Below are 55761 nucleotides of genomic sequence, written 5' to 3'. Positions count from 1 at the left end.
CACGTGGTCGTCCCGGCCCGGAACGCGCTGCCCAAGCCGGCGGACCTGACCTTCGAAGAGGCCGCGTGCATGGGCACGGCGTGGCTGACGGCCTACCGGATGCTGTTCGTGAAGTCCGGCCTGCGCCCCGGCCAGACGATGCTGGTGCAGGGCGCGTCCGGCGGCGTCTCCACGGCGCTGATCCAGCTGGGCCGCGCGGCCGGGTACCGCGTGTGGGTGACCGGCCGGAGCGAGGAGAAGCGCGCCCTGGCCGAGCAGTTGGGCGCGCACGCCGCGTTCGAGTCCGGCGCGCGGCTGCCCGAACGGGTGGACGCGGTGTTCGAGACGGTCGGCAAGGCCACCTGGTCGCACTCCATGAAGTCGCTCAAGCCGGGCGGCATCGTGGTCATCTCGGGCGCGACCAGTGGTGACGCCGGTGCGGCCGAACTCCAGCGCCTGTTCTTCCTCCAGCTCCGCGTGGTCGGATCCACCATGGGCACCCGCGAGGAGCTGGGCGACCTGATGGCGTTTTGCGCCCTGAACGGCCTGCGGCCCCAGATCGGCACCACCCTGCCGATGGACCAGGCCGAGCAGGGCTTCAAGGCGATGCTCGACGGCGAGACGGCCGGGAAGATCGTCTTCACCCGCTGACGGTCACCGAGCCGACGAGGGCCTTGACCGCCGGGTGCCACTCCCGGCCCGGCGGTCCGCTGATCACGAGCCGGCGCACGACGCGGCGGCGCAGCGGCACGAGCACCAGGCCCGGCGGCAGCATGGCCTCGATCAGGCCCGGCACGATGGTGATGCCCACGCCCGCGCGCACCATCGCGAGCAGCGTCCCGAGTTCGCGCACCCGGTGCACCGGCTTGAACGGCAGCCCCTGGTGCGCCTGCCGCACGTGCCGTTCGCAGCCCCCGCACGACAGCAGGAACGGGTCGTCGGCCAGGTCGGCCACGTCCACGTCGGCCTCGCGCGCCAACGGGTGGTCGTCGCGCAGCAGCACGTGGAACGCGTCCTCCCCCACCTCCACGCCGGGACCGGGCGGCGGGTCCACCACGATCGCCGCCTCGACCGTGCCGTTGGCCAGCCAGTCGGCGACCTCGTCGTCCTCGCCCTCGAAGACGCGGACGCGCACGTGCGGGAACTCCGCCCGCCACCGCGCCAGGAGGTCCGGCAGCAACCCCTGGCAGACCGTGGGCGGGGCGGCCAGCTTGATGGTGCCGCGGGCCAGGCCGCCGCGCCGGGCCGCCAGGTCGGTGATCGCGGCGGCGGCCCCCACCGCGGTGCGGGCGTGCGCGAGGAGTTCCGCGCCGAAGGCCGTGGGCGAAGGCCGGCCTTGGCGGTGCAGCACCGGGTGACCCAGCGTGCGTTCCAGGGCGGCCACCGCGTGCGAGACGGCGGACTGGGTGATGCCCAGCGCGTCCGCTGCCGCGCCGAAGCCGCCCTCGTCCACCACCGCGAGGAACGCGCGGAGCTGCGCGAAGTTCAGTGCCATGAGCGTCCCTCATGTCGGGGTGCGGAGTGCTTGTTGGACTCATCGCCGGCCACGGGGTGATTGTGCTCCGGTGCAGTCGAGTTGGGTGGGGAAGTTCGCACTCCTGTCCGCCATCTGGGGCGCGAGCTTCGCGTTGATCAAGGTCGCCGTCGAGGCCGGCGTGCCGCCGGTGTGGGTGGCGTTCGGGCGGTGCGCGTTCGGGGCGCTCGCGTTGGGGCTGGTGTGCCTGGTGACGCGGACGCCGTTGCCGCGCGACCGGCGCACCTGGGGGCACGCGCTGGTGGTGGCCACGCTGCTGAACGCGGTGCCGTTCACGTTGCTGGCGTTCGGGGAGACGCTGGTGACGTCGGTGCTGGCGGGCGTGTTCAACGCGACCATGCCGTTGACGACGCTGGTGTTCGTGCTGCTGGTGGTGCCGGCGGAGAAGGTCACCGCGGCCCGGGTCGCCGGGCTGGCCGTCGGGTTCTCCGGGGTGTTGGCGGTGCTGGGCGTGTGGGACGGCGTCGGGGGTGACGTGCTGGTCGGCGGGCTGGCGTGCCTGGGGGCGACGACCTTCTACGGCGCGGGGTACGCCTACACGCGGCGGTTCTTCTCCGGCGGGTCGCAGTCGGCCAGCGCGTTGTCCGCGGTGCAGGTGACCTGTGCGGCGGGCGAGTTGGCGATCGCCGCGCCGGTGATCGGGGGTGTGCCGGACTGGCCCGGCTGGTTCGCGGTCGGGGCGTTGGTCGTGCTGGGTGCGGCGGGCACCGGGTGGGCGTACGTGTTGAACCTCGACGTCATCCGCGCGGCGGGACCGACGGTGGCCGCCACGGTCACCTATGTGGCGCCGGTGTGGTCGACGGTGGTGGGCGCACTACTGCTTTCCGAACCCGTCGGGTGGAACACTGTGGTGGGCGGCGCGGTCGTCATAGCCGGAGTTCTCCTGGCGCGCAAGCCGCACAATGGTGGGATCGCACAAAAGAGTGGACGTCAAGTGGTGCGATCCAACAAACCCTGGTGACAGTTGACGCGCGTACGGTTCGCCGCACAACACCACCGAGGGAGCAAAGGCATGACCTCCGTGCAGGGCGGCTTCGGCCAGGGCTCCGGCGTGTTCCGCCGCAAGCCCATCGAGCAGATCACCGAGGAGAAGACCGGGCTCACCCGGACCCTGGGTCTTTGGCAGCTCACCGCGATCGGCATCGGCGGCATCATCGGAGCGGGCATCTTCTCGCTCGCGGGCGCCGTGGCCAACAAGACCGCGGGTCCGGCGGTGCTCATCTCGTTCCTCGTCGCGGGCATCGCCAGCGCGGCGGCGGCGTTCTCCTACGCCGAGTTCGCGGGCCTGATCCCCAAGGCGGGCTCCGCCTACACCTACGGCTACGCGGTGCTCGGCGAGATCGTCGGCTGGTTCATCGGCTGGGACCTGCTGCTGGAGTACACGGCGATCGTGGCGGTGGTCGCGATCGGCATCTCGGGCTACTTCAACGAGTTGCTCAACCTGCTCGGCCTAGACCTGCCGGTGTGGATGCTCGGCGCGCCCGGCACGGAGACCGGTGACGTCGCCGCGGGCAGCTACAAGGTCAACCTGTTCGCGGTCGTGCTGTGCCTGCTCATCGCCTGGATCCTCAACCTGGGCATGAAGAACGCCGCCCGCTTCGAGACCGCCCTGGTCTACCTCAAGGTCGGCATCGTCCTGCTGGTCATCATCGTCGGCGCGTTCCACATCAACACCGGCAACTACGACCCGTTCTTCCCGTTCGGCATCTCCGGCGCGATCACCGGCGCGGCCACGGTCTTCTTCGCCGTCTTCGGCTACGACGCGATGTCCACCGCGGCCGAGGAGTCCAAGGACTCGCAGCGGCACATGCCGAAGGCGATCATCTACTCCCTGGCCATCTCGATGGTGCTCTACGTGCTGGCCTGCCTGGTGCTCACCGGCATGGTCAACTACAAGGACGTGGACACCGAGAGCGCGTTCGCCACGGCGTTCGCCGACATCGGCCTGCCCGCGCTGGGCATCATCATCTCCGTGGGCGCGGTGCTCGGTATCACCACCGTGCTGTTCACGTTCCTCATGGGCGCGGCGCGCGTCGGCTACTCGATGTCCCGGGACGGCCTGCTGCCCAAGTGGTTCGCCAAGACCCACCCGGTCAAGCACGTCCCGACGCGCACCACGTGGGTACTGGGCATCGCCTCCGCGGTCATCGCGGGCTTCCTGCCCATCGCGGAGGCCGCCGAGCTGACCAACATCGGCATCCTGCTGGCGTTCGTGGTGGTCTGCGTCGCGGTGATCGTGCTGCGGTACAAGCAGCCCGACCTGCCGCGCACGTTCAAGACGCCGGGCATGCCGGTCGTGCCGATCATCGGCATCGTGTTCTCGATCTGGCTGATCACCTTCCTCGCGCCGGAGACGTGGCTGCGCTTCGCCGCCTGGTTCGTCCTCGGCCTGATCATCTACTTCGCCTACAGCAAGCGGAACTCCGTGCTGGAGAAGAACCGCTCGGAAAGCTGATCAGGGACCGACGTGGTCGACCCACCGGTCGACCACGTCGGCCAGCACGGCCATCGGCAGCGGACCGCCGCCGATCACCAGGTCGTGGAAGGCCCTGATGTCGAAGCGGTCGCCCAGGCGCCGCTCCGCGTCCCCGCGCAGGCGTTGGATCTCCAGTCGTCCCACCATGTACGACAGCGCCTGCGCGGGGTTCTCGATGTAGCGGTCCACCTCGGAGTGGATGTCCACGTCCGGCATGACCGCGTTGTCCCGCAGGAAGTCCACCGCCCGCCGCCGGGTCCAGCCCAGCGCGTGCAGGCCGGTGTCCACGACCAGCCGCGCGGCGCGCAGCGAGTCGCCCGACAGCATCCCCAGCCGGGCCACGTCGTCGCTGTAGAGGCCCATCTCGTCGGCCAACCGCTCGGCGTAGAGCGCCCAGCCCTCCAGGTAGGACTCGACGGAGGCGAACCGGCGCAGCGTCGGCAGGTCGGTGCGGCCCTGGGCCAGCGAGATCTGGAAGTGGTGGCCGGGCACGCCCTCGTGGAAGGCGGTGGACTCGGCGCTGAACCGGTCGCGTTCGGTGGCCTGGAAGGTGTTCACGTAGTAGGTGCCCGGCCGGGAGCCGTCCAGCGCCGGGTCCATGTAGTAGGCCAGCGGGGCGTTCGGCGCGTCCGCCTCGGGCACCGCCCGCACCCGGCAGCGTTCGGCCGGCACGGTGCCGAACCAGTCCGGCGCGACCCGTTCGGCGCGCTCGATGGTCGCCTTGGCCAGCGCGGTCATCTCCTCGGCGCTCTTCCACCGCAACGCCGGGTCGGCCAGCAGCCGCGCCCGGACCTCCCGCGCCGGCAGCGGCCCGAAGACCCGTGCGCCGATCTCCTCGTACTCGCGGTCGAGCGCCTCGATCAGGTCCAGGCCGATGCGGTGCAACTCCCCCGGCGTGTGCGCGGTGGTCGTGTAGAGGGGGACGAGCATCGCGTAGGTCGCCGCGCCGCCTTCCAAGGCGCACAGCCCCGGTTCGTCCTGGGAACGGCCGCGCGGCGCGATCTCCGTGCGCAGGAAGTCCCGGTAGCGCTCGAACGCGGGCCGGACCTCGGCGGTCAGCAGGGCGGCGCACTCGTCGTGGAGGTCGGTGGCGCGCAACGGGTCCGCCAGCGGGTCCACGGGGTCGGCGAGGTGCCGGTCCAGGCGGGCGACGGCGGCGTCCACCAGGTGCGCGACCGGGCGCTTCGGGGAGTCGCGCTGCCGGCGGGCGAGGGCGTCGAGGTAGGCGGGGAAGGCGGACAGGCGGGTCAGGTAGTCGCGAGCGCCCTGCGCGTCGACGGGCCGGACCAGCGGCAGGGCGGTCAGCAGCAGCGCGACGGGCGCGTTGAGGCCCTCGGCGTGGGTGTGCTCGACCAGCCCGGCGCGCGCCCGGCCGGCGACGGCGTCGGCTTGCTGCGCCACCACCGCGCGGGTCACCGGGTCGTCGTCCCCGGCCCGCGCGCGGCGCGCGACGTCCTCGGCCCGGCGGGCGATGTCGGCGGCGGCGCCGGCGCTCGGGTCGGGCAGGCGGTCGTCCCAGCCGGGCACCCCGCGCAGGGTGGCCTCGACCGGGTCGGCGTCGAAGGCGACGGTGAGCAGCTCGTCGGACAGCTCGCGCGCAGTCGTCATCCGGTCATTCTGACCGCAAATCCTTGCTACAGCGGCGGAATCCGCACGGCGGCGGAGTCCAGCGCGGCCCGTGCCTCCGCCCGGAGGCGGGCCACCAGCTCCGCCGCCGGGGCCGGTCGGGCCACCGCGTAGGTCTGTCCGGCCCACAGCGACATCAGCTCCGGGTCGCCGGTCGCGCGGACGGGTTTGGTCAGGTGGTGCACGTCCGGGTAGGCGGCCGGGGCGTGCGGCGAGTTCTCGGTGAGGAACCGGTTCACCAGACCGCGTGCCGGACGTCCGCTGAACGCCCTGGTCAACGCGGTGCGCCGGGTGCCGGCGGCGAGCGCCTCGCGGTGCGCGGCGGCCGTGCCCGCCTCCGGGCAGGACAGGAACGCCGTCCCCAGCTGCGCCGCGACCGCCCCGGCGGCGAGCACGGCGGCGACGTCCGCGCCGTGCACGAGCCCGCCGGCGGCGATCAGCGGCAGGTCCACCCGGGCCGCGACCAGCCGGAGGGCGGCCAGTACGCCGAACAGCTCGCCGCCACCCGGGGACACGCCGTCGTCGGTGAACGTGCCGCGGTGCCCGCCGGCGTCACACCCCTGCACGCACAACGCGTCCACGCCGACCTGCGCGGCCTGCCGGGCCTCCGCCGGCGTGGTGACCGTGGCGACGACCGTCGAGCCGGCCGCGTGCAGCCGGTGCACGTCGTGCGGGTCGGGCAGGCCGAAGGTGAACGACACCACCGGCACCCGCATCGCCATGACCAGCTCCAGCTTGGCGGCGTAGGAGTCGTCGTCCCACCGGGGTTCGCCGGGCTCGGCCGGCGCCTGCGCCCGCACCCGGTCCCGGTAGGCGCTGACGTCCACAGTGGACTTCACGCCGGGCACGAACAGGTTGACGCCGAAAGGCTTGTCCGTCAGCGCCATGGTGTCCTTGATCTGGGCGGCCACGGCCTCCAGCCCCAGGTACCCGGCCGCGAGGAACCCCAGCCCGCCCGCGCGGCCCACCTCCGCGACGAGGGCGGGGGTGGACGCGCCACCCGCCATGGGCGCGGCGATCACCGGCACTTCCAGTCGGTCCAGCATGACGACGACGATAACCCGCCATTTGGCGGAATACCCGCGACGCGGCACGTGATCCGCGCGGCGAACTCCGCGTGAACTCCCCCGGCCGGTGGTTCCGCGCCGCCCACCCGCGCCCCTGGAATGGACGCCGTGCCGCACACACACCCCCGCCGGGACGCCCTGAAACTGGGCGCCATCGCCGGCGCCGCCTTCCTGACCGCCCCCGCCTTGCCCGCCCAGGGTCTGGCCTCTTCGGAAGCCACTCCCCGCTTCCGCCACGGCGTCGCGTCCGGCGACCCGCTGCCCGACCGGGTCGTCCTGTGGACCCGCGTCACCCCGACCGACGACGCCCTGCCCGGCTCGGGCGTCGGCCCGACCGTGACCGTGGACCACGAGGTCGCCGAGGACGCCGCGTTCACCCGGGTCGTGGCGCGCGGCAGCACCACCACCGGTCCGGACCGCGACCACACGGTGAAGCTCGACGTGGCCGGCCTCCAGCCGGGCCGCCACTACTTCTACCGGTTCACCCTGGACGGCCAGGCGTCCCCGGTCGGCCGGACCAAGACCGCGCCCGCCGCCACCGCCGCCGTCGCGGGCCTGCGGTTCGGCGTGGTGTCCTGCTCGAACTGGCAGTCCGGCCGGTTCGCCGCCTACCGGCACCTGGCCGAGCGCGACGACCTGGACGCCGTCGTCCACCTCGGCGACTACCTCTACGAGTACGGGCCGGGCGAGTTCGGCAGCGGACGGGCGCACGAGCCGGCCCGCGAGGTGCTGACGCTGGCGGACTACCGGGTCCGGCACGCGCAGTACAAGACCGACCCGGAACTCCAGCAGCTGCACGCCGCCTACCCGTGGGTCATCACCATCGACGACCACGAGGTGGCCAACGACGCCTGGTCCGGCGGCGCGCAGAACCACACCGAGGGCGCGGAGGGTTCGTACGCGACCCGCCGGGCGGTGGCGATGCAGGCCTACCGCGAGTGGATGCCCGTGCGCACCGGTCTCGACGGCCGGATCTACCGGCGGCTGCGGTTCGGCACGCTGGCCGAGCTGACCATGCTGGACCTGCGCACCTACCGGTCCCAGCAGGTCGGCACCGACATCGGCCGCGCGGACGACCCGGACCGCAGCATCGCCGGCGCCGAGCAGCTCGCGTTCGTGCGCGACGGCCTGGTCGCCTCGGACGCGCGGTGGAAGCTCGTCGGCAACCCGGTGATGTTCTCGCCCGTGCTGGTCCCAGCCCTGCCGCAGGCGATCGGACGGCCGTTGGCGGAGCTGATCGGCGTGCCGGCCGACGGTGTGCCGATCAACGTCGACCAGTGGGACGGCTACCAGCACGACCGCCGCGTCCTGATCGACGCGTTGGCTCGGAACGACGTGCGGAACACCGTCTTCCTCACCGGCGACATCCACACGTCGTGGGCGTTCGAGGTGCCTTACGACGCGGCGCTGTACCCGTTCACCCGCCGGACGGTCGCGACGGAACTGGTGGTCCCGTCGGTGACGTCGGACAACATCGACGAGCTGACCGGCGCTCCGCCGCGCACGGTGTCGGTGGCCGCCGAGACGGCGCTGACCGCGCTCAACCGGCACCTGAAGTGGGTGGAGCTGGACTCGCACGGCTACTCGGTGCTGGACCTGACGGCGGAGCGGGCGCGGATGGACTGGTACTTCCTCGCCGACCGGTCCCGCGCCGACTCCACCGCGACCCTGGCCCGCACGTTCACCATCGCGGCGGGCACCCAGCGGCTGCGGTGACGGGTCGTGGTGCTCCCCCGGTGTCGGTCGGGGGAGCACCACCCGTCCTACGGCAGGGTGTCCAGGTGCGGGGCCACCGTGTTGGCGAACTGCCAGTTGTTCGAGGCGTCCCAGTTGATCGACCACGTCATCGCGCCGCGGATGCCCGGCCACGCCTGCGCCGGCTTGAACGAGCCGCAGTTCGTGCCCTTCGCGAGGCAGTTGAGCGCCGCGTTGACGTTGGCCGGGGACTGGTAGCCGCCGCCCGCGCCGGAGGGCGAGGCGGGCAGGCCCAGGCCCACCTGGTCGGGGCGCAGGCCGTTCTGGAGCTGGATGCAGGCCAGCGCGACCAGGAAGTCCACCGTGCCCTGGGCGTAGACCTTCTGGTCGCAGCCGAGCATGGTGCCCGAGTTGTAGTACTGCATGTTGACCACCGTGAGGATGTCCTTCACGGCCAGCGCCAGCTTGAAGTACTCCTGGCCGGTCGACTGCATGTCGATGGTCTGCGGGGCCATGGCGATGACCTTGCCGCCGGCGGCGTGGATGCTGCGCAGCGCGGGCGCCATGTAGGTGGAGTTGACGCCGTTCTCCAGGTCGATGTCCACGCCGTTGAAGCCGTACTCGGCGATGAGGGACTTGACGCTGTTGGCGAACGCGGTGGAGGCGGCGTTGTCGCCGACCCAGATGGTGCCCTTCTCGCCGCCGACGGAGATGATCACCTTCTGGCCGCGGGCCTGGAGGGTCTTGATGTCGGCCTTGAACTGGGCGTCGGTGTAGCCGCCGAGCTTGCTCGACAGGGTCGGGTCGAGGGTGAAGTCCACCGCGCCCCGGGTCGCCGGGACGGCGTCGGCGAACGCGACCGCGACGATGTCGTAGGTGGTCGGCACGTCGGCGAGCTTGAGCAGGCGGGAGCCGTTGTCGAAGTTGTGCCAATAGCCGGTGAGGACGTGCTTGGGCAGCGTCGGGTCCGGCGGCGTGGTGGTCGTGGTGGTGGTCGTCGTCGTTGTCGTCGTTGTCGTGGTCGTCGTCGTGGTGGTGGTCGTCGTCGTGCTGGTCGGCGGGGTGCCGGGGCCGTCGAGGGCGATGTCGTCGGCGTAGTAGGTGGGCTGGCCGTACCAGCCGTGCACGTAGATGGTGACGCTGGTGGTGTTGCCGGTGGTGAAGTCGATCGTGAGCTGGCTGAAGCCGCTCGACCCCGGCGTCCAGGTGCTCTTGTCGCCGCTGCCGGTGCCCGTCACGCCCAGGTAGACGTAGCTGCCCTGCACCCAGGCGGACAGCTTGTAGGCGGTGTTCGCCTGGACGTTGATGGTCTGCGAGCAGCGGGCGTTGTCCGAGCCCGCCGGCGTCGCGGACAGGGCGTGGGTGCCGCTGCGCTTGGGCGTGGTGACCGCGCTCGCGGTCGCGGTGCAGGTCCAGCCGCCCAGGTTGCCCGCGTCGAACCCGGGGTTGGCGACCAGGTTGGCGGCCGACGCGCTGCCGACCACCACCAGGGTCAGGCCCGCGAAGGCCAGCACTCCGGCCAGCACAGCGACCAGAGCGCGTCTCGTCCTCGAAGCCACGTCCACCTCCATGAAAGTCCCAGTCGGCGGCCTTGCCCAGCAGGTGACGTGGGCCACTGGCAAAATGGACTAGACCACTGGACCTTGTCAAGGGTGTGACCATGGTCGGCGTGACGTTCACAGTTGAGGACGCCGTCCGCATCGCCCGCTCCGCGCACGACGGGCAGGTCGACAAGTCGGGCAAGCCGTACATCGGCCACCCGTTGCGCGTGATGGGCGCGGTGTCCGGCGAGCACGCCCGGATGGCCGCCGTCCTGCACGACGTCGTGGAGGACACCCCCGTGACGGCGGCGGACCTGTTGGCCGCCGGGTGCCCAGCGCACGTCGTGGACACGGTCGTCGCCCTGAGCCACCTGCCCGGCGAGTCGCAGGAGGTATACCTGGCGCGCGTGGCGGCCGACCCGGTGGCGGTGGCGGTCAAGCGGGCGGACATCGCCGACAACCTCTCCCCGCACCGCGTCGACCAGCTCGACGAGGCCACCCGGGACCGCTTGCGGGCCAAGTACGCCCGTGCCCTTCACCTGCTCGACACACTCGCGTAGGAGTTGTCTCCAAGGTCACGTGCGACCGGGTCGAAACCGCCTCTGACATGCGGCATCATGGTAGGTGAACCGATACAGAAACAACGACCGGAAAGGCGATATGACCAAGGCACTGGAGTCCGTTCGCACGTACTTCGCCACCCGGCGGGAGCTTCGCAGGCGCGAAGCGGCACTGTCCCGCGAGCTGGCCGCCTACGACACCCCGAGCGCCCGGCAGGACCTCGAAGCGATGCTCGCCCGCCACCCGGAACACGAGACCCGGGAGATCGAGGCCATCCTCCGTCGCCACACGCTCGACCGCCTGGTCCGCAACTACAGCTGACCGGCAGCACCTGTGAAGGCCTTCGGGACAGGGGCGTCCTGAAGGCCTTTCGTCATCTCCGGGGCTGAACACCCGCCGTGGAGCGTCCCCGACGGCCGCTGGGCCGGGTGCGAGCGCAACCGCCACACCCGACCCGAACAGCGCGCTACTTCTTCTTGTCCTTGCCCGAGTCCTCGGTCGACAACGCGGCGACGAAGGCTTCCTGGGGCACCTCCACGCGCCCCACCATCTTCATCCGCTTCTTGCCTTCCTTCTGCTTCTCCAGCAGCTTGCGCTTCCGCGTGATGTCACCGCCGTAGCACTTGGCGAGCACGTCCTTGCGGATCGCGCGGATCGTCTCGCGGGCGATGACCCGCGACCCGATGGCCGCCTGGATCGGGACCTCGAACTGCTGCCGCGGGATGAGCTCGCGCAGCTTCGTGGCCATCTTCGTGCCGTAGCCGTAGGCGTGGTCCTTGTGGACGATCGCCGAGAACGCGTCCACCGGCTCGCCCTGCAGCAGGATGTCCACCTTGACCAGCTCGGCGTCCTGCTCGCCCGACTCCTCGTAGTCCAACGACGCGTAACCGCGCGTGCGCGACTTCAGGGCGTCGAAGAAGTCGAAGATGATCTCGCCCAGCGGCATGGTGTAGCGCAGCTCGACGCGGTCCTCGGACAGGTAATCCATGCCGCCCAGCTGACCGCGCTTGGACTGGCACAGCTCCATGATCGCGCCGATGTAGTCGCTGGGCGCGATGATGGTGCACTTGGTGACCGGCTCGTACACCTCGGCCCGCTTGCCGTCGGGCCAGTCCGACGGGTTGGTCACGACGTGCTCGGTCCCGTCCTCCATGACGACCCGGTACACCACGTTGGGCGCGGTGGAGATCAAGTCCAGGTTGAACTCGCGCTCCAGGCGGTCCCGGGTGATCTCCAGGTGCAGCAGGCCCAGGAAGCCGCAGCGGAAGCCGAAGCCCAGCGCGGCCGACGTCTCCGGCTCGAACGTCAGCGCCGCGTCGTTGAGCTGGAGCTTCTCCAGGGCCTCGCGCAGGATCGGGTAGTCCGAGCCATCCACCGGGTACAGGCCGGAGTAGACCATGGGCTTGGGCTCGCGGTACCCGGCCAGCGGCTCGGTCGCGCCCTTCTTCTCCCAGGTCACGGTGTCGCCGACCTTGGACTGCCGCACGTCCTTCACGCCGGTGATGAGGTAGCCCACCTCGCCGACGCCCAGGCCGCGCGACGGCTTCGGCTCGGGCGAGATGATGCCGACTTCCAGCAGCTCGTGGGTGGCGCCGGTGGACATCATCCGGATCCGCTCGCGCGGGGTGATCTTGCCGTCGACCACGCGGATGTAGGTGACCACGCCCCGGTAGGTGTCGTACACCGAGTCGAAGATCATCGCCCGCGCCGGGGCGTCGGAGTCGCCGACCGGGGCCGGGACGCGGCGCACGACCTCGTCGAGCAGGTCGCCGACGCCCAGGCCGGTCTTCGCCGAGACCCGCAGCACCTCCTCGGGCTCGCACCCGACGATGTGCGCCAGCTCCTTGGCGTACTTGTCCGGGTCGGCCGCGGGCAGGTCGATCTTGTTCAGCACCGGGATGATGGTGAGGTCGTTCTCCATCGCCAGGTACAGGTTGGCCAGCGTCTGCGCCTCGATGCCCTGCGCGGCGTCGACCAGCAGGATCGTGCCCTCGCACGCCTCCAGCGCCCGGGACACCTCGTAGGTGAAGTCGACGTGGCCGGGCGTGTCGATCATGTGCAGGACGTGGTCCCGGCCGTCGAGCTGCCAGGGCAGCCGGACGTTCTGCGCCTTGATCGTGATGCCGCGTTCGCGCTCGATGTCCATGCGGTCGAGGTACTGCGCACGCATCGCACGCTCCTCGACCACGCCGGTGAGCTGCAACATGCGGTCGGCCAGGGTCGACTTGCCGTGGTCGATGTGCGCGATGATGCAGAAGTTCCGGATCAGCTCCGGGGGCGTGAACGTCTGATCGGCGAACGTGCTCACTCAGGTTCCTCGCACGGGACGGACAAAGGGGATCGGCCCATCATCTCATGCCACGCCGACCTGCTGTTCCACCCGGACGTGACCCAGGCCATAAGCTTCCCCGCCGTGAACACGAACGGTGAGGACCCGCGCCCGGTCCGGGGCGCGGTGCGCGAGGTCTACTCGAAGGCCGTGGCGGCCACCCTGGAGTACTCCCCCGACCTGGACGGCCTGGCCGACCCGGGCGAGGTCGTGTGGGCGTGGGTGCCCTACGAGGAGGACGCGAGCCGCGGCAAGGACCGCCCGCTGCTGGTCGTCGGCCGGCACCGCCGCGCCCTGCTGGCCCTCATGCTGACCAGCAAGGACCCGCGCCCGAACGAGCTGGACGACTTCCTGCCGTTGGGCTCGGGCCGCTGGGACCGCGACGGCCGCGTGTCCTACCTGCGCCTGGACCGCGTGTTCGAGCTGGACGAGGACGACATCCGCCGCGAGGGCTCGGTGCTGGAGCCGGAGCGGTTCTCCCTGGTCGTGGACGCCCTGCGGGCGATGGGCTGGCGCTGACCCGGGGCCGCCCCGGGAGCGGTTCGAGGCGGGTGGTGCTGGACGTGTCGGAGTTCGACCTGGTCCGTGAGGCCGAGGCGGCGGGCTTCACCGGCGTGCGCACGACGCTGCGCCGCCACGGCGGGGTCGTGCCGCCGGCGGTCGAGCTACTCGCGGACGTCCCGGCGTAGCGGGTGCTCGGCGGGGACCTCGACCAGCACGATCCGCAGGCCGTCGGGGTCCTGGACCCACATCTCGTCCAGGCCCCACGGCTCGCGGCGCGGCTCGCGCACCACGTGCTCGGCGAGTTCCCCGGCGGCGGCGCGCAGGTCGCGCACCTGGAGCCACAGCTCGACCGCCCCGGTCGGCCCGTCCTCGGACCGACCGGACACCTCCAGGAACCCGCCGCCGAGGAAGAACACCGTGCCGCCCGGGAACTCCCGGTAGACGGCGAGCCCCAGCACGTCCCGGTAGAACGCCCGCGCCCGCTCGGGGTCGCGGGACCGCACCAACACCCGGCTGCCCAGCACCTCCACGAGGGTCACCCGATCACGCCACGGCGATGGCCGCCACTCCGGCGACCACGACCACCGCACCGGACAGCCGCCGAACGGGGTTCGGCTCACCCAGCACGAGCCACGCCAGCACGCTGCCGACGACGATGCTCAACTCCCGTGCCGGTGCCACCAGGCTCACCGGCGCGATCCTCATGGCGAACAACACCAGCACATAGGCGGCCGGCGACAGCACGGCGACCACGCACACTTCACGCCAGTACGTCCGCACGAGCCGTGCCACCTCATGGCGACGCTTCACCGCATAAGGCGCGAGCAGCACGCTCTCGGTAACCGACGACCCGGCCGTCAACGCCAAGGGCGCAATCGCCGCCGCCGTCACCGCGTGCGCGTCCCACAGCGTGTAGACGGCGATCATCGCGCCCGTGGCCAACCCGTACCCGACACCGGCCAGGCGACTGCCGTGCGCACCACCGCCCGACCCGATCACCACCACGCCCACCACAACCGCCGCCGCCCCCACCAGTCCGACCACGTGCGGGCGTTCTCCGAAGAAGGCCACGGCGGCCACGACGGTCAACAGCGGCCCGGTCCCCCGCGCCAACGGGTACACCACGGACATGTCCCCGGTCGCGTAACCCCGTTGCAGCAGCAGGAAGTAGGCAAGGTGCACGACCCCGCTGCCCACGAGCGGCACGACCCAGTCCCACGAGGGCGTGGCGGTCAGCAGCACGACCGGCACCAGCAGCACAGCCGACAGCAGGGCGTTGACCCACACGAACAACGCACCGCCGTCGCGGACGCGCTTGGCCGCCAGGTTCCACCCGGCGTGGGCGAACGCGGCGGCGACGACGAGCAGGACGGCGACGGGCGACATCGCGGGAACCCTTCTGGCGCCGCGCACGCGGCAACCGGGTTCCTCCAGGCTTTTGTCCCGTCAGATGACCGGCACGTCCCCTCAGCGCCGGCGGTGCCGCTCGGACCGGTCCCGTCGCCCTGGTTGTGGGGTGGTGCGGGCGGACGACGGCGGAACCCTAGGCACTGTCGGCACCCACCCTAGGCGTTCCGCCCGGCTGGATGTCCAGTTCCATCAGCACGTGGTCGTCGTCACGCCCGACCTCGCGCCAGCCGCGCCGCTCGTAGAACCGCCGCGCCCGGTGGTTCTCGGCGAACACGTCCAGCCGCGCGGTCGCCACGCCCATCCCGCGGAACTCCGCCACGCACCACCCGTGCAGCGCGAAGCCGACCCCGCGTCCCCAGTGCGGCGGGTCCACCTGGAGCTGCCAGAGCTTCCCGTCCGGCGTGACCAGCGCGAACCCGATGACCTCGCCGTCCTCCTCGGCCACCCGCCAGACGCGTTCGGGGAACCGGTCCAGCCGGTACCCCTTGGCGCGCACGTCGGCCTCCCACGCGGCCAGCTCCGCCTCGGGCAGGTGCCCCTCGTAGTAGCTGCGCCGGCTGCGGAAGTGCACCTCGGCCACGGCCACCATGTCGTCCTGGCTCGGCGTGCGGATGACGATCCCCATGTCGTGAAGGACGCGTGCGGCGCACGGAGGTTCAGTACACGACCCGGACGTCGTGCTTGGGCACGTCCCGCGCCAGGAACTCCAGCAGCGCCGCGCCCTCGCGCTCCAGTTCGTCCACATCGGACAGCCGGTGGAACGGCCGCAGCTCCAGGGTGGCGACCTCCTTGGTCCGCTCGACCCGCCAGTCCCCCGCGGTCACGCCGTCGACCAGGAAGAACTGCGGGACCGGGCCGTGCGGGTCGTAGTCGCGCGCCTTCACGTCCGGGGTGACGACCCGGCGGCGGTCGGCGTGGGACAGCAGCAGGTTGTCGAAGTCGTACAGGAACCGGACGGGCGCGGGCGTGTCCTCGTCGGGGCGGGGCGCGTCGGGCAGGTCGAACAGCTCCTGGCCGTCCTCGTCGCGCAGGCGCGCCAGCGGCAGGCGTTCGACCACCTCGCGCAGCCGGGTCAGGCCGGACCACGTCTGCACGTCCTTCACCGTCGCCGGACCGAACGCGGCGAGGTAGCGCAGCACCATGCCCTCGACCGAAGGCTCCTCGGTGACGCCCTCCCCCAGCCACACCTCGACGCTGGTGTGCGCGATCGGACCGCTGCGCCCCCACAGCCCGCGCGGCGGCACCTGCACGAGCGGCACCCGGCAGCGGATCGCGTAGGCCAGCGCGGACGGCGCGCGGTCGGGCCACCGCTCGTGCAGCAGCGCGCCGAGTTCCTTGTTGGTGCGGGGTTTCTCGGCGAGCAGGGCGCGTCCGGCGGCGACCACGGCGTCCACGTCGAGGCCGCGCATGTCCGGGCCGTGGGTGTAGTTGCGGAACAGGTCGCGGTCGAGCACGGGCTGGACCAGCGGGCGCAGCGCGAGCGCGTCGGACGCCGTGACCAGGTGGATCGTGGACCGCATCACGGCGATGCGGACCAGCGTGCGGTCGACCAGCAGGTCGGCGGCGTCCTCCGGGCGGAAGTCCGCGATCCGCGACCACAGGCCGGTGTACCAGGTGTGCGGGGTCTGGGCCTGGAGCCCGACGAGGTGGCCGACCACCTCGGGCACCGGCCGCGTGGTGCGCTCCAGCAGGAACTGGCGGGCCAGCGTGGCGCGGTTGACGGCTCGACGGCTCAGGACCTCGGTCATACGACCACGGTAGACGGCATTGCGGACAACTTTGGTCCTCTTGTGCGCACCGACTTGGCGCGACCCGCGAAAAAGTGATATCACTTTGCTAAGCAAGCGATAGACCTTGAGGGGTGCGAGATGGATACGTCGACCGAAGTGAGCGTCCGGATGCCGGCGCCGGCCGTGCGGGAGCGCGAGGCGTCCGAGGTCTCGGGGTGGACCATGCTGCTCGTGGCGGTCGCCCTGACGCTGGCGGGCGCGGCGGTCGTCGTGCTGGGCTTCCTGCCCGTCACCGACGGCCCCAACGCGCCGGTGATCGTGACCGGGGTGATCCTGACCGGCGCGGGCCTGGTGACCGGCAGCGGGCTGTTCACCGTCGCGCCGGGCGAGGCGCGGGTGCTGCAGTTCCTGGGCCGCTACACCGGCACGGTGCGGCGGGACGGCCTGCGCTGGGCCAACCCGTTCACCACGAAGGTGCGGGTGTCCACCCGGATCCGCAACCACGAGACCGCGACCCTGAAGGTCAACGACGCCGACGGCAACCCGATCGAGATCGCCGCGGTCGTCGTGTGGCAGGTCGACGACACGGCGCGGGCCAAGTTCGAGGTGGACGACTTCGTGCGGTTCGTCGGCATCCAGACCGAGACCGCCGTGCGGCACATCGCCACCAGCTACCCGTACGACAGCCACGACGAGACCGGCCTGTCGTTGCGGGAGAACGCCGACGAGATCACCGAGACGCTGTCGGTCGAGATCGCGGCCCGCGTGCAGGCGGCGGGCGTGAAGGTGATCGAGTCGCGGCTGACGCACCTGGCCTACGCTCCGGAGATCGCGCAGGCGATGCTCCAGCGCCAGCAGGCGGGCGCGGTCGTCGCGGCGCGGCAGCGGATCGTGGAGGGCGCGGTCGGCATGGTGGAGCTGGCGCTGGCCCGGCTCGCCGAGCAGGACGTGGTGGAACTGGACGAGGAGCGCAAGGCGGCCATGGTGTCGAACCTGTTGGTGGTGCTGTGCGGTGACCGGTCGACGCAACCCGTGGTGAACGCCGGGTCGCTGTACCACTGACGTGGCCGAGCGCAAGAGCGTCCTGCTCCGCCTGGACCCGGCCGTGCACGACGCGCTGACCCGGTGGGCCAACGACGAACTGCGCAGCACCAACGCGCAGATCGAGTTCATCCTCCGCCGCGCGCTGGCGGAGGCGGGACGGGCCCCCTCCGGCGCGGCGGCGCCGCCGAAGCGGGGCAGGCCGCGCAAGCCCCGCGACGACGTGACCGACGAACGAGGACCCGGGTGATCGACCACCCGCCGCAGCCCGGCCGTGTGCTCAGGGGGAGACACGGCCGGGCTTCCGGCTCGTGATCAACTCGCGGGCCCGGGTGCGCGGTGCGACCGTTGTCGGGGTGAGCGAGCTGAGCACCCCGTACGCGCCGGGCACGCCCGCGTGGGTGGACATGATGACCACCGACCGCGTGGCCACCATGGACTTCTACGGCGGCCTGTTCGGCTGGGACTTCGAGATCGGCGGCCCGGAGACCGGCTACTACACGATGGCGCTGGTGCGCGGGAAACCGGTGGCGGGCTTCGGCGAGATGCCGCGCGACGTGATGTTCCCGGTGGTGTGGACGACCTACCTCGCGACCGACGACCTGGACGAGTCGATCGACCTGATCGGCGCGAACGGCGGCAAGGTGCTGGTGCCGGAGTTCGACACCGGCGGACCGGGGCGCGGCGCGGTCGCCGTGGACCCCAGCGGCGCCGCGTTCGGGCTGTGGGAGGCGGGAACGCACATCGGCGCGTACGTGGTGAACGAGCCGGGGACCGTGATCTGGAACGAGCTGGCCACGCGCGACGCGTTCGGCGCGGCCGAGTTCTACCAGCAGGTGTTCGGCCTGGGCCTGGACCCGCTGCCGGACTTCCCGTACACGCAGCTGAAAGCCGACGGTCGGGTCGTGGGCGGGATCTTCGGGATGGCGGCGGACATCCCGGCGGAGATCCCGCCGCACTGGATGACCTACTTCGCGGTGACCAACCTGGAGCGGGCGGTGGACCGGGCGCGCGAGCTGGGCGGCATCCCGGTCGGCGACGTGGCGGAGTCCCGGTTCGGCCGGTTCACCACCGTCGGCGACCCGATGGGCGCGACGTTCAAGGTCATCCAACCGCCGCCTTCCACCCCAGACTGACCACCAGCGCCACCACCACGGTCAGGAACACGCGCCGGACGAACGCAGACCCGCGCCGCACCGCGAGCCGGGCCCCGAACACCGAGCCCGCGACGTTGCAGACGGCCAGCACCAGCCCGAGCCCCCACAGGACCTTCCCCGCGGGGATGAAGTACAGCAACGCGCCCATGTTGGTCGCGACGTTGACGATCTTCGCCGTGGCCGAGGCCCGCAAGAACGCGAACCCCACCACGCCCACCAGCAGGAACACCAGGAACGCGCCGGTGCCCGGCCCGGCGAGCCCGTCGTAGAACCCGATCACCGCGCCGCCGAGCGCCATGACCCCGATCTGCGCGACCCGCTGGAACCGGGGCGTCTCGGCGACGCCCAGCTCGGGCTTGCGCCACGTGTAGAGCCCCACGCCGACCAGGGCGACCAGCACCACACCGTTCAGCACGCCCGGCGCCAACGCCCCGGCGAACGCCGCACCCCCGACCGCGCCGCCGAACGCCGCGAGCGCCATCGGCAGGGCCGACCACCAGTCGATGGTCGTCTGACGCGCGTAGGTGGTGACGGCCGACGCGGTACCCACGACCGCCGCGACCTTGTTCGTGGCCAACGCGTACAACGGCTGCCCGCCGGGCGCGATGAGCAGCAGGGCCGGCAACTGGATCAACCCGCCCCCGCCCACCACGGCGTCCACGGCCCCCGCAAGCGCGGCCGCCAGGCAGAGGAACAGCAACCCGGCGAGGGTGATCTCCCCGAACCCCGGCCAGTCGAGTGCGCTCATCACCCGATCAGCTTAACGGGACACGCGTACTGTTTACTGGCCCCGTGGCCACGCCCACACCCGAGCGCCCTGGTTGGGAGCCCGTGGCGGACCCCTGTTAACCTGGTCAGCCGTACCGCGCGGCATTCCGCTGTGGAGGAAGACCGCCCCCGCGAGGGGGTGGAGCCGGTGACAAGCGCGGTGCGACTCCGAACTCGAAGGAAAAGGTGGCTTTCGCGTGGCGAACATCAAGTCCCAGATGAAGCGGATCAAGACGAACGAGAAGGCGCGCCTGCGCAACAAGGCCGTCAAGTCGTCCCTCAAGACCGCGATCCGCAAGTTCCGTGAGGCCGCCGAGGCAGGCGACAAGGACAAGGCCATCGCCTTGGCCCGCGAGGCCTCCCGCAAGCTCGACAAGGCCGTCACCAAGGGCGTGATCCACGCCAACCAGGCCGCGAACAAGAAGTCGGCCCTGGCGAAGCGCGCCAACCAGATCTGACGGCACCCGGCCACCCCGGCCGCGAGCCTCCCGAAGCGCCGCTCCCACACGTTGGGGGCGGCGCTTCGCCATGTCAGCCCTCACCGCCTGTCCGCAGCTCCCCCGCAGGTCAGCGGCGGCCGTGGGCGGCGACGATCTTCAGCACGGCTCGTTCCAGCGCGTAGCCCGAGTCGGCCGCAACACCCTTCACGTCGGCGTTCAGGTCGGCCACCACCGACATCGCGGCGGCCAGCCCGTCACCGTCCCAGCCGCGCGCCTGCCCCTGCGCCTTCTTCACCTTCCACGGCGGCATGCCCAGTTCACCCGCCAGCTTGAACGGGTCGCCCCGGCCCACCGCCGACACCCGCGCGATGGTCCGCACCGCGTCCGCCAGCGCGTCGGCGACCAGCACGTGCGGCACGCCGAGGTGGATCGCCCACCGCAGCGCCTCCAGCGCCCCCGCCCGGTCGCCCATGACCGCCTTCTCCGCCACCGCGAACCCGGTCACCTCGGCCCGACCCCGGTGGTAGCGGTGCACGGCGTCCACGTCCACCTTGCCGCCGGTGTCCGCCACGAGCTGCGACGCCGCCGCCGCCAGCTCGCGCAGGTCCGAACCGACCGCCTCGATGAGCGCGCCGACGGCCTCCGGGTCGGCCTTGCCGCCCGCCGAGCGGATCTCGTTGCGGACGAACGCCTCGCGGTCGGCGGCCTTGGTGATCTTGGGGCACTCGATCACCTCGGCGCCGGCCTTGCGCAAAGCCGTAGGTAGTTCCTTCGCCACTTTGCTGCGTCCGCCGCCGGTGTGGACGACCACCAGCGTCACCCCGTCCGCGGGCGACTTCGCGTAGGCCAGGACCGCGTCCGCGATCTCCTTGCCGGCGTCCTGCGCGCTCTCCAAGGCGATCACGCGGCCCTCCGCGAACAGCGACGGGCTCACCAGTTCCGCCAGCTCAGGAGGGGTGAGGTCGGTCACCTTCACGCGGGTCAGGTCGGCCTGCGGGTCGAGTCGGCGGGCGGCGGCCAGCGCGCTGCGGACAGCGCGCTCGACCAGCAACTCCTCCTCGCCGACCACCAGTTGCACGGGGGCGGGAGTGACTGCGGCGGCGCTCACGGACCCGATCCTCCCACGCCGCCGCGGCCGTCCGGATGGTGGACGGATCTGGCTGAACCTCGGGACGGTGTCGTAGGTTGAGGGCACAACTGAATACCGCTCATCCAGAGGGGCAGAGGGATCGGCCCGAAGAAGCCCCGGCAACCCGTCGTTGCGGCGCCTTGCGCGCTGCCGACCACGGTGCCAATTCCGACCCGCCAAGCGGGAAAGATGAGGAGAAACCTCGCGATGACTGCTGTCAGTGTGCCCTCGACCGCCACCTCCTTCGACCTCGGCCCGGCTCGCGCCCTGTCGTGTCGCGAGTGCGGCCACGAGACCCCGCTCGCCCCGGAATACGCCTGTCTGGAGTGTTTCGGGCCGCTGGAAGTCGCCTACGACTTCGGCCGCGTCCGCCGCGAGGACATCGAGGCGGGCCCCCGGTCGATCTGGCGCTACCGCGGCCTGCTGCCCGTCCCGTCGAACGTCGAGTCGCACCCCAACACCAACCCCGGCCACACCCGCCTCGTCGAGGCCGACAACCTCGCCAAGGCGCTGGGTGTCCGCAAGGTCTGGGTGAAGGACGACACCGGCAACCCCACCCACTCGTTCAAGGACCGCGTCGTCGGCGTCGCGCTGGCGGCGGCCCGCGAGCTGGGCTTCAAGGTCCTCGCCTGCCCTTCCACCGGCAACCTCGCGAACGCCGTCGCCGCCGCGGCGGCCCGTGCGGGCTGGCAGTCGGTCGTGCTGGTCCCCTCCTCCCTCGAACGCGCCAAGATCCTCATGACCGCCGTCTACGACGGCAACCTGATCACCGTCGACGGCAACTACGACGACGTGAACCGCCTCGCGCAGGAGCTCGCCGCCGAGCACGAGGACTGGGCGTTCGTCAACGTGAACGTCCGGCCCTACTACGCCGAGGGCTCGAAGACCCTCGGCTACGAGGTCGCCGAGCAGCTCGGCTGGCGCCTGCCCGACCAGGTCGTCGTCCCGATCGCCTCCGGCTCCCAGCTCACCAAGGTCGACAAGGCCTTCCGCGAGCTCGGCGAGCTGGACCTTGTCGAGGCCACCCCGTACAAGGTGTTCGGCGCCCAGGCCACCGGCTGCTCCCCCGTGTCCGCGGCGTTCAAGGCCGGCCACGACGTGGTCTCCCCCGTCCGCCCGGACACCATCGCCCGCTCCCTGGCGATCGGCGCCCCCGCCGACGGCCCGTACGTGCTCGACGCGGTCCGCCGCACCGGCGGCGCGATCGAGGACGTCACCGACGAAGAGGTCGTCGAGGGCATCCGCCTGCTGGCCCGCACCGAGGGCATCTTCGCGGAGACCGCCGGCGGCGTGACCGTGGCGACCGCGAAGAAGCTCATCGAGACCGGGCAGCTCGACCCCGACGCCGAGACCGTGCTGCTGATCACCGGCGACGGCCTCAAGACCCTGGACGCCCTCGGCGACCGCGTGGGACCGCGCGCGAACGTCCCGCCGTCGGCCGAAGCCGTCATCAACGCCCTGAAGGACTGACCGGAGCACCGCGGCGGACCGCGTCGGCTCGCCACCGACGCGGCACCGCCGCCCCGGGCAGCCCGACCGTCACAAGGTGAGCCGGGACGTGCGCAGCCACCCGCTGCGCGGGAACGAGGACAGCTCCGGCATCACGTGCGGCCCGACCTCCTCAAGGTCCGCCCGCCACGCCGTGAGCCACTGCGGCCACGGAGCCGCCGACTTGTGCCCGTTGTAGCGGTTGGCCCGCCAGTTCTCCGGCAGGATCGTCAGGTCGTCGTCGAACAGGGCGTCCGCGATCCGCTGGTAGGCGTCCTCGGGCGACTTCACCTCCGAGGTCGGGACCACCCTGGTGACCTTCGCCCTGGCGACGATGGCGCGCCCGTCCTTGCCGACCCCGACGTCGTCGCAGACGTAGAAGGTGAAGTCGGGCCCCAGCTCGTCGCGCGGCCAGGGATGGGCCACGTACCCGGGCTGCCACAGCGCCCACCCCACCTCGCGCGGCGACCAGCCGGTGTGCAGGCGGATCCAACTGTCGTTGTCGTGGTTCATGCTTCTCCCCTTTCAGGTGTTGTCGATCGGGTCGCCGCGGCGGGCGACCCGCGGCCCGTCCGGGCCGGGCAGGACGGCGGTGTCGCCGTCCCGGTCGGTGCGCAGGACCAGGGCGCCCCGGCGGGTGAGCGCGTCGACCAGCACGCCGCTGGGGTGGCCGTAGCGGTTGCCCGCGCCGACGCTGACCAGCGCGACCTTCGGCCGCACCGCCGCGAGGAACGCCGGCGACGAGTACCGCGACCCGTGGTGCGGCACCTTGAGCACGTCGGCCCGCAGATCGACCGGCGCGTCGAGCAACGCGGCCTGGCCCGCGAGTTCGACGTCCCCGGTCAGCAGCACCCGCCCGGCCGGCGTCGACGCGCGCAGGACCAGCGAGGCGTCGTTGACCGCCGTGTTCTCCTCCCCTCTCGGGACCGCCCGCGGCCCCAGCACGTCCAGTTCCAGCCCCGGCCAGCTCAGCCGCTGCCCGACGCCCAGCTCCACCACGCGGACGCCCGCGGCCCCCGCCTGTTCCCGCACCTCCCTCCACGCCCATCCCGGATCGCGCGACGGACCCACCGCCACCGCGCCCACACCCCGCTCCGCCAGCACCGCCGCCAACCCGCCGATGTGGTCGGCATGCAGGTGGCTGAGCACCACCAAGGGCACTTGCCGCACGCCCAGCCGCCGCAGGCACCCCAGCACCGGCACCGGGTCGGGCCCGGTGTCCACCAGCACCGCCCGCCCGCGCTCGGCCGTGGCCAGGACGACCGCGTCGCCCTGCCCCACGTCGCACGCGACCACCGCCCAACCGGGCACCGGCCACCGCGGCGCGAAAACCCCCACCGGCGCCAGCACCGCGACCACCCCGACCCCGACCGCCACGAGCAGCACCCGCACCCGGCGCAGCCGCAGCAGCACGTAGCCGACCAGCACCGCCCCGGCCAGCGCGGCGCCACCCGCCCAGCCCCGCGGCCACGCGACCGCCGACCCCGGCACCGCCGCCGCGTGCCGACCGACCGCCACCAACCAGCCCGCCGCCGGACCGGCCACCTCCACCACCAGCCGCGCCAACCCGTCGTGCGCCTGGGCGAGCCCGGCGGCCAGGACGCCGAGCACCGTCACCGGCGCGACGACCGGCGCGACCAGCAGGTTCGCCGGCACGGCCACCAGGCTCACCTCGCCCGCGAACCCGGCGATCAGCGGAGCCGTGGCGACGTGCGCCGCCGCGGGCACCGCCAGCGCCTCCGCCAGCCCGACCGGCACGCCCCGGTCGCGCAGCCACCCGGCCCACGGCGGCGCCAGCAGGACCAGCGCCGCCGTGGCGACGACCGACAGGCCGAAACCCACGTCGACCGCCAAACCGGGGTCGTGGAGCACGAGCACCACCACGGACGCGGCGAGGGCGGGCAACGCCGACCGCTCCCGCCCGAGAACCAGGGCGAGCAACGCCACCGCACCCATCACCGCCGCCCGCAGCACGCTCGGCTCCGGACCCGCGAGCACCACGAACCCGACCAGCGCGACCGCCGCCCCGGCCGCACACCCGCGTGGCCCGACGGGGAACAGCCGCAGCAGCAACAGCACCGCGCCGCACAAGATCGCCAGGTTCGCCCCGCTGACCGCGAGCAGGTGCGCCAACCCGGCCGTGCGGAACTCCTCCACCACCCTGGGCGACAACCGCGAGGTGTCGCCGACGACCAGGGCGGGCAGCAGTCCCGCCGGTTCCGGGTCGAGCGCGCCGCTCGCGGCCCGCAGGCCCGCTCGCAGCGCCTCCGCCCCGCGCTGCCACACCGGTGCGGGTGTGACCTCGCGCGGCGGACCCCGGACCCGCAGCAGGGCGACGGTCGGCTCACCGGGCCGAGCCGGCGCCAACGAGCCACGTGCGAGAACGCTCTGCCCGGGCAGGAGCGCCCCCCACGCGGCCGCCGGCGCCAGCACGACCACCCGGCCGCCGTCGTCGAGCGTCGCCTGGGCTCGGACCAGGTCGATCCCGCCCTGCCGCGAGCCGAACCCGCTGGTGCGCAGGCCGTGCGGCCGGTCGTCCAGCACGAGCCGGAGGGTGGTGGGCCCTCCGCGCTCCGCCGCCGACCGGAGCGGGTGGTGGGCCGACGCGTGCGCCTGGACACCGATCCAGCACGCCGCCACCGGCCCGACCACCACGACCGCCACCGCCGCGGGCCGCGCCCCGCGGAGGACCAGGCCACCGATCACGCCGGCCGCGAGACCGATGACCACGGCCCACCACCAGGCCCACAGGAGACCTGTCAGGGCCGCCGCCCACACGACCAGCGCCGCGGGAACCAGGTGGGCACGGGGGCTCACGGCCCGCCGCGCCGCTCAGGACCGTGATCGACGGTCTTGGGACGGTGGTCGGCGCGTCGATCGGACGGACGCCCGACGACGGTGTGGTTCATGGACATGACTGCCTCCCTGGTGTTCGACGAGTGGGGTGGGCCCGCGGTGGGGTTGGGATTGCCGGCCAGGACAACCGCGAGGCCCCGGGGGGCTGCGGAGCGGCCCGCTCGGGTTGGACCGCGGGGGTCGGCCCGCCGGGGTCGGCCCGCCGGGGTCGGCCCACCGGGGTCGGCCCACCGGGGTCGGCCCGCCGGGGTTGGGTGGGTTCGCCGGGTGGGGTGGGTTCGCCGGGTGGGGTGGGTCAGAGGCGGACGAGGTCGCCGAGCTTGGCGAGCTTCGCGTCGCCGATGCCCTCGATCTCGCCGAGTTGGTCGATGGCGGTGAACGGGCCGCGTTTCAAGCGCCGCTCGACGATGCGCTGCGCTGTCACGGGCCCCACGCCGGGCAGTTGGTCTAGTTCCTCCTTCGTCGCGGTGTTGAGGTTGACGGGTTCGGTGGCGGGGTCGGACCGTTGGGGCGGGACGCCGACGGCGATCTGCTCCCCGTCGGCGACCTTGCGCGCGAGGTTGAGGCCCTGGAGGTCGGTGCCGGGGTGCGCACCGCCGGCCGCCTGCACGGCGTCGGCCACCCGCGCGCCGCTGGGGACGGTGACCAGACCGGGCCGGGGCACCGCGCCCACCACGTTGACCACGACCTCCTCGGGCAGGGTCGTGACCTCCGCGGCGGCCATGGGGAGCGGTGGCGGCGCCTCCGGTTCGGGCCGCTGCCACCACAGGCTCAACGCGACCGCCACGAGCACGCCCAGCGCCATGCCGACGAAGACGACCCGCCGACGCGGCACGGAGCCCACCGGCAGCCGGCGCAGGAGGGCGCGCAGCCCTCCCGGCGGATCGACGCCCGCGGACGAGGTGAAGACGACCAGCGGCTCCTCGCGAGCCCGGTGCCTGCCCTGGCTCTTCGCGATCAGGGCCTGGAGTCGTGCGGCCGAGGTTTCGGATCGGTTCTCGAACATGTGGGCGACGCTAGGCCGAGTGGCGCAAGGCCCGCGACCACCGGATCCGGATCTGTGGACAACTTCGGACCTGTGGACAACTCGGGCTTACTCGTAGCCGCCCGGCAGCACGACGACGCCCAGCACACCCGGCCCGGTGTGCGCGCCGATCACCGCTCCGACCTCGGAGATCAGGCACCCGGTCGAGCCCGGCACCCGTTCGTCCAGCAACGTCGCCAGCTCGGCGGCGCGCTCGGGCGCGGCCAGGTGGTGCACCGCCAGCCCCACCGGCCCCGGGCCGGCCGCAGCCGCCGCCAGGTCGACCAGCCGCCCGATCGCCCGGCCCATCGTGCGCACCTTCTCCAGCGGCACGATCCGCCCGTCGTCGACGTGCAGCAGGGGCTTGACGGCGAGCGCCGTGCCCACGAGCGCCGCCGCGGCCCCGATCCGGCCGCCCCGCCGCAGGTGGTCCAGGGTCTCGACGCAGAAGAACATCCTCATCCGCTCCGCCGCGCCGGCGGCAGCCGCCTCGGCGCGCGCGGGGTCGTCACCGGCGGCACAGGCGGCGAGCACCGCGAACCCCAGGCCCATGCCGGTCGCCCGCGAGTCCACCACGCGGATCCGCCCCGGATCGACCTCCTCGGCCGCCAGCCGCGCCGCCTCCCACGTCCCCGACAGCTCGCGGGACAGGTGCACCGACACGATCCCGTCCGCGCCGCCCGCCAGCACGTCCCGGTACACGTCGGCCAGCTCGCCCGGCGTCGGCCGGGACGTCGTCACCCGCCGGTGCTCCCCCAAGGCCGCGGCCAGCTCCTCCGGGCCGAAGTCCACCCCGTCCAGCACGCTGCGCCCGTCCACCGCCACGTGCAGCGGGACGACGCGGATGCCGTGCCGCTCCGCGAACCCTTCCGGCAGGTAAGCCGTGGAGTCGGTGACGATCGTGGTGGACACGAGTGCCGAGACTACGGCTCCGCCGTGCCCGAGTGGCTGACCGCCACGGACCTGATGAGGTCGGCCATGGCCGCACCGACCAGCGCGTGCCCTTCCCAACCCCAGTGCATGCCGTCCGGGTTGCCTCGCCCTGACCGGATGTGGTCACCCACGAGCGAGGGCACGTCCAGCAGCGGCACGCCCACACCCTCGGCCCACGACCGCACCGCGCGTTCCGCCGCGGGACGACCGGTGTGCACGTTCGCGTAGGCCGGAGAACGGTGCACGGACGGTGTCATGCCGACCGCCCTGATATGCGGCTGCAACGCGTGCACCGACCGCACGCACGAGTCCAGGTAACGCACGGTCAAGTGCGGCGGCAACGCGACCGGATACCCGCCGAGCAGCCGCGACAGGTGGGGTTGCAGCGTCCGGTAGGCGGACCGCGCGTGCCGACGGAGCCCGTCGGGACGCAGGTAGCGCAGCCCTTGTCGCAAGAAGGTCGGCAAAGGCGACGGCAACGTGTCCATGTGCCCCACGGCGAGCACAAGGACGTCCGTACGCGGCAACAACGACCACACGCGTGGATCGCCGGTCAACGCCCACCAGGCGTCCCGAGCGGTCCACCCGAACCCGGCGACCAGCTCCGCATGCCCGCCCAACGCTGATGCGGCCACGTTCGGCCACAACTGCGGGTGGTCCGCGGGCAGCGGCCCTCGCGGGCCGTGGAACGTCAGCGAGTCGCCGAGGACGAGCAGTCTCACCGGGTGGTTCCGGCGTTGTACGACGACAGGCGCCACGACCCGTCGCCGTGCGGGCGCCGCGTGAATACGGTCCAGTGGCAGTTGCCGATGCCGCCGAGCAGGCCCCACCGGTCCACCGGCAGGTCCAGCAGCCGCCCGGTCAACGCGCTGATCAGGCCGCCGTGGGCGCACAGCATGACGGTGCCGGAGAACTCCTCGTCCACCGCCGCCACGACCTCCAGCGCCCGTTCGGCGACCTCGACGCGCGTCTCGCCGTCGGGCGGCGCGATGGTCCCGTCCGCCCGCCAGGCCTCCAGCACGCCCGGCCACTCGACCTCGATCTCCTCCGAGGTCAGGCCCTGCCACTTGCCGAGGTTCGTCTCCCGCAGCCGCTCGTCGACCCGCAGACCGATGCCGGTGGCGGTGGTGAACACGGTGGCCGTGTCCCGCGCCCGCCGCAGGTCGGAGGCCACCACCAGCTCGGGCGCGAACCCGGCGAGCACCGGCACCGCGAACCGCGCCTGGTTCCACCCGGTCTCGGTCAACGCCGAGTCCAGGTGGCCCTGCATGCGACCGGTCGCGTTGTAGTCGGTCTCACCGTGCCGCCACAGCACGAGCCGGTTCAGGGTCATGCCTCGGCGACCTCGTCGGTCACGGAACTCGGCCCGGCGTCGAACTCGATGCGCGGGCAGTCCTTCCACAGCCGTTCCAGGCCGTAGAAGCTGCGCTCCTCCACGTGCTGGACGTGCACGACGACGTCCACGAAGTCCAGCAGGACCCAGCGGCCTTCGCGCGCGCCCTCGCGGCGGACCGGCTTGCGGCCCGCTTCGCGCAACTTCTCCTCGATGTTGTCCACGATCGCGCCGACCTGCCGCTCGTTGGGAGCGGACGCGATCACGAACGCGTCCGTGATCACGAGCTGGTCGGACACGTCGAGCACGATCACGTCGTGCGCCTTCTTGTCGGCCGCCGCGTTAGCGGCGACCAGCGCCAACCGTCGTGCCTCGTCGGTGGCTGCCACGTCTCTCCTCATCACCTCGGCGGGTGCCGATACACCCGCACGAGTCAATGAGGGTACCGGCGTCCGGCGTCAGTCAAGCACCGAGTAAAGCCGGCGCTTGTTCACGTACTGGACCACGCCGTCCGGGACGAGGTACCAAATGGGCAGTCCGGTGGCGTTGCGGGCGCGCACGTCGGTCGAGGAGATGGCCATCGCGGGCACCTCCACGAGCGACACCGCGCCGGGCGGCAGGTGGGTGTCGTCAAGCTCATACCCCGGCCGGGTGACCCCGATGAAGTGCGCCAGGTCGAACACGTCGTCCGCGCGCCGCCAGGACAGGATCTGCTCCAGCGCGTCGGCGCCGGTGATGAAGAACAGGTCCGCGTCCGGGTAGGCGCCCTTGAGGTCGGTGAGCGTGTCGACCGTGTACGTGGGGCCGCCGCGGTCGATGTCCACCCGGCTGACGGAGAACCGCGGGTTGGAGGCGGTCGCGATGACCGTCATCAGGTAGCGGTCCTCGGCGGGGCTGACCTCGCGGGCGCTCTTCTGCCACGGCTCGCCGGTGGGCACGAACACCACTTCATCAAGGTCGAACCGGGCCTGGACCTCACTCGCGGCCACCAGGTGGCCGTGGTGCACCGGGTCGAAGGTGCCACCCATGACGCCGATGCGGCGGTTGGACATGGGACGTGAGCGTAGTTCGCGCGGTGCGCGGGCGGCCGGTCAAGTCCCCGACGGCCGCCCGCGCACCTCGACTCCCCGTCCGCGGCCCTGGGGGAGGAGGCCGCCTCCGCGGATGCGCGGCCCACCCCGAAGCAGAGCCGCACGACGGTGAAACGGAACACCTCAGCGGCTATGACGCGATCGGTTGAAGATTTTTTAGCCGGTTCGAGTGACGCCGGTCACGGACCGTCAGGCCGTCGGGGCGACCACCGCGCCGTCCGAGCCGCGCACCAGGATCGCCTCCACGGGGCACGACTCGGCGGCTTCCACCACGACCTGGTCGGGGTCGATGGAGGGGTCGATCGGCTGGGACGCGCCGTCGAGCCGGAAGTGGTCGGGCGCGATCGCCTCACACATCCCGCTCGCGACGCACTTGCCCCCGTCGACTTGCAGCTGCCACTTCCCCATCGGGCTACCACCTCACCGCAACGGCTGATCGGACTCGACCAGTCTGCCCGTACCGAGGCCGGTGTCACCCGCCTTTCGGGGTCCAGTTACCCCTCGATGGGTGATCGGTGGATCAGCCGCTCACGACGACGGCCGGACGTGCCCCTCGCCCCACGCGACCCACTTCGACGAGGTCAGCTCCGCCAGACCCATCGGACCGCGCGCGTGCAGCTTCTGGGTGGAGATGCCGATCTCCGCGCCCATGCCGAACTCGCCGCCGTCGGTGAACGCGGTGGACGCGTTGACCATGACCGCCGCCGCGTCGACCCGGGCGGTGAAGCGGCGCGCCGCGGCGACGTCGCTGGTCACGATGGCTTCCGTGTGGCCGGAGCCGTGCTCGGCGATGTGCCGCACGGCCTCGTCCAGCGAGTCGACCACGCGGGCGGCGATGTCCAGGGACAGGTACTCGGTGTCCCAGTCCTCGTCCGTTGCCGCCACGACGCCCTCTTGGCGCGCGAAGGTCTCATCGCCGTGCACGGTGACTTCGTGATCGCGCAGCGCGGCCGTGATGCGCGGGACGAACTCGTCCGCGATGGCCGCGTGCACGAGCAGCGACTCGGCCGCGTTGCACACGCTGGTGCGGCGGGTCTTGGAGTTGAGGACGATCGTCTCGGCCATGTCGAGGTCGGCGGTCGCGTCCACGTAGACGTGGCAGTTGCCGACACCAGTCTCGATGGTCGGCACGGTCGCCTGCCGCACGACGGCGTCGATCAGGCCCGCCCCGCCGCGCGGGATGACCAGGTCCACCAGGCCGCGGGCGGTGATGAGGTGGGTGACCGACGCGCGGTCGTGGCACGGCAGCAGTTGCACGGCGTCGGCGGGCAGACCGGCCGTCTCCAGGGCGTCGCGCAGGATCGCGACCAGCGCGGTGTTCGAGTGCTCGGCGGACGACGAGCCGCGCAGCAGGGCGGCGTTGCCGGATTTCAGCGCGAGACCGGCGGCGTCGACGGTGACGTTCGGGCGGGCCTCGTAGACCATGCCGACCACGCCCATCGGGACGCGGACCTGCCGCAGCTCCAGGCCGTTGGGCAGGATCGAGCCGCGCAGCACCTCGCCCACCGGGTCGGCGAGGCCGGCCACGGTCTCCAGGCCCTTGGCCACGCCGTCGATGCGCTTCTCGGTGAGCGCGAGGCGGTCCAGCAGGCCCTCCGACAGACCGGCGGCGCGACCGGCCTCGACGTCCTTGGCGTTGGCCTCCAGGACCTCCGGCGCACGGGCGCGCAGCGCGGCGGCCATCTCGTGCAGCGCGGCGTCCTTGCGCTCGCGGGTGGCCAGGACCAGGTCGTCGGCGGCGACACGGGCGCGCCGGGCGGCGGCGTGCACCTGTTCGCGCAGGTCATCAGTCACGTGGACCAGACTACGGTCACTCGTTCGTGGCTGTCGCGGAGGTTCTCGGGACCTGGAACTCCGGCCCCCGCACGCGTCGGGTTGTCGGTGGTCTCTGGGATGGTGTTCGACGTGGACGACATGGCGTTGCGCGAACTGGCCGAGGAACGGCTGCGGGCCCTGGCGGGGCCCGCCGCGGTGCTGCGCGAGGACCAGTGGACAGCCATCCGGGCGCTGGTCGCCGAGCGGCGGCGGGCGCTGGTCGTGCAGCGGACGGGGTGGGGCAAGTCGGCGGTGTACTTCATCGCCACGGCGTTGCTGCGGGCGCTGGGCGAAGGGCCCACGGTGATCGTGTCGCCGTTGCTGGCGTTGATGCGCAACCAGGTCGACGCGGCGGCGCGGGCGGGCGTGCACGCGGCCACCATCAACTCGGCCAACACCGACGAGTGGCGCGACGTGCAGGACCGCGTGGCGGCCGGCGAGGTGGACGTCCTGCTGGTGTCACCGGAAAGGTTGAACAACCCGGATTTCCGTGACTCCGTCCTCCCCTCGCTGACATCATCGGCGGGGCTGCTGGTGGTCGACGAGGCCCATTGCATCTCCGACTGGGGCCACGACTTCCGGCCCGACTACCGGCGGCTGCGGACGTTGCTCACGGAGCTGCCGGCCGGGGTGCCGGTGCTGGCGACGACCGCGACGGCCAACGACCGGGTGGTGCGGGACGTGGCCGAGCAACTGGGGTTGGGCGCGGGTTCGGACGCGCTGGTGCTGCGGGGCCCGCTGGACCGGGAGAGCCTGCGGCTGTCGGTGGTGCGGCTGCCGGGGGCGGAGGCCAGGCTGGGGTGGCTGGCCGACCGGCTCCACGAGTTGCCGGGCTCGGGGATCGTCTACGCGCTGACCGTGGCCTCCGCCGACGACGTGGCGGCCTTCCTCCGGGAACGCGGGTTCGAGGTGGCGGCCTACTCGGGGCGCACGGACCCGGCGGAACGGCAGCGCGCCGAGCAGGACCTGTTGGACAACCGCGTGAAGGCGCTGGTGGCCACCTCGGCGCTGGGCATGGGGTTCGACAAGCCGGACCTGGGGTTCGTGGTGCACCTGGGCGCGCCACCCTCCCCCATCGCGTACTACCAGCAGATCGGGCGTGCGGGCCGCGGGGTGGAGCGGGCCGAGGTCCTGTTGCTGCCGGGCCCGGAGGACCGGGACATCTGGGCGTACTTCGCGTCCCTGGCGTTCCCGCCCGAACGGATCGTGCGGCAGGTGCTGGACGCGTTGGCCGACGCGGGGCGGGTGCTGTCGACGGCGGCGCTGGAGCCGTTGGTGGAGCTGTCCCGGACCCGGCTGGAAGTGGTGCTGAAGGTGCTCGACGTGGACGGCGCGGTGCGGCGCGTCCGCGGCGGGTGGGAGTCGACCGGGCGGCCGTGGTCCTACGACGCGGAGCGGTACGCGCGGATCGAGGCGGCGCGGCAGGTCGAGCAGCGCGCGGTGCTCGACTACCTGGCCACCGGCGGCTGTCGCATGGAGTTCCTGTTGCGGCAGCTGGACGACCCGCACGCCGCGCCGTGCGGGCGGTGCGACAACTGCACCGGCCGGCGGTGGTCGGCGGAGGTCTCGCCGGCCGCGGCGACGGCGGCGCGGGAGAAGCTGCTGCGGCCCGGGGTGTCGGTCGAGCCGCGCAAGCAGTGGCCGACCGGGATGGCGGCGGTCGGGGTGGGGTTGTCCGGGCGGATCCCGGCGGGCGAGGCCGCCGAGACCGGCCGGGCGCTGGGCCGGCTGACCGACATCGGGTGGGGCAACCGGTTGCGGTCGCTGTTCAACGAGGAGGACCAGGAGGTGCCGGATGACGTTTTCGCGGCGTGCGTGAAGGTGCTCTCGGCGTGGGGCTGGAGCGAGCGGCCGGTGGGTGTCGTGGCGGTGGGGTCGCGAACACACCCGCTGCTCGTGGACAGCTTCGCGCGGCGGATCTCCGCGGTGGGGCGGCTGCCGCTGCTCGGGCACGTGTGGCTGGGTGAGGCCATGCGGCGGGCGAACAGCGCGCAGCGGCTGGCCGGTCTGGTCCGGGCGACCGAGACACCGGACATGTTCACAGTGGACGGACCGGTGCTGTTGGTGGACGACCGGATCGACACCGGGTGGACGATGACGGTCGCGGCGCGGCTGCTGCGGCAGGCGGGGGCGAGGGCCGTGCTGCCGTTCGCGTTGGCGGTGACGGCCTGATGCTGACCACGGAACGGTTGGTGCTGCGCCGCTTCCGCCCGGAGGACGCCCCGGCGTTCGCCGCCTACCGGTCCGATCCCGGGGTGGCGCGCTACCAGTCGTGGGAGCCGCCGTTCCCGCCGGCGCGGGCGGAGGAGTTCGTGCGCGAGGTGGCGGGACTGGACCCGGCCGAGCCGGGCTGGTTCCAGTACGCCGTCGAGGCGGACGGGGTGCTCGTCGGTGACGTCGGGGTGGGCCTGCACGAGAACCGGCGGCAGGCCGAGATCGGCTACACGATCGCGACCGAGCACCAGCGCCGGGGGTACGCGTCGGAGGCGGTGCGGCGCGTGCTGGACCACCTGTTCACCGAGCGCGGCCTGCACAAGGTGTCCGCCGAGTGCGACGCGCGCAACGAAGCGTCGGCGAAGTTGTTGGCGCGACTGGGTTTCCGCCGCGAGGGACACCTGGTCGAGCACACCTGGATCAAGGGCGAGTGGACCGACGACCTGCTGTTCGGGCTGCTGGCCCGGGAATGGAGGGGTTGACGACCGGAACAGAGCCGTTCGCCGGCTCTTCCCCCACTGTGATCGGCCGTGGAAAGGTCCCAACATGGCTGACACGACCGATCCACGGGGAGGTCCGGCGTGACTGAGGCGACCACGGTCCGGGAGGGACACCGGCTACCGGTCCGCAAGCTGGTGGCGGCGAGCATCGGCAACGCGACCGAGTGGTACGACTGGACCGTCTACGCGACTTTTTCGATCTACTTCGCGACCCAGATCTTCCCCAAGGAGAACGAGCAGCTCGCGCTCATCAACACGTTGGCGACCTACGCGCTGGCGTTCTTCTTCCGGCCGCTGGGCGGGTACCTGCTGGGGCGGTTCGCCGACCTGCGCGGGCGGCGGACGGCGATGATCCTCACCATCGTGCTGATGGCGGGCGGGTCGGCGGCGATCGGGCTGCTGCCCACCTACGAGCAGGTGGGGTGGCTGGCGCCGGTCCTGCTGCTGCTCGCGCGGATCGCGCAGGGGTTGTCGCTGGGTGGCGAGGTGTCGAACGCGTCGGCGTACCTGGCGGAGATCGCGCCCGCCGACCGGCGGGGCAGGTACTCGGCGTTCTTCTACATCTCCACCGGCAGCGCGCTGCTGGTGGCGTCGCTGCTCGGGCTGCTGCTGGCCCGGACGCTGTCCAAGGAGGACCTGGCGGCGTACGGGTGGCGGATCCCGTTCCTGATCGGCGGCGTGCTGGGGCTGGTCGGACTGTGGCTGAGGAGAAGTCTGGAGGAAACGGAACAGTTCGCGCACAACAAGGCGAAGGCCGAACGGCTGCGGCGGCCGTTGACCACGACGTTGCGGGAGCACCCGAAGGCCGTGGGGCGGCTGGTGGGGTTCACCATGCTGTCGACGCTTTGCTACTACACGTTCTTCAGCGCCCTGACGCCGTTCGCGGTCACCACGCGGAAGGCCGATGCCGGGGACGTGTTCCTGGCGCTGTCGATCGCCACGGTCCTGTTCATCGCCCTGCAGTACCCGATGGGCGCGCTGTCGGACCGGTACGGGCGCAAGCCGCAGCTGCTGGTGTGGTCGGCGGCGACGGCGGTGTTGGTGGTGCCGCTGTCGACGTTGATCGGGCCGGGGCTCGGCGGGCTGCTGGTGGTGTTCTGCGTGGGGCTCGGGTTGTACACGGCGATGACGTCGATCGCTCCGGCGGTGATGAGCGAGTTGTTCCCGACGGAGCTGCGGGGGTTGGGCATCGGCGCCTGGTACAACCTGACGGTCGCGTTGTTCGGCGGCACCGCGCCGCTGGTCATCAAGGTCATGCCGGGGACGTCGTTCTTCTGGTACGTGGCGGCGGGTGCGGCCGTCGCGTTCCTGGTGATCCTCACGCTGCCGGAGACCAGGGGCACCGAGCTGCGGTAGGCCGGGTCAGTGCCTGGGCAGGGGCACGAGGTCGTCGGCGTGGACGACTTCGCGGCGTTGTTCGGCGGGCAGGTCGTGGCTGGAGCGGCCGATCAGGGCGGGTAGCTCGGTGGCGTCGAAGCCGACCACGCCTCGGGCGACCACGTCGCCGGAGAGGTCGACCAGCTCGACCACGTCACCGGCCTCGAAGACGCCCTCCACCGACGTGATGCCCGCCGCCAGGAGGCTGCGACGGCGGTCCACGACCGCGGCCACCGCGCCGTCGTCCAGGGTGAGGCGGCCGGTGGCGTCGGCGGCGTGGCCCAGCCAGAAGCGCCTGGCGGTCAGGCGGGGGCCGGTCGCGGCGAAGGCCGTGCCCACGTCGGCCTGGCTCAGGGCGCGGACGGCGTCGGCGGCTCCGGCCAGGAGCACCGGGATGCCGGCGGACGCGGCCAGCCGGGCGGCGGCGAGCTTGGAGGCCATGCCGCCGGTGCCGAGGCCGGACGCGCCGACCGTGCCGGCGCGCACGCCGTCGACGTCGGCGGCGCCGGCCACCTCGGTGATGCGCTGCGCGCCGGGGTGGCGGGGGTCGCCGTCGTAGAGGGCGTCCACGTCGGAGAGGAGGAACAGGGCGTCCGCGCCGACCAGGTGGGCCACGAGCGCGGCCAGGCGGTCGTTGTCGCCGAAGCGGATCTCCTCGGTGGCGACGGTGTCGTTCTCGTTCACCACCGGCACCGCGCCCAGCGCCAGCAAGCGGGAGAACGTGCGCTGGGCGTTGCGGTAGTGCGAGCGGCGGACGACGTCGTCGGCGGTGAGCAGCACCTGGCCGACGGTGAGCTGGTAGCGGCCGAAGGAGTTGGCGTAGGCGTGGGCCAGGGTGAGCTGGCCGACGCTCGCCGCGGCCTGCTGCGTCGCCAGGTCGCGCGGGCGGCGGGTGATGCCCAGCGGCGCCAGGCCGGCCGCGATGGCGCCGGAGGACACCAGCACCACCTGGCTGCCGGCCGCGCACCGGGCGGCGACCGCGTCGACCAGGGCGTCCAGGCGGGACCGGTCCAGGCCGCCCTGCGCCGTGGTCAGCGACGACGACCCGACCTTGACCACCACCCGGCCCGCCGCCGCGACGGCCTGCCGGGCCTGGGACAACACCGACCCGATCACTCTTCCTCTTCGAGGTCCTCGTCGTAGGCGCCGGGCAGGCGACGCGCCTTCTTGGCGGCGAGGCGCTCGGCGGCGCCGACCCGGTTGTGGGGTTCGAGGCGGGCGTCGGTGCCGCGGCCGGTCATGGCCACGGCGGCGATGCCGGCGGGGGTGGACGGCTCCCAGTCGAACACCAGGTCGCCGATGGTGACCTGGGCGCCGGGGACCGCGCCCATCTTGACCAGCACGTCCTCCACGCCCAGGCGGGCGAGGCGGTCGGCGAGGTAGCCGACGGCCTCGTCGTTGCTGAAGTCCGTCTGCCGGATCCAGCGCTCCGGGCGCTCGCCGCGCACGATGAACCCGCCCGGGGTCTGGGGGTCCTCGACGACGGTGAAGCCGGAGTCGTCCACGGCGGTCGGCCGCAGGACGACCCGGGTCGCCTCCTGCTTGGGCCGCGAGGCCCGGTACTCCTCGACGATCCGCCCGAGGGCGAACGTCAGCTCCCGCAGGCCCTCCCGGCTGGCCGTGGACACCTCGAACACCGGCAGGCCGCGGGCCTCGACGTCGGGCTTCACGATGTCGGCCAGGTCGCGGGCCTCGGGGATGTCGATCTTGTTCAGCACGACGACGCGGGGGCGTTCGGCGAGGTCGTCCGCCAGGGAGGGCGTGTACTTCGCCAGCTCCTCCTCCAGCGCGTCGATGTCGGACAGCGGGTCGCGGTTGGCCTCGTAGGTCGCGCAGTCCACGACGTGCACGAGCACCGCGCAGCGCTCGATGTGCCGCAGGAAGTCCAGGCCCAGGCCCTTGCCCTCGGACGCGCCGGGGATGAGGCCGGGCACGTCGGCCATGGTGAACACCGTCTCGCCGGCGGTGATCACGCCGAGGTTCGGCACGAGCGTGGTGAACGGGTAGTCGGCGATCTTCGGCTTGGCCGCGGACAGCACCGAGATCAGCGACGACTTGCCCGCCGACGGGAAGCCCAGCAGGCCCACGTCAGCGACGGACTTCAGCTCCAGCACGAGGTCGTGCTTCTCACCAGGTTCACCCAGAAGAGCGAATCCGGGGGCTTTGCGGGCCTTGGACGCGAGTGCCGCGTTGCCGAGGCCGCCCCGGCCGCCCTGGGCGGCGATGAGGCGGGTGCCCTCGCCCACGAGGTCGGCGACGACCTCGCCGTCCGGGGTGAGCACCACGGTGCCGTCGGGGACGCGCAGCTCCAGGTCCGCGCCGTTCGCGCCGTCCCGGTTGCCGCCCGCGCCGCCCTTGCCGTTGCCGGCGGCGGCGTGCGGGCGGAAGTGGAAGTCCAGCAGCGTGTGCACCTGCGAGTCGACGATCAGGACGACGTCGCCGCCCTTGCCGCCGTTGCCGCCGTCCGGGCCGCCGAGCGGCTTGAACTTCTCGCGGTGGACGGAGGCGACACCGTTCCCGCCGTCACCGGCGGCGACGTGGATCACCACCCGGTCGACAAAACGGGACACGGGGAATCACTTCCAAGCGCTAGGTGTGGAACGTCTGCTTAAACACTACTGAGCGCCGTGGTCCGCGCATTCCCGCGGACACACGGCGCTCAGGAGGTGGTGACTCAGGCGGCAGCCTCGACCGGAACGATGTTCACGGTCTTGCGGCCACGCTTCACGCCGAACTCGACCGCACCGGGGGCGAGCGCGAACAGCGTGTCGTCCTTGCCGCGACCCACGTTCACACCGGGGTGGAACTTGGTGCCGCGCTGGCGGATCAGGATCTCGCCGGCCTTGACGACCTGACCGCCGAACCGCTTGACCCCGAGGTACTGGGGGTTCGAGTCACGGCCGTTGCGGGAGCTGGATGCACCCTTCTTGTGTGCCATGGCTAGTCAGATCCTCACTTACCGGTGATGCCGGTGACCTCGACGCGGGTCAGCTTCTGGCGGTGACCCTGGCGCTTGTGGTAGCCGGTCTTGTTCTTGAACTTGTGGATGCGGATCTTGGGACCCTTGGTCTGCTCGACGACCTTGCCGGTCACCGAGATCTTTCCCAGGGCGTCGGCGTCGGCGGTGACGTCGGAGCCGTCCACGACGAGAAGCGGCGCCGGGAAGGTGATTTCGGTGCCCGGCTCGCCTTCGAGCTTCTCGACCTCGACGACGTCGCCGACAGCCACCTTGTACTGCTTGCCGCCGGTCTTGACGATCGCGTACATCGGGACGGAAGTCTCCTGCTACTCGACGGACAGGGCCACGCGCGCCACAGTGCCACTCAGGTTTTCGTGGACTGGGCTTCGCACGACAGGGCCCACCGGACGGCGGGCCGTGCATCAGGTTACGTGGCGGTGGACTGCGGGGTCAAACCGGGGTCGGTGTACCGCGATCCGCCTGGTCACCGCCGGTGCGGCACCCCGGTGGACGGGGCCCCGACCCCGAGCGTGGACGTGCCCCGCCCGCCCCGGGAACGGGGTGGACGGGGCACGGGTGTCCGCTGCTCGCTCAGCTCTCCTTGACGGCGCCCAGCGGCGGCCCGGCCGGGCGCGAGGCGGCGCGGCGGGGACGGCGGCGGGCGGTCGGGGCGGGCTCGACGTGGCCGTTGAGCGACTGGTCGGCCGCGTTGGCCTCGGCGGTGCCGACCTGGGTGGGCGGCTGCACGTCGGCGGGCACGGCCGCTTCGGCGCCGGACGGTGCCTCGGTGGTGCCGGACGCCGCCGCAGCGGTGTCGGGCGCCGCCGGGGCGGTGTCCGCGGGCGCTTCGGCGGGGGCCGCGGGCGCGGCCTGGGCCGACTCCGCCGCCGGCTGAGCCTGACCGGCCTGCTCGGCGGGCTGGGCCTGCTCGGCGGGCTGAGCCTGGCCGGTCGGCTGGGCCTGCTCGGCGGGCTGGGCCTGGGCCTGGGCGGCCGGCTGAGCGGTCGCCGGGGCCTGCTCGGCCGGCTGGGCCTGAGCGGTCGCCGGAGCCTCGGTGGCTTCGGCGGGCTCGGTTGGCCGGGTCGGCTTGGACCGTGCGGCCTTCGCCTGGGCCGGCTCGGCCTGCGCGGGCTCGGCCTGCGCGGGCTGGGCCTGGGTGGGCTCCGGCTCGTGCTTGGTCACCGCGCCTGCTTCCCGGCGGGCTCGGCGGCGTTGGCGGCGCTTCGGCTCGGGGGTCGTGTCCTCTTCCACGATCGCGGCCAGGGGCTCGCTGGACGTGGGCTGTTCCACGACCGCCTCGGGCTCCTCGGTGGGCGGCACGACGACCTCGGCCACCGGTTCCGGGGTCACCGGAGGCGCGGCAGCGGCCGCGGCGGGCGTGGTGTCCTGCGTGTCGCCGCCCTTGCCGCGGCGGGACTTGCGACCGCCGCCCTGGCCCTGCTGTTGCTGCTGCTGCGCACCGCCGCCGCCGTTGGACGAGCCGTGGGTGTGGACCGGCTCGGTCGACACGATCAGGCCCCGGCCGCGGCAGTGCTCGCAGGTGGTCGAGAAGGCCTCCAACAGGCCCGTCCCCACCCGCTTGCGGGTCATCTGGACCAGGCCCAGCGACGTCACCTCGGCCACCTGGTGGCGGGTGCGGTCGCGGCCCAGGCACTCGGTCAGCCGCCGCAGCACCAGGTCGCGGTTGGACTCCAGCACCATGTCGATGAAGTCGATGACGATGATGCCGCCGACGTCGCGCAGCCGGAGCTGGCGGACGATCTCCTCCGCCGCCTCCAGGTTGTTGCGCGTCACCGTCTCTTCGAGGTTTCCACCCGATCCGGTGAACTTGCCGGTGTTCACGTCGATGACCGTCATCGCCTCGGTGCGGTCGATGACCAGGTAGCCGCCCGACGGCAGCCAGACCTTGCGGTCCAGTGCCTTGAGCAGCTGCTCGTCGATGCGATACTCGACGAACGCGTCGTTGTTGCCGACGTGGCGGCGCAGGCGGTCCTGCAGGTCCGGCGCCACGTGGCGGACGTAGCCGTCGATGGTGTCCCAGGCGTCCGAGCCCTGGACGACCAGCGCAGCGAAGTCCTCGGTGAACAGGTCGCGGACGACCTTGACCAGCAGGTCCGGCTCTTCGTAGAGCAGCTGCGGGGCCTGGGCCTTGGGCGTGTTCGCCTTGTCCTTGATGACCTGCCACTGCGCCTGCAGGCGGGTGACGTCGCGGGCCAGCTCCTCCTCCGCGATGCCCTCGGAGGCGGTGCGGATGATGACGCCGGCGTCCTCGGGGACGACCCGCTTGAGGATGTCCTTCAGGCGCTTGCGCTCGACGTCGGGCAGCTTGCGGCTGATGCCGGTCGCGCCGCCGCCGGGCACGTACACCAGGAAGCGGCCGGGCAGGCTGATCTGCGTGGTCAGGCGGGCGCCCTTGTGGCCGACCGGGTCCTTGGTGACCTGCACCAGGACGCTGTCGCCGGTGGACAGGGCCTGCTCGATCTTGCGCGCCTTGCCCTCCAGGCCGGCCGCGTCCCAGTCGACCTCGCCCGCGTAGAGCACCGCGTTGCGGCCCCGGCCGATGTCGATGAACGCCGCCTCCATGGACGGCAGCACGTTCTGCACGCGGCCCAGGTAGACGTTGCCGACCAGCGAGCCGGTGCCCGAGGAGGTCACGAAGTGCTCCACGAGCACGCCGTCCTCCAGCACGCCGATCTGCGTGCGGTCGCCGCGCTCGCGCACCACCATCGTGCGCTCGACGGCCTCGCGGCGCGCCAGGAACTCGGCCTCGGACAGCACCGGGGCGCGGCGGCGGCCGGCCTCGCGGCCGTCGCGGCGGCGCTGGCGCTTGGCCTCCAGCCGGGTCGAGCCGCGCACGCTGCGCACCTCGTTCTGGGCGGCCTCGGAGTCGGCCTTGTCGTCGCGCGCGTCCCGCGTCTCGCGGACGTGCACGACCGTGTTCGGCGGGTCGTCCTCGCTGGGGGCGGCCTCGTCGTCCGCGCCGGTCTTGCGGCGACGCCGACGGCGCCGGCGGCGGCTGGTGCCGCCCTCGTCCTCGGCCTCGGCGGCCTCCTCGACCTCGGCCTCGGCTTCGGCCTCCGCGGGCTCCTCGGCGACGGCCTCGTCCTCGCCCGACGCCTCGTCGCCCGCGCCCTTGCCGCGACCGCGACCACGCCGGCCACGACGACGGCGGCGGCGGCCTTCGCCCTCGTCACCGGCGTCCTCGCCGTGCGGCGCCTCCTCGACGTCGTCCTCGTGCTCCTCCTCCTCCACCTCCAGGGTGGACGCGGCGGGCGCGACCACGGGGGTGGGCGGCAGGAACACCGCGGACGGCGGCGCGAACAGCGGTGTGAGCGCGGCCACCTCGCGAGCCGGGACGGCGGGCGCCTCGGTGCTCTCGTCGATGTCCCCGGATTCGATGTCGTCCCAGGTCAGCAGGCTCTCGGCGACCTTGATCGCCAGGTCGCGGCTCACGCTGGACTGCGCGCCCTTGACCGGCTCGCCCAGGTCGGCGAGCGCCGCGACGACGTCCTTGCTGCTCGTGTTCAGCAGCTTCGCCAGCGCGTGCACCCTCAGCTTGTCCGGCAGTTCGGCGAGCACGGGGTGTGCGGATGTGGCGTTACCCCCGCCGGCGCCGGCGGGCTTGTTCGTGTTCGACATGCAGCTCCTCCGCCCCCGGGCGCGTCCGGTTCGACGCCGCCGCTCAGGGGCCTCTCTTGTCCACTCACCGCCGCGGCTGGCGGCGGGAATCCTTGCCTTCGCCGTGCGCTCGGGCACGGCAGGTCTGTCTTCTCCCGCGACGACGCCGTCAGCGCCGCTCCGGCGGCTTCCGGGTCAGACCTCCGCCGCCCGGTCAAGGGCGAGCGGGTCGACCAGGCCGCCTTCGTCGTCGAGCCGCCCCTGCGCCATCCGGGTCGCCTTCGCGGGCACCGGCGGAACCAGGTCGGCGACGACTCGGAGCGCGCTCAGCACGTCGTCGGGTCGAACGGTAGGGGTTGTCTGCCGAACGACCATGACGAGTATCCCACACGGTTGTGACAAATCCCGTGCATCGTGTCCCGCGTCGCTCGAATGCGCCGGGACCCCCGCCCTGACCTGCGCCGTCGCGACGTCCCCCGGCTCGGCGGCGGCGAAGTCCACCGGCTCGGCGGCGACGGCCTCCGCCGACACCACCGCCGGACGCACGTCGATCACCTTGCGACCGTCCTTGGTGAGCCGCTCGACCTCGACCGACCCGGCCGCGAGGAACGCCTCGACCGCCGCCGCCAGCGCCCCGGGCGACACGCCGGGCAGCTCGACCCGCCAGGCGCTGGCCTCGATCCGCTCGGGCAGCGACCCGCCGGCCGCCTGCACGACCTCCAGCACGTCCAGGCCGGGCGGCAGCACCGCGTCCAGGGCGTCGCGCAGCGCGGCGGGGTCCACGACCTCGACCACCGAGACCTCGACGTACTCGGCCTCGCTGGCCACGCCGGTGGGCGCGGCGCCGACCCACGACACCTTCGGGTGCGGGCTGAAGCCCTGGGAGTAGGCCATGGGTACGCCGGCCCGCCGCAACGCCCGCTCGAACGTGCGGGCGATGTCACGGTGTGAGGTGAACCTCAGCCGTCCGCGCTTGGCGTAGCGCAGCCGGAGCTTCTGCACCGGTGCGGCCGACGGGTTGGGCTGCTGCTGGCGACTCAGTGCTACTCCCCTTGGGTACCGGGTGGCGTCCGTCGGGGTAAGCATCCCAACGGGCCACGCTCCTACTCCAGCGGGACGGTACCTTGGTGCCGCTCGGGGCCGTTGCGCTTGTCTGCTTCGGCGCACGTGGCTACCGTCCGGCACCAGAGGACCACCCCGACGGCCGCTCTTGGAGGTCACCCGTGCCTCTGCTCCGCCGCGTCCACGCGGTCGCGGTCAGCACGGCGCTGCTCGCGACCGGCTGCTTCGCGGTTTCCGCGCACGCCGCCGCACCGGACGGCGTCCCCGCGAGCACCGGGTGCATCCAGCCGGGGCCGACGCTGCGCTACCTGGTCGTGCTGGACCAGGGCACGAGCGCGCCGCTGGCCGACGCCACCGTGGCCGCCGCGTGCGGCGCCAACCTCGGCTTCTACCCGCAGATCGGCGTGGCCGTCGCGGTGTCCGCGGACCCGGGGTTCGCGCGCAAGATCGGCCCGCACCGGGCGTACAGCGCGGAGGCCGACGGGCTGTCCCGCCGCACGGGCGCGCCGGCGCGCAAGCAGGACGAGACGCCCGCCCGGTCGGGCACCCCCGACACGCGCGACCGCACCGCCGAGCAGTGGGACATGGACCTGATCCGGGCCGCCGAGGCGCACGCGATCAGCAAGGGCAGCCGGGACGTGGTGGTCGGCGTCCTGGACTCGGGCGTGGACCCGACCCACCCGGACCTGGTCCGCGCGCTGGACCCGGCGCTGTCGGCCGGCTGCACGACCGGCGTGGCGGACCAGTCCCGCGCCGCGTGGTCGCCGACGACCTCCGCGCACGGCACGCACGTGGCGGGCACCATCGCCGCCGCCGACGACGGCCTGGGCACCACGGGTGTCGCGCCGGACGTGCGGATCGCGTCGGTGAAGGTCGTGGACGACGCCGGCTTCATCTACCCCGAGTACGCGGTGTGCGGGTTCATGTGGGCCGCCGAACGGGGCATGACCATCACCAACAACAGCTACTACATCGACCCGTGGGTCTTCACCTGCCAGAACCAGACCGGCCAGGCCGTGGTGTACGAGGCGGTGCGGCGGGCGGTGGAGTACGCGGGCCGGCGGGGTGTGCTGACCGTCGCGGCGGCGGGCAACGGCGGGGTGGACCTGACCCGGCCGGGCCGGGACGCGCAGAGCCCGACCAACGCCGCGGCCGAGGACGTGAAGCCGCGCCCGGTGGACAACACGTGCCTGGTGCTGCCGGCGCAGCTGCGCAACGTGGTGGCGGTGTCGTCGGTGGGCGCGGCGAAGGTCAAGGCCGGGTACAGCTCGTACGGGCTGGGCGCGGTGGACGTGACCGCGCCGGGCGGTGACCGCAGGCAGCAGCCGGACGGCGCGCAGGCGTGCGTGCTGTCCACGGTGCCGGCGGGCTACGACTACTCGTGCGGCACGTCGATGGCCGCGCCGCACGTGTCCGGGGTCGCGGCGCTGTTGGCGTCCACGCACCCGGACGCGACCGCGGGCGAGCTGAGCCGGATGCTCAACGCGCAGGCCGAGACGCTGGCGTGCCCCGCCGACTACGACCTGAACGGCACGGGCGCGCAGGACGCGTTCTGCACCGGGTACTCCGAGTACAACGGCTTCTACGGCCACGGGCTGGTGGACGCGAAGGCCGCCGTGCGGAACGACGCGGCCGGCGGTCCCCCGGCGGCGCCGAACCGGCAGCGCTAGTCGAACCGGCAGCGCTAGTCGCCCCGGTGCAGCGCGGCGGCGAGGTCCGCGCGGCCGGTGATGCCCAGCTTGCGGTACGCGCCGGACAGGTGCAGCTCGACCGTGCGGCGGGTGAGGAACAGGGCTTCGGCGATCTGCCGGTTGGTCAGGCCCCGCGCGGCCATGCCGGCGACCCGGGTCTCCTGGCGGGTGAGGCCGTGGGCGGTGCCGCGCGCGGTGGCCGGTTCGCAGGCCCGCAGCTCGTCGGCGGCCCGCCCGATGAGCGGCTTGGACTCGCACCTGGCGCTCAGCTCGACGGCCTTGCGCAGGTGCGGGATGGCCCGTTCCGGCTGTCCCCGCCGGCGCAGGCGGGCGCCCAGCTCGAACAGGGCCTCGGCGTGCAGCAGGCGGGCGGCGGACTCGGTGAGGTACTCGACGGCCTTGCGCAGCGCCCGCACGGCCGGTTCGTCGTCACTGGTGAGGCCGACGGCGATCAGCGCGGTGCCCATGGCCCGCGGCGTTCCCCAACGCTTCGCGCGTTCCAGGTCTTCCAGGGCCAGGCGAGCGGCGTCTTCACGCATTCCCAGGGCCAGGTGGGCGCGCACGGCGAGCGCCCGCCACGGCAGGATCGCCGGACTGTCTATCCTGGACGCGGTGAGTCTTCGCCCGCACTCCGACAGGTCCGCGAGCGCGCCGGCCGCGTCCCCGGTGGCCAGCTTCAGCTTGCCCCGCGCGAAAAGCGTGACGTTGTGCTGGAACATCTCCGGCAGCTCGCCCGCGAAACCGTGACGCGCCAACAGGTCCCGTGACTCCTCGAACCGCCCGAGATCGACCAGGACCTCCGCGAGCCTTGCGGCGCAAAGGATCGCCATCGGGCACACGTCCACCGCGTGCAGCTCGTCGAACAGGCGAAGCTGCCACTTCAGGAACGTCTTCGCGCGCACCAGGTCGCCCTTGGCCAGGTAGTCCATGCCGTGCGCGAGCGAGACGGCGGTCCCCTTGCGCAGGTGGTAGTCGTGCGGCTCGGCCTCGCTGCCGATCATCCGGCGGAACCGGTCGGACAGGTCGGGCGCGTCGGCCATGAAGCACGTGCTGACGGCGAAGACGAACGGCTGGGTGAACACGTCCACGCGGTCACCGTCGAGCGCCTCCGCCGCGTACTGCACGGCCTTCTCCGCCGAGTCGCCGCGCAACGCGTGCCCCAGCGACATCAGCGCGGAGTGGACCTGCCGCAGCCGCGGGGAGTTCGGCACCTCCGACTCCAGCTCCTCGGTGAACATGCTGGCGCGCAGGGCGAGCCCGACGTTGTTGCCCACACCGGCCAGGTAGGACATGGTGCGCAGCTCCCACGACTCGTCGTGCTCCTGCGAGCTGAGCCGGGACACCAGTTGCAGCCCGATGGACAGCGCCAGGCGGGCCTCCGGCGCGCTGCACAGCCGCAGCAGCATCGACACGGCCTGGCCGGCGGCGGAGCGGGCGTCGTCGGCGTGCGCGAGGGCGTCGCGCAGCTTGGCCATGCCCTCGGCCTGGTCCACGACGTAGGTGACGTGCACCAGCTCAAGCTGCACGGCGAGGCGTTCGTCGCTGGTCAGGCGTTCCTCCAGGGCGCGTTCCAGGTAGTCCTGGGCGGCGTCGAGGCGGCCGTCGTGGGTGGCCTGGCGGGCGGCGCGGCGCAGCACGTCCACGGCCCACGGCAACGGGATCGCGCGGGCCGCCCGCAGGTGCTCGGCGACGCGGGTGTCCGGCGCCCCGGCGTCGGCCAGCAGCTTCGCGGCGCGGGCGTGGTCGGCGGCGCGGGTGGCGACCGGGAGGTCCGCGAGCACCGAGTTGCGCAGGAACGGGTGCACGAACGCGATCGGGTAGTCGTCGCGGAAGACGTGCAGGCGCACCAGTGCGTCGATGATGCGCAGCGCACGCCGTGGTTCGACACCGGCCATCGTGGCGACGCGGTCCACGGTGGCGTCCGCGCCGAGCACCGCCGTGGCGCGAACCAGTTCGGTCGCACCCTCGTACGGGCGCAGGCACACGCGCAGGATCTGGCCGATGTCGGGTGAGCCGAGGGTGCCGATGTCGGCGTCGGGCGTCAGCTCGCGTTGCAGCGCGCGCAACAGGTAGGGGTTGCCGCCGGTGACCTCGTGGCAGGCGCGGGCGATGGCCGGGTCGCCGAGCAGCTCGCCGACCGCGGCGACGTCGAGGCCGGCCAGCTCGACCGTCGCGGTGTGGCCGCCGGTCAGCTCCGGCAGCGCGACCTCGCCTGCGGGCGACTGGCCGGTGGCGGCGGTGAGCACGACGGCCAGCGGCTCTTCGTGGACGCGGCGCAGCAGGTAGGCCAGGCAGCGCAGGGACCAGCTGTCGGACAGGTGCACGTCGTCCACCGCCAGCAGCAGCGGTCCGCGGCCGAGCGCGCGGCGCACGGCGCGGTGCAGGTCGTCCAGCGCCTCGACCGGGGCGGCGCGCAGCCCGTCGGCGAGCTGGCCCGCGACGCCGCCGCGCAGGTCGCTCTCCAGCCGGGTGGCGCGGGCCGTGGCGACCGCGAACCCCAGCGCGCGGGCCTGGCCGGTGACCGCGTCGAGCAGGGCGGACTTGCCGACGCCGACCTCCCCCGTGACGAACGCCGTCGTCGCGCGGCCGGCGGCGGTGGCGACCAGCAGCGCGCGGGTGGCGCGCAGCTCGGCGTCGCGGCCCACGGTCGGCGTTGGCACGGTTCCTCCGCTCAAGCGTTCGGGGTGGACCACCGTAGGACACCCGGGGTACCGAAGGGTTCGCACCGGTGCGGGCGCATTTCCTTCGGTACCCACCGTAGAGACCGTCGGCCGGGGTTCGGCCAGACTTGTCGGCAGCGGCCGGGGGTCACCCGCCAAAGCGCCGATCCGGTCATTCACTCAATTGCCGCAGGCCGGTTCGGGCGAACCGCTGCCGGACGTTTCCGGTCCACTGCACGTGCATTTCGCGGAGAGCACGGCGAACCTTTTCAGTTCCACTCCCGCAATGCCCGGCGCAGGACCTTCATCCCGTTGTAGACGCGCGACTTCACGGTGCCCTCGGGAATGCCCAGCACCTGCGCCGCCTCGCGGATCGTGCGACCCCGGACGTAGGTCTCGTAGATCGCGGCGCGGTGTTCCTCGCCGAGCCGCCCGATCACGTCGGTGATCACCATGATGGACAGGCGCTGCTCGGTCTCGTCGGCGGCGTGCACGGCGTCGGTGCTGGTCAGCTCCACTTCCTGCGGTCGGGCGCGGCGCGTGCGCCAGCCGTCGATGACGATGCGGCGGGCCACGGTCAGCAGCCAGCCGCGCAGCATGCGCGGGTCGCGGACGAGGGTCTCGGCGTTCTGCCAGGCGCGGATCAGCGTCTCCTGGACGACGTCCTCGGTCCATTGCCGGTCGTGGTTGGTCAGGCCCAGGACGTGGGCGAACAAAGCGCCTTTGAACTGGCCGTAGAGCTGGGTGACGAGTTCCTCGCCGGGCCGCCGGCGGACCTGGTTGCCGTCCACCCACACTCCACCCAAGGAATTCATGCGAACCGAACCTCCTCGAAGTTGGCGCGCGGCGGGGCGAACGAGACGTTCCGTGAACGTACTACACCCGATCGCGTTAATCCACAGTTTCCTGGACGCACCGCGGGTGTTTACGGGTGTTGTAGGGGCCGCAACGTATTGATCGTCTCCGCGGTTCTCCGGATGCCATGTGACACAGATCACATCACGTATTTGAACCGCTGCTCGAACCGCGGACATCGGGGTTCGTACTCCCTCTCTGGAGACCCGCGACTTGAGGGGGAGTCGAATCGTGTCCTCGACCGTGGCGCCGTGGTCCGGCCGGCTGGCGTACGTGGCCATGTGCCTGACCATCTGCTGGGGCGTCCTCACCGCGACCGGCTGGGTGCGGGCGATGCCCGGGGCGCGGGTGACGCACCGGGTGTTGGCGACGTTCAGCGTGGCGCTCGGGGTGACGCACGCCCTCGCGCTGGCCGCCGCCGGCACGGTCGAACCGTTCGCGGTCGTGCTGCCCTTCGGGCCGCCCCGCCACGCCCTGGGCGTCCTCGGCCTGGAGCTCATGGTCGCGGTGGCCGTGACGGCCGCGCTTCGCGGCGCGGGGTTCTACTGGAACCGGTTACCCGTGCACCGCCTGGCGTACGTGGCGGTGTGGCTGTGCGCGATGCACGCGTGGCTGGGCGCGGCGGCCAACGGCTCGGTGCCGGTCCTGTGGCTGGCCGGCATCACCGTCCTGGTCCCGACGATCACGCTGACCCTGCTCCGCGTCCTGCCCCCGGAGGCGTTGCTGCGCCTGGGCATCCGCAGCGCCCCCGGTGACGCGGAGCCCGCCGCGTTCCGGGTCTCGGTCGACCACGGGCTGTGCCGGCACTTCGCGCTGTGCCAGGCGCAGGCGCCCCGGGTGTTCCGACTGTTGGAGGACGGGACGCTGCGGTACGCGCGCAACCCCGGCCCCGACCAGGCCGACCACGTCGCCGCCGCCGCTCGCGCCTGTCCGATGCGCGCGGTCCGGGTCGTCGACGGGAGCGGGCTACCTCGGGGTTAGCGCCGGGTTGCGCACCGGGGAGCCCTTGCCCACCGGGGAGATCGGCAGCAGGGTGCGCCCCGTCGGGCCCACCTCGATGTCGGTCCCCATCGCCGGGCAGACACCGCAGTCGAAGCACGGCGTCCAGCGGCAGTCGTCCTGCTCGCGCTCGTCCAGCGCGTCCTGCCAGTCCGACCAGAGCCATTCCTTGTCCAGGCCCGAGTCCAGGTGGTCCCAGGGCAGGACTTCCAGCTCCTCGCGCTCCCGGGTGGTGAACCAGTCCAGGGACACGCCCAGCGGCGTCAGCTCGGCCTCGGCGGCGGCCACCCAGCGCTGGTAGGAGAAGTGCTCCGACCACCCGTCGAACCGGCCGCCCTCGCGCCACACCCGCTCGATGACCTCGCCGACGCGGCGGTCACCCCGCGACAGCAGGCCTTCGATCAGCGACGGCTGCCCGTCGTGGTAGCGCATGCCGATGTTGCGGCCCAGCGAGCGGTCCGAGTTCACCGCCTCGCGCAGCTTGCGCAGCCGACTGTCCACAGTGGCCGGATCGCACTGCGCCGCCCACTGGAACGGCGTGTGCGGCTTGGGCACGAACCCGCCGATGGAGATGGTGCAGCGGATGTCCTTGCGGCCACTGACCTCGCGGCCCGCGCGGATGACGTTCTTGGCCATCTCGGCGATCTGCAGCACGTCGTCGTCGGTCTCGGTCGGCAGGCCGCACATGAAGTACAGCTTCACCTGCCGCCAACCCGCGCCGAACGCCGCGCTGACCGTCCGGATGAGGTCCTCCTCGGACACCATCTTGTTGATCACGCGCCGGATGCGCTCGCTGCCGCCCTCGGGCGCGAAGGTCAGGCCCGAGCGGCGGCCGTTGCGGGACAGCTCGTTGGCCAGGTCGATGTTGAACGCGTCGACGCGGGTGGACGGCAGCGACAGCGAGGTGTTCGTGCCCTCGTACCGGTCGGCCAGGCCCTTGGTGACCTCGGCGATCTCGGAGTGGTCCGCGCTGGACAGCGACAGCAGGCCCACCTCCTCGAACCCGGTGGCCTCCAGGCCGCGCTGCACCATCGCGCCGATGCCCTCGATGGACCGCTCCCGCACCGGGCGGGTGATCATGCCCGCCTGGCAGAACCGGCACCCGCGCGTGCAGCCGCGGAAGATCTCCACGCTCATCCGCTCGTGCACCGACTCCGCCAGCGGCACCAGCGGCTGCTTCGGGTACGGCCACGCGTCGAGGTCCATCGTGGTCCGCTTGAACACCCGGTACGGCACGCGCTCGCGGTTGGGCACCACGCGCTGGATGCGCCCGTCGGGCAGGTACTCCACGTCGTAGAACCGGGGCACGTACACCCCGCCGGTCTCGGCCAGGCGCAGCAGCAGCTCGTCCCGGCCGCCGGGCCGCCCCTCGGCCTTCCACGCGCGCACCAGGTCGGTGATCTCCAGGACGGCTTCCTCGCCGTCGCCCAGCACCGCGGCGTCGATGAACGGCGCGATCGGCTCGGGGTTGAACGCCGCGTGCCCGCCGGCCACCACGACCGGGTCGTCGTCACCGCGCTCGTCGGCGCGCAGCGGGATGCCCGCGAGGTCCAGCGCGGTGAGCAGGTTCGTGTAGCCCAGCTCGGTGGCGAAGCTCACCCCGAGCAGGTCGAACGCCTTCACCGGCCGGTGCGCGTCCACGGTGAACTGCGGCACGCCGTGCTCGCGCATGAGCGCCTCCAGGTCCGGCCACACCGCGTAGGTGCGCTCGGCCAGGACGTCCGGCTGCTCGTTGAGCACTTCGTAGAGGATCATGACGCCCTGGTTGGGCAGCCCGACCTCGTAGGCGTCCGGGTACATCAGGGCCCACCGCACGGCGGCGGCGTCCCAGTCCTTGACGGTCGCGTTCAACTCCCCGCCGACGTACTGCACGGGCTTGGACACCCTCGGCAGCAGGGGCTCCAACGCGGGGAAGACGGACTCGACACTCACACGACCAGGGTAACGGCACCTCGACAACCGCTCAGAACAGCGGTCCCGTGATGGTCAGGCCCAGCTCCTCGCCCGCTCCCGCGTAGAGGCCGAAGAACATCAACGCCGCGCCGGCCAGCGACACGTCCTTGCTGAACTGGATGGTCTCGCCCTGCCGGGCCTGCGGGTCGCGCTCCTTCCAGAACGGGTGCATGAGCAACGCCGTGGGCAGCAGGAACAGCACCAGCAGCAGCGCCCCGAGGTCGGCCCACACGCCCAGCAGCACCATCAACGCGCCGACGAGCTGCACCGCGCCGCTGGCCTGGGTGGCCAGGCGCGGCGACGGGACGCCCTTGGACTCGGCGTACCCGGCCATGCCCTCGGTCTGGGTGAAGTGGCCGAACGCCGAGTTGAGGAACAGCAGCACGAACAGGATGCGGCCGACGAGCACGATCACGTCCATGACGACCTCCCGTGAAGGGATGACTGCGTCCAGTGTTGGACCCGGTCAGGAGGTCAGCAACTTGCCCAGCCGCCGGGACGCGACCAGCACCCCCAGCGCGCCCATGACGACCAGGTACAGCACGTGCGCCAGGGCGCCCCAGCCGACCGAGCCCGTGGTCAGGGCCCGCAACAGCTCGATCGCGTGGTAGAGCGGGGTCCACTGGACGACCGCCTGCAGCCACGCCGGGTACACCGACAGCGGGTAGAAGGTCGTGGAGAACAGGAACAGCGGCAGCACGAACAGCTGCACCAGGTCGAAGTCCTGCCACGATCGCATGAACGTGGTCCCGGCCATGCCGACCGCCGCGAACGCCAGCGCCACCAGCAGGCACGCGGGCAGCGCCAGCAGCGCCCACGCCGAGGTGATGAGCCCGAACCCGGCCATCACGGCGAGGAACCCGGCCGAGTACAGGCCGCCGCGCAGCAACGCCCAGGTCGCCTCGCCGACGGCGATGTCGATCGGCCCCATCGGGGTGTTCAGCATCGCCTCGTACACGCGGGTGTACTTGACCTTGGAGAACAGGTTGAACGTCGTGTCGAACACCGCGCCGTTCATCGCGGAGGCGGCCAGCAGGGCGGGCGCGACGAACGCCGGGTACGGCAGGCCGTCCACCGCGCTCACCAGCTGCCCGAAGCCGAAGCCGAGGGAGAGCAGGAAGAACAGCGGTTCGAAGAACCCGGAGACGAACGACGTCCACGCCCGGCGGTACACCAGGTGGGCGCGTTCGACGATGACGTGCGGCCGGCCCGCGTACAGGCCGGGCGGCACGATCCGCAGCAGCAGGCCCCGGCTGGCCGGGGCGCTCTGGTCGAGCGTTCGGGTCATGGGCTGCTCACACCGCCAGTCGTCGGTGGAAGAACCGGCGGCCGAGGAGCACGCCCGCGGCGACCAGTGCGGACAGGTAGGCGAGGTGGCCCAGCGCGGGCAGCACGCCCAGCGTGCCGAACGCGGCACCGCGGGACAGCTCGATGCCGTGCCACACGGGCGTGAGCCAGGCCAGCGGGTGCAGCCAGCCCGGCAGCTGGCTCAGCGGGAAGAACGCGCCGGTGAACAGGGTCATCGGGATGACCAGGAACCGGTAGAGGCCGTTGAACGAGTCCGGCTTCTCCAGGGTGGCGGTGTAGGCGACGACCAGGGCGCTGAACGCCATGCCGGTCAGCACGCCGAACGGCAGCGCGAGCACCGCCCACGGTGACGTCACCGCCCCCAGCAGGCCCGCGACCAGCAGGAACGCGACGCAGCCGAAGGTGAGCTTGAGCGCCACCCACAGCAGCTGCCCGTACAGGACCTGCGCCGGGGTGACCGGGGTGGCGACCATGCCGACGTAGGTCTTCTGCCACTTGAACTGCGAGAACACCGCCCACGACGACTCGAACATGGCGCTCTGCACGGCCGTGGTGACCACCAGCGCCGGGGCGAGGAACACGACGTACCGCTCGCCGCCGGTGGCCGGACCGGCCGTGACCTGGGACCCGAAGCCCATGCCCATCGCGAGCAGGAACAGCAGCGGGTTGACGAACGTGGTGACCGACGTGGACCGCCAGTTCCGGCGGTACCACGTCCACTGGTACTCCAGGACGGCGAGCATCAGTCCACCAACGTCCGGCCGGTGAGGCGGAGGAACACGTCCTCCAGCGAGCTGCGGCGGACCAGGCTGGACGCCGGCCGCACGCCCCGGTGGTGCGCGGCGGACAGGGCGGCCTCGCCGTCGTCGGTGTAGAGCAGCAGGCGGTCGGGCAGCACCTCGACGCGGTCGGCGAGGCCCCGCACGGCGGTCGGGTCCTGCTCGCCGGGCGGGAAGCGCAGCTCCAGCACCTCGCGGGTCGAGTAGCGGCGGATCAGCTCGACCGGCGAGCCCTCGGCGACGATCTTGCCGCCGTCCATGACGACCAGCCGGTCGCACAGCTGCTCGGCCTCGTCCATGTAGTGGGTGGTGATGACGAGGGTGACGCCGTTCTGCTTGAGCCGGAACAGCCGGTCCCACAGCAGGTGGCGGGCCTGCGGGTCCAGGCCCGTGGTGGGTTCGTCCAGGACGACCAGCTCCGGGTCGTTGACCAGGGAGCGGGCGATGGTCAGCCGGCGCTTCATGCCGCCGGACAGCGGTTCCACCTCGTCGTCGGCGCGCTCGGTGAGCTGGGCGAAGTCGAGCAGCTCCGCGGCCTTCTCGCGGACGCGGGCGCGCGACATGCCGAAGTAGCGGCCGTAGATCTCCAGGTTCTGGCGGACGGTCAACTCGGTGTCGAGGTTGTCCAACTGCGGGACGACGCCGAGCCGGGCCCGGATGCGCGGCCCGTCGCGGTTGGGGTCCATGCCCAGCACGGACAGCTCGCCGCCGGTGCGCGGGGACACGCAGGACACCATGCGCATGGTCGAGGACTTGCCCGCGCCGTTGGGGCCGAGGAACCCGAACGCCTCGCCCCGGTGGACCTCGACGTCGATGCCCCGGACGGCTTGGAAGTCCCCGAAGTGCTTGGTCAGGCCTTTGGCGGCGACGAGGGTGGTCACGTTCGTCACGTTAGCGGCGGGGTACGACAGTCCGGGAGCGGTTTTAGGGTTGGCGGCATGGGGATCGAGCTGGTGTGGCCCACCGTCGCGGACTCTTCGCTGCGCGCTTCCGTGCACTCGGTGCTGCACGACGTGGTGGCGGCCGGCGGGGCGATCGGCTGGCAGGTCCCGCCGTCGCGCGCGGAGACCGACGCGTGGCTGGACATGGTGCTGGCGCGGGTGTCGTCGGGCGACGGCGCGCTGGTGCTGGCGCGGGTGGACGGTGTCGTGCGCGGGACGGCGACGTGGCTGCGCTCGACCTCGGCGGTCTTCAAGCACTCGGCGGAGGTGGGCCGGGTGACGACCCACCCGTCGGCGCGCGGGCTGGGACTGGGCCGGCGGCTGGTGTCGGCGGTCGTGGACCACGCCCGTGCGGCGGGGTTGGAGCTGTTGACCCTGGGCGTGCGCGGCAACAACCACGGGGCGATCGAGCTGTACGAGAGCCTGGGCTTCCGCGAGTGGGGCCGCCTGCCGTACGCGATCGCGGTCGGCGACGTGCGGTTCGACGAGGTCCGCATGGCCCTGCGCCTGGGCTTCCAAGAGGGCGTCGTCCTGCACGGCTCGGCCCCCGGCGGCAACGGCTCCTCCCCGTCCCGACGGAGGGACACGGCCCGGATTTCCGACTGAACCCCGGATCCGGCCGTCCCGACGACGGATCCCGCCCCTTCCGGCACGACGCCGCCGGACCCCGGTCGAGCACCTGGGCGCTCGTGGCGCTGGTGGTCTTCCAGTGGGACGGGCGCGGGCCGTCGTCGGCGGGCCGCTCTTCCTGGGTGCCGGTGCGGCTTGTTGATCACGATGGCCCAGTACGCCGGCCGGGCCGGGCACCGGGCCGCCGTTGACGCCGCGAGCGGGCTGACGGGCCGGCCCGACCTCGTCGTCCACAGCACCGAGCAACTGGCCACCACGGGAGCCGACGTGGTCATGCACCCGGCGACCGGTGCCAGCCCAGAAGTACCGCTACCGGTACAGCGACCTGCGTTTGACCATGCGGACGTCGCGTGACCGGCCTGAGTGGCTGTTTGGGAACCCGGTGGGTGGTGTGGCTTTGGTGCGCGGACAGGGGAACTCCTGGTAGATCGGGTGTTGTCTAGGCATCCGGTCGACCAGGAGTTCCGTTGTTATCCTGCCCGATCCCGGGCGGCGTTGTCAGCGCGGGTGGCTGCTGCCGCTTGGCGGCCACGCACCGGCCCGGCATGCGACAGCGCCGCTACCCGACCGATCTCACCGACGCCCAGTGGGCGATCGTGGACGCGCTGCTGCCCGACCCGCCATGGCTGGCGGGCCGGGGCGGACGTCCGGAGAAGCACTGCCGTCGGCTGATCGTGGACGCGATCCT

At 72.5% G+C, this 55761-nt stretch carries 55 protein-coding genes and 1 riboswitch (1 of these 56 only partly in view); of the genes, 21 read left to right on the top strand and 34 right to left on the bottom strand.

Annotation, left to right across the window (positions count from 1 at the left end; translation table 11 throughout):
* Window positions 1-630, top strand: the 3' portion of a protein-coding gene (locus AB0A74_RS07785; RefSeq protein WP_358248085.1) for a zinc-binding dehydrogenase. The gene continues 336 nt to the left of window position 1, outside the view; the window shows 630 of its 966 coding nt (coding positions 337-966); its start codon lies beyond the left edge, outside the window; its stop codon occupies window positions 628-630.
* Here AB0A74_RS07785 and AB0A74_RS07780 read toward each other — a convergent pair.
* Entirely contained in the window at window positions 620-1474 is an 855-nt protein-coding gene (locus AB0A74_RS07780) for a LysR family transcriptional regulator (RefSeq protein ID WP_358248084.1), read from the bottom strand. The two genes, AB0A74_RS07785 and AB0A74_RS07780, sit on opposite strands and share 11 nt — an antisense overlap.
* Window positions 1475-1559: 85 nt before the next feature.
* Between AB0A74_RS07780 and AB0A74_RS07775 the strand changes: the two genes are divergently transcribed.
* Both AB0A74_RS07775 and AB0A74_RS07770 read left to right on the top strand, forming a co-directional pair.
* Window positions 1560-2474 (top strand): DMT family transporter, encoded by a 915-nt coding sequence (locus tag AB0A74_RS07775; RefSeq protein WP_358248083.1) that lies wholly within the window; start codon window positions 1560-1562, stop codon window positions 2472-2474.
* 51 nt (window positions 2475-2525) lie between these two features.
* Complete coding sequence (locus AB0A74_RS07770) at window positions 2526-3968, top strand: amino acid permease (protein ID WP_358248082.1); 1443 nt, start codon at window positions 2526-2528, stop codon at window positions 3966-3968.
* Here AB0A74_RS07770 and AB0A74_RS07765 read toward each other — a convergent pair whose 3' ends face one another.
* Window positions 3969-5597, bottom strand: coding sequence for a DUF885 domain-containing protein (locus AB0A74_RS07765; RefSeq protein ID WP_358248081.1), 1629 nt, complete (start codon window positions 5595-5597; stop codon window positions 3969-3971).
* A 26-nt stretch (window positions 5598-5623) separates the two neighbouring features.
* On the bottom strand, window positions 5624-6661 hold the full coding sequence (locus AB0A74_RS07760) for a nitronate monooxygenase (RefSeq protein ID WP_358248080.1): 1038 nt from the start codon (window positions 6659-6661) through the stop codon (window positions 5624-5626).
* A gap of 120 nt (window positions 6662-6781) precedes the next feature.
* On the opposite strand from AB0A74_RS07760, the gene AB0A74_RS07755 reads away from it, so the two are divergent.
* Window positions 6782-8398, top strand: a complete 1617-nt coding sequence (locus AB0A74_RS07755; protein WP_358248078.1) for an alkaline phosphatase D family protein — start codon at window positions 6782-6784, stop codon at window positions 8396-8398.
* A 47-nt stretch (window positions 8399-8445) separates the two neighbouring features.
* Here the strand turns inward: AB0A74_RS07755 and AB0A74_RS07750 are convergent, their stop codons facing one another.
* Window positions 8446-9936, bottom strand: a complete 1491-nt coding sequence (locus AB0A74_RS07750) for a glycosyl hydrolase family 18 protein (RefSeq protein WP_358248076.1) — start codon at window positions 9934-9936, stop codon at window positions 8446-8448.
* 101 nt (window positions 9937-10037) lie between these two features.
* Between AB0A74_RS07750 and AB0A74_RS07745 the strand changes: the two genes are divergently transcribed.
* Together AB0A74_RS07745 and AB0A74_RS07740 are read left to right on the top strand one after the other, a co-directional pair.
* Complete coding sequence (locus tag AB0A74_RS07745) at window positions 10038-10478, top strand: phosphohydrolase (protein WP_358248074.1); 441 nt, start codon at window positions 10038-10040, stop codon at window positions 10476-10478.
* A gap of 100 nt (window positions 10479-10578) precedes the next feature.
* Window positions 10579-10800, top strand: coding sequence for a hypothetical protein (locus AB0A74_RS07740; protein ID WP_121222234.1), 222 nt, complete (start codon window positions 10579-10581; stop codon window positions 10798-10800).
* A 145-nt stretch (window positions 10801-10945) separates the two neighbouring features.
* Here AB0A74_RS07740 and lepA read toward each other — a convergent pair whose 3' ends face one another.
* Window positions 10946-12787, bottom strand: a complete 1842-nt coding sequence (lepA, locus tag AB0A74_RS07735; protein WP_343935966.1) for a translation elongation factor 4 — start codon at window positions 12785-12787, stop codon at window positions 10946-10948.
* A gap of 105 nt (window positions 12788-12892) precedes the next feature.
* Between lepA and AB0A74_RS07730 the strand changes: the two genes are divergently transcribed.
* Window positions 12893-13327, top strand: a complete 435-nt coding sequence (locus tag AB0A74_RS07730; protein WP_358248073.1) for a type II toxin-antitoxin system PemK/MazF family toxin — start codon at window positions 12893-12895, stop codon at window positions 13325-13327.
* Window positions 13328-13371: 44 nt separating this feature from the next.
* Window positions 13372-13497 (top strand): hypothetical protein, encoded by a 126-nt coding sequence (locus AB0A74_RS07725; protein ID WP_358248072.1) that lies wholly within the window; start codon window positions 13372-13374, stop codon window positions 13495-13497.
* On the opposite strand, the gene AB0A74_RS07720 is transcribed toward AB0A74_RS07725, so the two are convergent.
* The 4 genes from AB0A74_RS07720 to AB0A74_RS07705 all read right to left on the bottom strand — a co-directional run bounded on the left by AB0A74_RS07720 (window position 13474) and on the right by AB0A74_RS07705 (window position 16470).
* The gene (locus tag AB0A74_RS07720; protein ID WP_358248197.1) at window positions 13474-13842 is read right to left on the bottom strand and encodes a VOC family protein; all 369 of its coding nucleotides are present in this window, start codon (window positions 13840-13842) and stop codon (window positions 13474-13476) included. The two genes, AB0A74_RS07725 and AB0A74_RS07720, sit on opposite strands and share 24 nt — an antisense overlap.
* A 13-nt stretch (window positions 13843-13855) precedes the next feature.
* Window positions 13856-14698, bottom strand: a complete 843-nt coding sequence (locus AB0A74_RS07715) for an EamA family transporter (RefSeq protein ID WP_358248071.1) — start codon at window positions 14696-14698, stop codon at window positions 13856-13858.
* Window positions 14699-14855: 157 nt separating this feature from the next.
* Entirely contained in the window at window positions 14856-15347 is a 492-nt protein-coding gene (locus AB0A74_RS07710; RefSeq protein WP_358248070.1) for a GNAT family N-acetyltransferase, read from the bottom strand.
* Between the two features lie 31 nt (window positions 15348-15378).
* The gene (locus AB0A74_RS07705) at window positions 15379-16470 is read right to left on the bottom strand and encodes a winged helix DNA-binding domain-containing protein (protein WP_358248069.1); all 1092 of its coding nucleotides are present in this window, start codon (window positions 16468-16470) and stop codon (window positions 15379-15381) included.
* A 120-nt stretch (window positions 16471-16590) separates the two neighbouring features.
* Here AB0A74_RS07705 and AB0A74_RS07700 point away from each other — a divergent pair, with 120 nt between their 5' ends.
* The 3 genes from AB0A74_RS07700 to AB0A74_RS07690 all read left to right on the top strand — a co-directional run bounded on the left by AB0A74_RS07700 (window position 16591) and on the right by AB0A74_RS07690 (window position 18629).
* Window positions 16591-17514 (top strand): SPFH domain-containing protein, encoded by a 924-nt coding sequence (locus AB0A74_RS07700; RefSeq protein ID WP_358248068.1) that lies wholly within the window; start codon window positions 16591-16593, stop codon window positions 17512-17514.
* A gap of 1 nt (window position 17515) precedes the next feature.
* Window positions 17516-17743, top strand: a complete 228-nt coding sequence (locus AB0A74_RS07695; protein WP_358248067.1) for a hypothetical protein — start codon at window positions 17516-17518, stop codon at window positions 17741-17743.
* Window positions 17744-17849: 106 nt separating this feature from the next.
* Window positions 17850-18629 (top strand): VOC family protein, encoded by a 780-nt coding sequence (locus tag AB0A74_RS07690; protein ID WP_358248065.1) that lies wholly within the window; start codon window positions 17850-17852, stop codon window positions 18627-18629.
* Here the strand turns inward: AB0A74_RS07690 and AB0A74_RS07685 are convergent.
* Complete coding sequence (locus AB0A74_RS07685) at window positions 18598-19398, bottom strand: TSUP family transporter (protein ID WP_358248064.1); 801 nt, start codon at window positions 19396-19398, stop codon at window positions 18598-18600. The genes AB0A74_RS07690 and AB0A74_RS07685 overlap by 32 nt on opposite strands.
* 217 nt (window positions 19399-19615) lie before the next feature.
* On the opposite strand from AB0A74_RS07685, the gene rpsT reads away from it, so the two are divergent.
* On the top strand, window positions 19616-19876 hold the full coding sequence (gene rpsT, locus AB0A74_RS07680; RefSeq protein WP_121222256.1) for a 30S ribosomal protein S20: 261 nt from the start codon (window positions 19616-19618) through the stop codon (window positions 19874-19876).
* A 109-nt stretch (window positions 19877-19985) separates the two neighbouring features.
* Here rpsT and holA read toward each other — a convergent pair whose 3' ends face one another.
* Window positions 19986-20966 (bottom strand): DNA polymerase III subunit delta, encoded by a 981-nt coding sequence (gene holA / locus AB0A74_RS07675; RefSeq protein WP_358248063.1) that lies wholly within the window; start codon window positions 20964-20966, stop codon window positions 19986-19988.
* Window positions 20967-21063: 97 nt separating this feature from the next.
* A riboswitch (SAM riboswitch) is annotated at window positions 21064-21183 on the top strand.
* Window positions 21184-21194: 11 nt separating this feature from the next.
* Here holA and thrC point away from each other — a divergent pair.
* Window positions 21195-22457, top strand: a complete 1263-nt coding sequence (thrC, locus tag AB0A74_RS07670; protein ID WP_343935978.1) for a threonine synthase — start codon at window positions 21195-21197, stop codon at window positions 22455-22457.
* A gap of 69 nt (window positions 22458-22526) precedes the next feature.
* On the opposite strand, the gene AB0A74_RS07665 is transcribed toward thrC, so the two are convergent.
* From AB0A74_RS07665 to AB0A74_RS07620, 10 genes are all read right to left on the bottom strand, one after another.
* Complete coding sequence (locus AB0A74_RS07665) at window positions 22527-22988, bottom strand: hypothetical protein (RefSeq protein ID WP_358248062.1); 462 nt, start codon at window positions 22986-22988, stop codon at window positions 22527-22529.
* A gap of 12 nt (window positions 22989-23000) precedes the next feature.
* Window positions 23001-25292: a DNA internalization-related competence protein ComEC/Rec2 gene (locus AB0A74_RS07660; protein ID WP_358248061.1), complete on the bottom strand. Its 2292-nt coding sequence runs from the start codon at window positions 25290-25292 to the stop codon at window positions 23001-23003.
* 334 nt (window positions 25293-25626) lie between these two features.
* Window positions 25627-26337: a ComEA family DNA-binding protein gene (locus tag AB0A74_RS07655; protein ID WP_358248060.1), complete on the bottom strand. Its 711-nt coding sequence runs from the start codon at window positions 26335-26337 to the stop codon at window positions 25627-25629.
* An 87-nt stretch (window positions 26338-26424) separates the two neighbouring features.
* A complete protein-coding gene (locus AB0A74_RS07650; RefSeq protein ID WP_358248059.1) occupies window positions 26425-27267 on the bottom strand; it encodes a DegV family protein in 843 nt (280 codons plus the stop codon).
* 11 nt (window positions 27268-27278) lie between these two features.
* On the bottom strand, window positions 27279-28010 hold the full coding sequence (gene octT / locus AB0A74_RS07645) for a diglucosylglycerate octanoyltransferase (RefSeq protein ID WP_358248058.1): 732 nt from the start codon (window positions 28008-28010) through the stop codon (window positions 27279-27281).
* Window positions 28007-28621, bottom strand: coding sequence for a histidine phosphatase family protein (locus AB0A74_RS07640; protein ID WP_343935984.1), 615 nt, complete (start codon window positions 28619-28621; stop codon window positions 28007-28009). Before AB0A74_RS07640 ends, octT begins: the two co-directional genes overlap by 4 nt.
* Window positions 28618-29010: a ribosome silencing factor gene (gene rsfS, locus AB0A74_RS07635; protein ID WP_358248057.1), complete on the bottom strand. Its 393-nt coding sequence runs from the start codon at window positions 29008-29010 to the stop codon at window positions 28618-28620. The genes AB0A74_RS07640 and rsfS overlap by 4 nt, the downstream gene beginning before the upstream one ends.
* 69 nt (window positions 29011-29079) lie before the next feature.
* Window positions 29080-29673, bottom strand: a complete 594-nt coding sequence (nadD, locus tag AB0A74_RS07630) for a nicotinate-nucleotide adenylyltransferase (protein ID WP_358248056.1) — start codon at window positions 29671-29673, stop codon at window positions 29080-29082.
* A 228-nt stretch (window positions 29674-29901) separates the two neighbouring features.
* Window positions 29902-30120: a ferredoxin gene (locus tag AB0A74_RS07625; RefSeq protein ID WP_358248055.1), complete on the bottom strand. Its 219-nt coding sequence runs from the start codon at window positions 30118-30120 to the stop codon at window positions 29902-29904.
* A 120-nt stretch (window positions 30121-30240) separates the two neighbouring features.
* Window positions 30241-31506 (bottom strand): glutamate-5-semialdehyde dehydrogenase, encoded by a 1266-nt coding sequence (locus AB0A74_RS07620; RefSeq protein ID WP_358248054.1) that lies wholly within the window; start codon window positions 31504-31506, stop codon window positions 30241-30243.
* A 99-nt stretch (window positions 31507-31605) separates the two neighbouring features.
* Between AB0A74_RS07620 and AB0A74_RS07615 the strand changes: the two genes are divergently transcribed.
* The 3 genes from AB0A74_RS07615 (at window position 31606) to AB0A74_RS07605 (ending at window position 35597) form a co-directional block, all read left to right on the top strand.
* Window positions 31606-33699 (top strand): RecQ family ATP-dependent DNA helicase, encoded by a 2094-nt coding sequence (locus AB0A74_RS07615; RefSeq protein WP_358248053.1) that lies wholly within the window; start codon window positions 31606-31608, stop codon window positions 33697-33699.
* Window positions 33699-34223, top strand: coding sequence for a GNAT family protein (locus tag AB0A74_RS07610; protein WP_358248052.1), 525 nt, complete (start codon window positions 33699-33701; stop codon window positions 34221-34223). Before AB0A74_RS07615 ends, AB0A74_RS07610 begins: the two co-directional genes overlap by 1 nt.
* Before the next feature lie 99 nt (window positions 34224-34322).
* Complete coding sequence (locus tag AB0A74_RS07605; RefSeq protein ID WP_358248051.1) at window positions 34323-35597, top strand: MFS transporter; 1275 nt, start codon at window positions 34323-34325, stop codon at window positions 35595-35597.
* Window positions 35598-35603: 6 nt separating this feature from the next.
* Here AB0A74_RS07605 and proB read toward each other — a convergent pair whose 3' ends face one another.
* From proB to AB0A74_RS07575, 6 genes are all read right to left on the bottom strand, one after another.
* The gene (gene proB / locus AB0A74_RS07600; protein WP_358248196.1) at window positions 35604-36719 is read right to left on the bottom strand and encodes a glutamate 5-kinase; all 1116 of its coding nucleotides are present in this window, start codon (window positions 36717-36719) and stop codon (window positions 35604-35606) included.
* Between the two features lie 11 nt (window positions 36720-36730).
* A complete protein-coding gene (obgE, locus tag AB0A74_RS07595; RefSeq protein ID WP_358248050.1) occupies window positions 36731-38188 on the bottom strand; it encodes a GTPase ObgE in 1458 nt (485 codons plus the stop codon).
* Between the two features lie 104 nt (window positions 38189-38292).
* Complete coding sequence (gene rpmA, locus AB0A74_RS07590) at window positions 38293-38556, bottom strand: 50S ribosomal protein L27 (protein ID WP_309115082.1); 264 nt, start codon at window positions 38554-38556, stop codon at window positions 38293-38295.
* A 14-nt stretch (window positions 38557-38570) separates the two neighbouring features.
* Complete coding sequence (rplU, locus tag AB0A74_RS07585; RefSeq protein WP_121222273.1) at window positions 38571-38885, bottom strand: 50S ribosomal protein L21; 315 nt, start codon at window positions 38883-38885, stop codon at window positions 38571-38573.
* Between the two features lie 283 nt (window positions 38886-39168).
* Window positions 39169-42216, bottom strand: a complete 3048-nt coding sequence (locus tag AB0A74_RS07580) for a translation initiation factor IF-2 N-terminal domain-containing protein (protein ID WP_358248049.1) — start codon at window positions 42214-42216, stop codon at window positions 39169-39171.
* Between the two features lie 174 nt (window positions 42217-42390).
* Window positions 42391-43197, bottom strand: coding sequence for a TIGR03936 family radical SAM-associated protein (locus tag AB0A74_RS07575; protein ID WP_358248195.1), 807 nt, complete (start codon window positions 43195-43197; stop codon window positions 42391-42393).
* Window positions 43198-43418: 221 nt separating this feature from the next.
* Between AB0A74_RS07575 and AB0A74_RS07570 the strand changes: the two genes are divergently transcribed.
* Window positions 43419-44927 (top strand): S8 family serine peptidase, encoded by a 1509-nt coding sequence (locus AB0A74_RS07570; protein ID WP_358248048.1) that lies wholly within the window; start codon window positions 43419-43421, stop codon window positions 44925-44927.
* A 14-nt stretch (window positions 44928-44941) separates the two neighbouring features.
* On the opposite strand, the gene AB0A74_RS07565 is transcribed toward AB0A74_RS07570, so the two are convergent.
* The gene (locus AB0A74_RS07565; RefSeq protein WP_358248047.1) at window positions 44942-47641 is read right to left on the bottom strand and encodes a BREX system ATP-binding domain-containing protein; all 2700 of its coding nucleotides are present in this window, start codon (window positions 47639-47641) and stop codon (window positions 44942-44944) included.
* Between the two features lie 236 nt (window positions 47642-47877).
* Window positions 47878-48423, bottom strand: coding sequence for a sigma-70 family RNA polymerase sigma factor (locus tag AB0A74_RS07560; protein ID WP_358248046.1), 546 nt, complete (start codon window positions 48421-48423; stop codon window positions 47878-47880).
* Between the two features lie 271 nt (window positions 48424-48694).
* Here AB0A74_RS07560 and AB0A74_RS07555 point away from each other — a divergent pair, with 271 nt between their 5' ends.
* Complete coding sequence (locus tag AB0A74_RS07555; RefSeq protein ID WP_358248045.1) at window positions 48695-49444, top strand: ferredoxin; 750 nt, start codon at window positions 48695-48697, stop codon at window positions 49442-49444.
* Here AB0A74_RS07555 and AB0A74_RS07550 read toward each other — a convergent pair.
* Genes AB0A74_RS07550 through AB0A74_RS07530 form a run of 5 tightly spaced genes read right to left on the bottom strand, consistent with a single transcriptional unit; the run spans window position 49430 to window position 54392 of the window.
* Entirely contained in the window at window positions 49430-51394 is a 1965-nt protein-coding gene (locus AB0A74_RS07550) for a TIGR03960 family B12-binding radical SAM protein (RefSeq protein WP_358248044.1), read from the bottom strand. The genes AB0A74_RS07555 and AB0A74_RS07550 overlap by 15 nt on opposite strands.
* Window positions 51395-51425: 31 nt before the next feature.
* The gene (locus tag AB0A74_RS07545; protein ID WP_358248043.1) at window positions 51426-51836 is read right to left on the bottom strand and encodes a DoxX family protein; all 411 of its coding nucleotides are present in this window, start codon (window positions 51834-51836) and stop codon (window positions 51426-51428) included.
* Between the two features lie 45 nt (window positions 51837-51881).
* The gene (locus AB0A74_RS07540; protein ID WP_358248042.1) at window positions 51882-52703 is read right to left on the bottom strand and encodes an ABC transporter permease; all 822 of its coding nucleotides are present in this window, start codon (window positions 52701-52703) and stop codon (window positions 51882-51884) included.
* 7 nt (window positions 52704-52710) lie between these two features.
* Window positions 52711-53466, bottom strand: coding sequence for an ABC transporter permease (locus tag AB0A74_RS07535; protein ID WP_343936000.1), 756 nt, complete (start codon window positions 53464-53466; stop codon window positions 52711-52713).
* A complete protein-coding gene (locus tag AB0A74_RS07530; RefSeq protein ID WP_358248041.1) occupies window positions 53466-54392 on the bottom strand; it encodes an ABC transporter ATP-binding protein in 927 nt (308 codons plus the stop codon). The genes AB0A74_RS07535 and AB0A74_RS07530 overlap by 1 nt, the downstream gene beginning before the upstream one ends.
* Before the next feature lie 48 nt (window positions 54393-54440).
* Here AB0A74_RS07530 and AB0A74_RS07525 point away from each other — a divergent pair, with 48 nt between their 5' ends.
* The 3 genes from AB0A74_RS07525 to AB0A74_RS07515 form a co-directional block, all read left to right on the top strand.
* Complete coding sequence (locus tag AB0A74_RS07525; protein ID WP_358248040.1) at window positions 54441-55049, top strand: GNAT family N-acetyltransferase; 609 nt, start codon at window positions 54441-54443, stop codon at window positions 55047-55049.
* A gap of 159 nt (window positions 55050-55208) precedes the next feature.
* A complete protein-coding gene (locus AB0A74_RS07520) occupies window positions 55209-55427 on the top strand; it encodes a hypothetical protein (RefSeq protein ID WP_358248039.1) in 219 nt (72 codons plus the stop codon).
* Between the two features lie 191 nt (window positions 55428-55618).
* A partial coding sequence (locus AB0A74_RS07515) for a transposase (RefSeq protein WP_358248194.1) occupies window positions 55619-55761 on the top strand: 143 nt, incomplete at its 3' end.

Origin of the sequence: Saccharothrix sp. NPDC042600 (assembly GCF_040647305.1) — a bacterium.
Classification (GTDB): Bacteria; Actinomycetota; Actinomycetes; order Mycobacteriales; family Pseudonocardiaceae; genus Actinosynnema; species Actinosynnema mutabilis.
This window is presented reverse-complemented; position numbering and strand designations above follow the sequence as displayed.

What these genes read in the sequence shown, in the direction of transcription:
- nadD (WP_358248056.1), bottom strand. Translation starts at nt 29,673, where the DNA reads ATGTCCAACCGCCGCATCGGCGTCATGGGTGGCACCTTCGACCCGGTG.
- AB0A74_RS07715 (WP_358248071.1), bottom strand. Translation starts at nt 14,698, where the DNA reads ATGTCGCCCGTCGCCGTCCTGCTCGTCGTCGCCGCCGCGTTCGCCCAC.
- rpmA (WP_309115082.1), bottom strand. Translation starts at nt 38,556, where the DNA reads ATGGCACACAAGAAGGGTGCATCCAGCTCCCGCAACGGCCGTGACTCG.
- AB0A74_RS07640 (WP_343935984.1), bottom strand. Translation starts at nt 28,621, where the DNA reads ATGACCCTGAACCGGCTCGTGCTGTGGCGGCACGGTGAGACCGACTAC.
- AB0A74_RS07540 (WP_358248042.1), bottom strand. Translation starts at nt 52,703, where the DNA reads ATGACCCGAACGCTCGACCAGAGCGCCCCGGCCAGCCGGGGCCTGCTG.
- AB0A74_RS07655 (WP_358248060.1), bottom strand. Translation starts at nt 26,337, where the DNA reads ATGTTCGAGAACCGATCCGAAACCTCGGCCGCACGACTCCAGGCCCTG.
- AB0A74_RS07705 (WP_358248069.1), bottom strand. Translation starts at nt 16,470, where the DNA reads ATGACCGAGGTCCTGAGCCGTCGAGCCGTCAACCGCGCCACGCTGGCC.
- AB0A74_RS07685 (WP_358248064.1), bottom strand. Translation starts at nt 19,398, where the DNA reads ATGAGCGCACTCGACTGGCCGGGGTTCGGGGAGATCACCCTCGCCGGG.
- AB0A74_RS07780 (WP_358248084.1), bottom strand. Translation starts at nt 1,474, where the DNA reads ATGGCACTGAACTTCGCGCAGCTCCGCGCGTTCCTCGCGGTGGTGGAC.
- AB0A74_RS07760 (WP_358248080.1), bottom strand. Translation starts at nt 6,661, where the DNA reads ATGCTGGACCGACTGGAAGTGCCGGTGATCGCCGCGCCCATGGCGGGT.
- AB0A74_RS07755 (WP_358248078.1), top strand. Translation starts at nt 6,782, where the DNA reads ATGGACGCCGTGCCGCACACACACCCCCGCCGGGACGCCCTGAAACTG.
- AB0A74_RS07745 (WP_358248074.1), top strand. Translation starts at nt 10,038, where the DNA reads ATGGTCGGCGTGACGTTCACAGTTGAGGACGCCGTCCGCATCGCCCGC.
- AB0A74_RS07545 (WP_358248043.1), bottom strand. Translation starts at nt 51,836, where the DNA reads ATGGACGTGATCGTGCTCGTCGGCCGCATCCTGTTCGTGCTGCTGTTC.
- AB0A74_RS07700 (WP_358248068.1), top strand. Translation starts at nt 16,591, where the DNA reads ATGGATACGTCGACCGAAGTGAGCGTCCGGATGCCGGCGCCGGCCGTG.
- AB0A74_RS07560 (WP_358248046.1), bottom strand. Translation starts at nt 48,423, where the DNA reads ATGAATTCCTTGGGTGGAGTGTGGGTGGACGGCAACCAGGTCCGCCGG.
- AB0A74_RS07615 (WP_358248053.1), top strand. Translation starts at nt 31,606, where the DNA reads ATGGTGTTCGACGTGGACGACATGGCGTTGCGCGAACTGGCCGAGGAA.
- AB0A74_RS07580 (WP_358248049.1), bottom strand. Translation starts at nt 42,216, where the DNA reads ATGTCGAACACGAACAAGCCCGCCGGCGCCGGCGGGGGTAACGCCACA.
- AB0A74_RS07710 (WP_358248070.1), bottom strand. Translation starts at nt 15,347, where the DNA reads ATGGGGATCGTCATCCGCACGCCGAGCCAGGACGACATGGTGGCCGTG.
- thrC (WP_343935978.1), top strand. Translation starts at nt 21,195, where the DNA reads ATGACTGCTGTCAGTGTGCCCTCGACCGCCACCTCCTTCGACCTCGGC.
- AB0A74_RS07765 (WP_358248081.1), bottom strand. Translation starts at nt 5,597, where the DNA reads ATGACGACTGCGCGCGAGCTGTCCGACGAGCTGCTCACCGTCGCCTTC.
- rplU (WP_121222273.1), bottom strand. Translation starts at nt 38,885, where the DNA reads ATGTACGCGATCGTCAAGACCGGCGGCAAGCAGTACAAGGTGGCTGTC.
- AB0A74_RS07525 (WP_358248040.1), top strand. Translation starts at nt 54,441, where the DNA reads ATGGGGATCGAGCTGGTGTGGCCCACCGTCGCGGACTCTTCGCTGCGC.
- AB0A74_RS07535 (WP_343936000.1), bottom strand. Translation starts at nt 53,466, where the DNA reads ATGCTCGCCGTCCTGGAGTACCAGTGGACGTGGTACCGCCGGAACTGG.
- AB0A74_RS07770 (WP_358248082.1), top strand. Translation starts at nt 2,526, where the DNA reads ATGACCTCCGTGCAGGGCGGCTTCGGCCAGGGCTCCGGCGTGTTCCGC.
- AB0A74_RS07625 (WP_358248055.1), bottom strand. Translation starts at nt 30,120, where the DNA reads ATGGGGAAGTGGCAGCTGCAAGTCGACGGGGGCAAGTGCGTCGCGAGC.
- AB0A74_RS07610 (WP_358248052.1), top strand. Translation starts at nt 33,699, where the DNA reads ATGCTGACCACGGAACGGTTGGTGCTGCGCCGCTTCCGCCCGGAGGAC.
- AB0A74_RS07665 (WP_358248062.1), bottom strand. Translation starts at nt 22,988, where the DNA reads ATGAACCACGACAACGACAGTTGGATCCGCCTGCACACCGGCTGGTCG.
- AB0A74_RS07740 (WP_121222234.1), top strand. Translation starts at nt 10,579, where the DNA reads ATGACCAAGGCACTGGAGTCCGTTCGCACGTACTTCGCCACCCGGCGG.